The sequence below is a fragment of the Nocardioides sp. B-3 genome, assembly GCF_024703895.1.
Taxonomy (GTDB): Bacteria; Actinomycetota; Actinomycetes; order Propionibacteriales; family Nocardioidaceae; genus Nocardioides.
Map to the genome: position 1 here is coordinate 3,944,031 of NZ_CP087968.1, position 53,132 is coordinate 3,997,162.

Annotated in this window: 63 protein-coding genes, 2 tRNA genes and 17 pseudogenes (2 of these 82 cut by a window edge); 32 read left to right on the forward strand and 50 right to left on the reverse strand. The window is 69.5% G+C overall.

Annotated elements, in window-relative coordinates; genetic code table 11:
* The 3 genes and pseudogenes from prcB to dop form a co-directional block, all read right to left on the reverse strand.
* Nucleotides 1–471, reverse strand: a pseudogene (prcB, locus tag LP418_RS26045) (proteasome subunit beta) (it extends 329 nt beyond the left edge of the window).
* A gap of 29 nt (nt 472–500) precedes the next feature.
* Nucleotides 501–698, reverse strand: a complete 198-nt coding sequence (locus LP418_RS26050) for a ubiquitin-like protein Pup (RefSeq protein WP_257954240.1) — start codon at nt 696–698, stop codon at nt 501–503.
* Nucleotides 699–848: 150 nt separating this feature from the next.
* A pseudogene (dop, locus tag LP418_RS26055) lies at nt 849–2,358 on the reverse strand (depupylase/deamidase Dop).
* A 3-nt stretch (nt 2,359–2,361) separates the two neighbouring features.
* Between dop and LP418_RS34735 the strand changes: the two are divergent.
* Nucleotides 2,362–2,721, forward strand: a pseudogene (locus LP418_RS34735) (class I SAM-dependent methyltransferase); the annotation flags it as partial.
* 201 nt (nt 2,722–2,922) lie between these two features.
* Here the strand turns inward: LP418_RS34735 and LP418_RS26060 are convergent.
* The 9 genes and pseudogenes from LP418_RS26060 to LP418_RS26100 all read right to left on the reverse strand — a co-directional run bounded on the left by LP418_RS26060 (nt 2,923) and on the right by LP418_RS26100 (nt 9,979).
* Nucleotides 2,923–3,291: a hypothetical protein gene (locus LP418_RS26060; RefSeq protein WP_257954241.1), complete on the reverse strand. Its 369-nt coding sequence runs from the start codon at nt 3,289–3,291 to the stop codon at nt 2,923–2,925.
* Nucleotides 3,292–3,610: 319 nt separating this feature from the next.
* Nucleotides 3,611–3,772 carry a hypothetical protein gene (locus LP418_RS26065; RefSeq protein WP_257954242.1) on the reverse strand — a complete coding sequence of 54 codons (162 nt, stop codon included), beginning with the start codon at nt 3,770–3,772 and terminating at the stop codon, nt 3,611–3,613.
* A complete protein-coding gene (locus LP418_RS26070) occupies nt 3,715–4,071 on the reverse strand; it encodes a hypothetical protein (RefSeq protein ID WP_257954243.1) in 357 nt (118 codons plus the stop codon). Before LP418_RS26070 ends, LP418_RS26065 begins: the two co-directional genes overlap by 58 nt.
* A pseudogene (gene arc, locus LP418_RS26075) lies at nt 4,068–5,823 on the reverse strand (proteasome ATPase). The gene LP418_RS26070 and the pseudogene arc overlap by 4 nt, the downstream one beginning before the upstream one ends.
* Before the next feature lie 105 nt (nt 5,824–5,928).
* The gene (locus LP418_RS26080) at nt 5,929–6,474 is read right to left on the reverse strand and encodes a GrpB family protein (RefSeq protein ID WP_257954244.1); all 546 of its coding nucleotides are present in this window, start codon (nt 6,472–6,474) and stop codon (nt 5,929–5,931) included.
* Nucleotides 6,475–6,538: 64 nt separating this feature from the next.
* Entirely contained in the window at nt 6,539–6,916 is a 378-nt protein-coding gene (locus LP418_RS26085; protein WP_257954245.1) for a hypothetical protein, read from the reverse strand.
* A gap of 282 nt (nt 6,917–7,198) precedes the next feature.
* On the reverse strand, nt 7,199–7,783 hold the full coding sequence (locus LP418_RS26090; protein WP_257954246.1) for an RNA polymerase sigma factor: 585 nt from the start codon (nt 7,781–7,783) through the stop codon (nt 7,199–7,201).
* A complete protein-coding gene (locus LP418_RS26095; RefSeq protein ID WP_442940028.1) occupies nt 7,780–8,793 on the reverse strand; it encodes a tRNA (adenine-N1)-methyltransferase in 1,014 nt (337 codons plus the stop codon). The genes LP418_RS26090 and LP418_RS26095 overlap by 4 nt, the downstream gene beginning before the upstream one ends.
* 25 nt (nt 8,794–8,818) lie before the next feature.
* Nucleotides 8,819–9,979 carry a site-2 protease family protein gene (locus tag LP418_RS26100; RefSeq protein ID WP_257954247.1) on the reverse strand — a complete coding sequence of 387 codons (1,161 nt, stop codon included), beginning with the start codon at nt 9,977–9,979 and terminating at the stop codon, nt 8,819–8,821.
* 64 nt (nt 9,980–10,043) lie between these two features.
* Here LP418_RS26100 and LP418_RS26105 point away from each other — a divergent pair, with 64 nt between their 5' ends.
* The 5 genes from LP418_RS26105 (at nt 10,044) to LP418_RS26125 (ending at nt 13,266) form a co-directional block, all read left to right on the forward strand.
* Nucleotides 10,044–10,334 (forward strand): PD-(D/E)XK nuclease family protein, encoded by a 291-nt coding sequence (locus LP418_RS26105; protein WP_257954248.1) that lies wholly within the window; start codon nt 10,044–10,046, stop codon nt 10,332–10,334.
* 10 nt (nt 10,335–10,344) lie between these two features.
* On the forward strand, nt 10,345–11,190 hold the full coding sequence (locus LP418_RS26110; protein WP_257954249.1) for a RecB family exonuclease: 846 nt from the start codon (nt 10,345–10,347) through the stop codon (nt 11,188–11,190).
* A 468-nt stretch (nt 11,191–11,658) separates the two neighbouring features.
* A complete protein-coding gene (locus LP418_RS26115; RefSeq protein ID WP_257954250.1) occupies nt 11,659–12,249 on the forward strand; it encodes a hypothetical protein in 591 nt (196 codons plus the stop codon).
* A complete protein-coding gene (locus tag LP418_RS26120; RefSeq protein ID WP_257954251.1) occupies nt 12,240–12,431 on the forward strand; it encodes a hypothetical protein in 192 nt (63 codons plus the stop codon). Before LP418_RS26115 ends, LP418_RS26120 begins: the two co-directional genes overlap by 10 nt.
* On the forward strand, nt 12,424–13,266 hold the full coding sequence (locus tag LP418_RS26125; protein ID WP_257954252.1) for a hypothetical protein: 843 nt from the start codon (nt 12,424–12,426) through the stop codon (nt 13,264–13,266). The genes LP418_RS26120 and LP418_RS26125 overlap by 8 nt, the downstream gene beginning before the upstream one ends.
* 71 nt (nt 13,267–13,337) lie before the next feature.
* Here LP418_RS26125 and LP418_RS26130 read toward each other — a convergent pair whose 3' ends face one another.
* The 5 genes from LP418_RS26130 to LP418_RS26150 all read right to left on the reverse strand — a co-directional run bounded on the left by LP418_RS26130 (nt 13,338) and on the right by LP418_RS26150 (nt 16,856).
* The gene (locus LP418_RS26130) at nt 13,338–13,817 is read right to left on the reverse strand and encodes a hypothetical protein (RefSeq protein ID WP_257954253.1); all 480 of its coding nucleotides are present in this window, start codon (nt 13,815–13,817) and stop codon (nt 13,338–13,340) included.
* A gap of 245 nt (nt 13,818–14,062) precedes the next feature.
* Nucleotides 14,063–14,572, reverse strand: coding sequence for an HAD family hydrolase (locus tag LP418_RS26135; protein WP_257954254.1), 510 nt, complete (start codon nt 14,570–14,572; stop codon nt 14,063–14,065).
* A 350-nt stretch (nt 14,573–14,922) separates the two neighbouring features.
* Nucleotides 14,923–16,032, reverse strand: coding sequence for an Ig-like domain-containing protein (locus LP418_RS26140; protein ID WP_257954255.1), 1,110 nt, complete (start codon nt 16,030–16,032; stop codon nt 14,923–14,925).
* A complete protein-coding gene (locus tag LP418_RS26145) occupies nt 15,962–16,297 on the reverse strand; it encodes a hypothetical protein (RefSeq protein WP_257954256.1) in 336 nt (111 codons plus the stop codon). The genes LP418_RS26140 and LP418_RS26145 overlap by 71 nt, the downstream gene beginning before the upstream one ends.
* Nucleotides 16,281–16,856: a hypothetical protein gene (locus tag LP418_RS26150; protein ID WP_257954257.1), complete on the reverse strand. Its 576-nt coding sequence runs from the start codon at nt 16,854–16,856 to the stop codon at nt 16,281–16,283. Before LP418_RS26150 ends, LP418_RS26145 begins: the two co-directional genes overlap by 17 nt.
* Between LP418_RS26150 and LP418_RS26155 the strand changes: the two genes are divergently transcribed.
* Nucleotides 16,846–17,166 (forward strand): hypothetical protein, encoded by a 321-nt coding sequence (locus LP418_RS26155; RefSeq protein WP_257954258.1) that lies wholly within the window; start codon nt 16,846–16,848, stop codon nt 17,164–17,166. The two genes, LP418_RS26150 and LP418_RS26155, sit on opposite strands and share 11 nt — an antisense overlap.
* 49 nt (nt 17,167–17,215) lie before the next feature.
* On the opposite strand, the gene LP418_RS26160 is transcribed toward LP418_RS26155, so the two are convergent.
* Nucleotides 17,216–17,881 carry a hypothetical protein gene (locus LP418_RS26160; protein WP_257954259.1) on the reverse strand — a complete coding sequence of 222 codons (666 nt, stop codon included), beginning with the start codon at nt 17,879–17,881 and terminating at the stop codon, nt 17,216–17,218.
* A gap of 560 nt (nt 17,882–18,441) precedes the next feature.
* Here LP418_RS26160 and LP418_RS26165 point away from each other — a divergent pair.
* A complete protein-coding gene (locus LP418_RS26165; protein ID WP_257954260.1) occupies nt 18,442–18,933 on the forward strand; it encodes a histidine phosphatase family protein in 492 nt (163 codons plus the stop codon).
* Complete coding sequence (locus LP418_RS26170; RefSeq protein WP_257957284.1) at nt 18,911–19,093, forward strand: hypothetical protein; 183 nt, start codon at nt 18,911–18,913, stop codon at nt 19,091–19,093. Before LP418_RS26165 ends, LP418_RS26170 begins: the two co-directional genes overlap by 23 nt.
* Nucleotides 19,094–19,222: 129 nt before the next feature.
* On the opposite strand, the pseudogene LP418_RS26175 reads toward LP418_RS26170, so the two are convergent.
* The 9 genes and pseudogenes from LP418_RS26175 to LP418_RS26200 form a co-directional block, all read right to left on the reverse strand.
* Nucleotides 19,223–19,564 (reverse strand): annotated as a pseudogene (locus tag LP418_RS26175) (vitamin B12 dependent-methionine synthase activation domain-containing protein); the annotation flags it as partial.
* 55 nt (nt 19,565–19,619) lie between these two features.
* Nucleotides 19,620–19,691 (reverse strand): annotated as a pseudogene (locus tag LP418_RS31700) (hypothetical protein); the annotation flags it as partial.
* Nucleotides 19,692–19,728: 37 nt separating this feature from the next.
* Nucleotides 19,729–20,150, reverse strand: a pseudogene (locus LP418_RS34740) (vitamin B12 dependent-methionine synthase activation domain-containing protein); the annotation flags it as partial.
* Entirely contained in the window at nt 20,150–20,623 is a 474-nt protein-coding gene (locus LP418_RS26185; RefSeq protein WP_257957198.1) for a cobalamin-dependent protein, read from the reverse strand. The gene LP418_RS26185 and the pseudogene LP418_RS34740, both read right to left, overlap by 1 nt.
* Nucleotides 20,624–20,659: 36 nt before the next feature.
* Nucleotides 20,660–20,704, reverse strand: a pseudogene (locus tag LP418_RS31705) (hypothetical protein); the annotation flags it as partial.
* Nucleotides 20,705–21,077: 373 nt separating this feature from the next.
* Nucleotides 21,078–21,287: pseudogene (locus tag LP418_RS26190) on the reverse strand (dihydropteroate synthase); the annotation flags it as partial.
* Nucleotides 21,288–21,363: 76 nt separating this feature from the next.
* A pseudogene (locus tag LP418_RS31710) lies at nt 21,364–21,438 on the reverse strand (hypothetical protein); the annotation flags it as partial.
* A 94-nt stretch (nt 21,439–21,532) separates the two neighbouring features.
* Nucleotides 21,533–21,796, reverse strand: a pseudogene (locus LP418_RS26195) (dihydropteroate synthase); the annotation flags it as partial.
* Between the two features lie 101 nt (nt 21,797–21,897).
* Nucleotides 21,898–22,782: pseudogene (locus LP418_RS26200) on the reverse strand (homocysteine S-methyltransferase family protein); the annotation flags it as partial.
* Between the two features lie 239 nt (nt 22,783–23,021).
* On the opposite strand from LP418_RS26200, the gene LP418_RS26205 reads away from it, so the two are divergent.
* On the forward strand, nt 23,022–23,867 hold the full coding sequence (locus tag LP418_RS26205) for a PAC2 family protein (RefSeq protein WP_257954261.1): 846 nt from the start codon (nt 23,022–23,024) through the stop codon (nt 23,865–23,867).
* 372 nt (nt 23,868–24,239) lie between these two features.
* Here LP418_RS26205 and LP418_RS26210 read toward each other — a convergent pair whose 3' ends face one another.
* The 7 genes and pseudogenes from LP418_RS26210 to LP418_RS26230 form a co-directional block, all read right to left on the reverse strand.
* Complete coding sequence (locus LP418_RS26210) at nt 24,240–24,539, reverse strand: hypothetical protein (RefSeq protein ID WP_257954262.1); 300 nt, start codon at nt 24,537–24,539, stop codon at nt 24,240–24,242.
* Between the two features lie 3 nt (nt 24,540–24,542).
* Nucleotides 24,543–25,115 (reverse strand): class I tRNA ligase family protein, encoded by a 573-nt coding sequence (locus LP418_RS31715; RefSeq protein WP_442940328.1) that lies wholly within the window; start codon nt 25,113–25,115, stop codon nt 24,543–24,545.
* On the reverse strand, nt 25,043–25,648 hold the full coding sequence (locus LP418_RS31720) for a hypothetical protein (protein WP_442940030.1): 606 nt from the start codon (nt 25,646–25,648) through the stop codon (nt 25,043–25,045). The genes LP418_RS31715 and LP418_RS31720 overlap by 73 nt, the downstream gene beginning before the upstream one ends.
* Nucleotides 25,632–25,790 (reverse strand): annotated as a pseudogene (locus LP418_RS31725) (cysteine--1-D-myo-inosityl 2-amino-2-deoxy-alpha-D-glucopyranoside ligase); the annotation flags it as partial. The gene LP418_RS31720 and the pseudogene LP418_RS31725, both read right to left, overlap by 17 nt.
* A 19-nt stretch (nt 25,791–25,809) precedes the next feature.
* On the reverse strand, nt 25,810–26,442 hold the full coding sequence (locus LP418_RS26220) for an SCO1664 family protein (protein ID WP_336276143.1): 633 nt from the start codon (nt 26,440–26,442) through the stop codon (nt 25,810–25,812).
* A 123-nt stretch (nt 26,443–26,565) separates the two neighbouring features.
* Entirely contained in the window at nt 26,566–27,150 is a 585-nt protein-coding gene (locus LP418_RS26225) for a DUF3090 domain-containing protein (RefSeq protein WP_257954263.1), read from the reverse strand.
* A gap of 9 nt (nt 27,151–27,159) precedes the next feature.
* Entirely contained in the window at nt 27,160–27,888 is a 729-nt protein-coding gene (locus LP418_RS26230) for a histidine phosphatase family protein (RefSeq protein WP_257954264.1), read from the reverse strand.
* Between the two features lie 67 nt (nt 27,889–27,955).
* On the opposite strand from LP418_RS26230, the gene LP418_RS34745 reads away from it, so the two are divergent.
* From LP418_RS34745 to LP418_RS26240, 4 genes are read left to right on the forward strand one after another with little or no spacing between them, the layout of a single operon-like run.
* Complete coding sequence (locus tag LP418_RS34745) at nt 27,956–28,330, forward strand: CorA family divalent cation transporter (protein ID WP_442940031.1); 375 nt, start codon at nt 27,956–27,958, stop codon at nt 28,328–28,330.
* Nucleotides 28,323–28,517, forward strand: a complete 195-nt coding sequence (locus LP418_RS34750; protein WP_442940032.1) for a hypothetical protein — start codon at nt 28,323–28,325, stop codon at nt 28,515–28,517. Before LP418_RS34745 ends, LP418_RS34750 begins: the two co-directional genes overlap by 8 nt.
* Nucleotides 28,517–28,897: a CorA family divalent cation transporter gene (locus LP418_RS34755; RefSeq protein ID WP_442940033.1), complete on the forward strand. Its 381-nt coding sequence runs from the start codon at nt 28,517–28,519 to the stop codon at nt 28,895–28,897. Before LP418_RS34750 ends, LP418_RS34755 begins: the two co-directional genes overlap by 1 nt.
* 42 nt (nt 28,898–28,939) lie before the next feature.
* Nucleotides 28,940–30,223, forward strand: coding sequence for an MFS transporter (locus LP418_RS26240; protein ID WP_257954265.1), 1,284 nt, complete (start codon nt 28,940–28,942; stop codon nt 30,221–30,223).
* On the opposite strand, the gene LP418_RS26245 is transcribed toward LP418_RS26240, so the two are convergent.
* Nucleotides 30,181–31,038, reverse strand: coding sequence for an undecaprenyl-diphosphate phosphatase (locus tag LP418_RS26245; protein WP_257954266.1), 858 nt, complete (start codon nt 31,036–31,038; stop codon nt 30,181–30,183). The two genes, LP418_RS26240 and LP418_RS26245, sit on opposite strands and share 43 nt — an antisense overlap.
* Before the next feature lie 75 nt (nt 31,039–31,113).
* Here LP418_RS26245 and LP418_RS26250 point away from each other — a divergent pair, with 75 nt between their 5' ends.
* Nucleotides 31,114–32,061, forward strand: coding sequence for an aldo/keto reductase (locus tag LP418_RS26250; RefSeq protein ID WP_257954267.1), 948 nt, complete (start codon nt 31,114–31,116; stop codon nt 32,059–32,061).
* A gap of 14 nt (nt 32,062–32,075) precedes the next feature.
* Complete coding sequence (locus tag LP418_RS26255; protein ID WP_257954268.1) at nt 32,076–32,300, forward strand: DUF5703 family protein; 225 nt, start codon at nt 32,076–32,078, stop codon at nt 32,298–32,300.
* A 3-nt stretch (nt 32,301–32,303) separates the two neighbouring features.
* Here LP418_RS26255 and LP418_RS26260 read toward each other — a convergent pair whose 3' ends face one another.
* The 7 genes and pseudogenes from LP418_RS26260 to LP418_RS26290 form a co-directional block, all read right to left on the reverse strand.
* On the reverse strand, nt 32,304–32,846 hold the full coding sequence (locus LP418_RS26260) for a cytochrome d ubiquinol oxidase subunit II (protein WP_257954269.1): 543 nt from the start codon (nt 32,844–32,846) through the stop codon (nt 32,304–32,306).
* A 121-nt stretch (nt 32,847–32,967) separates the two neighbouring features.
* Nucleotides 32,968–33,078: pseudogene (locus LP418_RS34760) on the reverse strand (cytochrome d ubiquinol oxidase subunit II); the annotation flags it as partial.
* On the reverse strand, nt 33,075–33,302 hold the full coding sequence (locus LP418_RS26270) for a cytochrome d ubiquinol oxidase subunit II (protein ID WP_257954271.1): 228 nt from the start codon (nt 33,300–33,302) through the stop codon (nt 33,075–33,077). The pseudogene LP418_RS34760 and the gene LP418_RS26270, both read right to left, overlap by 4 nt.
* On the reverse strand, nt 33,299–34,027 hold the full coding sequence (locus LP418_RS26275; RefSeq protein WP_257954272.1) for a cytochrome ubiquinol oxidase subunit I: 729 nt from the start codon (nt 34,025–34,027) through the stop codon (nt 33,299–33,301). Before LP418_RS26275 ends, LP418_RS26270 begins: the two co-directional genes overlap by 4 nt.
* 76 nt (nt 34,028–34,103) lie before the next feature.
* A pseudogene (locus tag LP418_RS26280) lies at nt 34,104–34,190 on the reverse strand (hypothetical protein); the annotation flags it as partial.
* 49 nt (nt 34,191–34,239) lie between these two features.
* A pseudogene (locus LP418_RS26285) lies at nt 34,240–34,623 on the reverse strand (cytochrome ubiquinol oxidase subunit I); the annotation flags it as partial.
* A gap of 63 nt (nt 34,624–34,686) precedes the next feature.
* A complete protein-coding gene (locus LP418_RS26290; protein ID WP_336275832.1) occupies nt 34,687–36,048 on the reverse strand; it encodes a M20/M25/M40 family metallo-hydrolase in 1,362 nt (453 codons plus the stop codon).
* An 89-nt stretch (nt 36,049–36,137) separates the two neighbouring features.
* Here LP418_RS26290 and LP418_RS26295 point away from each other — a divergent pair.
* Nucleotides 36,138–36,224: transfer RNA gene (locus tag LP418_RS26295), tRNA-Leu, on the forward strand.
* A 127-nt stretch (nt 36,225–36,351) separates the two neighbouring features.
* On the opposite strand, the pseudogene LP418_RS34765 reads toward LP418_RS26295, so the two are convergent.
* Nucleotides 36,352–36,630: pseudogene (locus tag LP418_RS34765) on the reverse strand (hypothetical protein); the annotation flags it as partial.
* An 896-nt stretch (nt 36,631–37,526) separates the two neighbouring features.
* Between LP418_RS34765 and LP418_RS26305 the strand changes: the two are divergent.
* From LP418_RS26305 to LP418_RS26335, 7 genes are read left to right on the forward strand one after another with little or no spacing between them, the layout of a single operon-like run.
* On the forward strand, nt 37,527–37,763 hold the full coding sequence (locus LP418_RS26305) for a DUF3311 domain-containing protein (protein ID WP_257954274.1): 237 nt from the start codon (nt 37,527–37,529) through the stop codon (nt 37,761–37,763).
* Complete coding sequence (locus LP418_RS26310; protein ID WP_257954275.1) at nt 37,760–38,713, forward strand: sodium:solute symporter family transporter; 954 nt, start codon at nt 37,760–37,762, stop codon at nt 38,711–38,713. The genes LP418_RS26305 and LP418_RS26310 overlap by 4 nt, the downstream gene beginning before the upstream one ends.
* The gene (locus LP418_RS26315) at nt 38,695–38,958 is read left to right on the forward strand and encodes a hypothetical protein (protein ID WP_257954276.1); all 264 of its coding nucleotides are present in this window, start codon (nt 38,695–38,697) and stop codon (nt 38,956–38,958) included. Before LP418_RS26310 ends, LP418_RS26315 begins: the two co-directional genes overlap by 19 nt.
* Before the next feature lie 2 nt (nt 38,959–38,960).
* Nucleotides 38,961–39,833, forward strand: a complete 873-nt coding sequence (locus LP418_RS26320) for a hypothetical protein (protein WP_257954277.1) — start codon at nt 38,961–38,963, stop codon at nt 39,831–39,833.
* Nucleotides 39,725–40,849 carry an amidohydrolase gene (locus LP418_RS26325; RefSeq protein ID WP_257954278.1) on the forward strand — a complete coding sequence of 375 codons (1,125 nt, stop codon included), beginning with the start codon at nt 39,725–39,727 and terminating at the stop codon, nt 40,847–40,849. Before LP418_RS26320 ends, LP418_RS26325 begins: the two co-directional genes overlap by 109 nt.
* Before the next feature lie 45 nt (nt 40,850–40,894).
* Nucleotides 40,895–41,308, forward strand: coding sequence for a hypothetical protein (locus LP418_RS26330; protein WP_257954279.1), 414 nt, complete (start codon nt 40,895–40,897; stop codon nt 41,306–41,308).
* On the forward strand, nt 41,287–41,469 hold the full coding sequence (locus LP418_RS26335) for a hypothetical protein (protein ID WP_257954280.1): 183 nt from the start codon (nt 41,287–41,289) through the stop codon (nt 41,467–41,469). Before LP418_RS26330 ends, LP418_RS26335 begins: the two co-directional genes overlap by 22 nt.
* A gap of 61 nt (nt 41,470–41,530) precedes the next feature.
* Here LP418_RS26335 and LP418_RS26340 read toward each other — a convergent pair whose 3' ends face one another.
* Complete coding sequence (locus LP418_RS26340; protein ID WP_442940035.1) at nt 41,531–41,863, reverse strand: HNH endonuclease; 333 nt, start codon at nt 41,861–41,863, stop codon at nt 41,531–41,533.
* Nucleotides 41,864–42,180: 317 nt separating this feature from the next.
* On the opposite strand from LP418_RS26340, the gene LP418_RS26345 reads away from it, so the two are divergent.
* Nucleotides 42,181–42,999: a resuscitation-promoting factor gene (locus LP418_RS26345; RefSeq protein WP_257954282.1), complete on the forward strand. Its 819-nt coding sequence runs from the start codon at nt 42,181–42,183 to the stop codon at nt 42,997–42,999.
* On the opposite strand, the gene LP418_RS26350 is transcribed toward LP418_RS26345, so the two are convergent.
* The 6 genes from LP418_RS26350 to LP418_RS26375 all read right to left on the reverse strand — a co-directional run bounded on the left by LP418_RS26350 (nt 42,968) and on the right by LP418_RS26375 (nt 46,477).
* The gene (locus LP418_RS26350) at nt 42,968–43,408 is read right to left on the reverse strand and encodes a VOC family protein (protein WP_257954283.1); all 441 of its coding nucleotides are present in this window, start codon (nt 43,406–43,408) and stop codon (nt 42,968–42,970) included. The genes LP418_RS26345 and LP418_RS26350 overlap by 32 nt on opposite strands.
* Nucleotides 43,405–43,998: a dihydrofolate reductase family protein gene (locus LP418_RS26355; RefSeq protein ID WP_257954284.1), complete on the reverse strand. Its 594-nt coding sequence runs from the start codon at nt 43,996–43,998 to the stop codon at nt 43,405–43,407. Before LP418_RS26355 ends, LP418_RS26350 begins: the two co-directional genes overlap by 4 nt.
* Nucleotides 43,999–44,324: 326 nt before the next feature.
* Entirely contained in the window at nt 44,325–44,501 is a 177-nt protein-coding gene (locus LP418_RS26360; protein WP_257954285.1) for a hypothetical protein, read from the reverse strand.
* A gap of 79 nt (nt 44,502–44,580) precedes the next feature.
* Entirely contained in the window at nt 44,581–45,351 is a 771-nt protein-coding gene (locus LP418_RS26365; protein ID WP_257954286.1) for a hypothetical protein, read from the reverse strand.
* Nucleotides 45,352–45,412: 61 nt separating this feature from the next.
* Nucleotides 45,413–45,889: a hypothetical protein gene (locus LP418_RS26370; RefSeq protein ID WP_257954287.1), complete on the reverse strand. Its 477-nt coding sequence runs from the start codon at nt 45,887–45,889 to the stop codon at nt 45,413–45,415.
* A 514-nt stretch (nt 45,890–46,403) separates the two neighbouring features.
* Nucleotides 46,404–46,477: transfer RNA gene (locus tag LP418_RS26375), tRNA-Gly, on the reverse strand.
* A gap of 136 nt (nt 46,478–46,613) precedes the next feature.
* On the opposite strand from LP418_RS26375, the gene LP418_RS26380 reads away from it, so the two are divergent.
* From LP418_RS26380 to LP418_RS34770, 7 genes are all read left to right on the forward strand, one after another.
* Nucleotides 46,614–47,147 carry a GtrA family protein gene (locus tag LP418_RS26380; RefSeq protein WP_257954288.1) on the forward strand — a complete coding sequence of 178 codons (534 nt, stop codon included), beginning with the start codon at nt 46,614–46,616 and terminating at the stop codon, nt 47,145–47,147.
* A gap of 410 nt (nt 47,148–47,557) precedes the next feature.
* Nucleotides 47,558–48,436 carry a toxic anion resistance protein gene (locus LP418_RS26385; protein ID WP_257957199.1) on the forward strand — a complete coding sequence of 293 codons (879 nt, stop codon included), beginning with the start codon at nt 47,558–47,560 and terminating at the stop codon, nt 48,434–48,436.
* Between the two features lie 167 nt (nt 48,437–48,603).
* The gene (locus LP418_RS26390; protein ID WP_257954289.1) at nt 48,604–48,966 is read left to right on the forward strand and encodes a hypothetical protein; all 363 of its coding nucleotides are present in this window, start codon (nt 48,604–48,606) and stop codon (nt 48,964–48,966) included.
* The gene (locus LP418_RS26395; RefSeq protein ID WP_257954290.1) at nt 48,963–49,283 is read left to right on the forward strand and encodes a hypothetical protein; all 321 of its coding nucleotides are present in this window, start codon (nt 48,963–48,965) and stop codon (nt 49,281–49,283) included. Before LP418_RS26390 ends, LP418_RS26395 begins: the two co-directional genes overlap by 4 nt.
* The gene (locus tag LP418_RS26400) at nt 49,192–50,454 is read left to right on the forward strand and encodes an AAA family ATPase (protein WP_257954291.1); all 1,263 of its coding nucleotides are present in this window, start codon (nt 49,192–49,194) and stop codon (nt 50,452–50,454) included. Before LP418_RS26395 ends, LP418_RS26400 begins: the two co-directional genes overlap by 92 nt.
* 70 nt (nt 50,455–50,524) lie before the next feature.
* The gene (locus LP418_RS26405; protein WP_257954292.1) at nt 50,525–51,736 is read left to right on the forward strand and encodes a hypothetical protein; all 1,212 of its coding nucleotides are present in this window, start codon (nt 50,525–50,527) and stop codon (nt 51,734–51,736) included.
* 9 nt (nt 51,737–51,745) lie between these two features.
* On the forward strand, nt 51,746–53,132 hold the 5' portion of the coding sequence (locus LP418_RS34770) for a transporter substrate-binding domain-containing protein (RefSeq protein ID WP_442940036.1). Its footprint extends 170 nt past the window's final position; the window shows 1,387 of its 1,557 coding nt (coding positions 1–1,387); the start codon lies at nt 51,746–51,748; its stop codon lies off the right edge, out of view.

The following is a 53,132-nucleotide window of genomic DNA, read 5'->3' on the forward strand; positions in this document are numbered from 1 at the left end:
CGTAGCTGAAGATGCGGCCCCGGTTGGAGTTGAGGTCGAAGCCCGCGAAGAGCGGCACGACGGAGAGGCCCTGCATGGCCGGGCCGAGGTTGGCGCGGATCAACGCGGCGAGCCGGTTGGCCTTGCCGTCCATCGAGAGCGTCGTGCCCTCGATCTTCTCGTAGTGCTCGAGCTCGGTCTGGAACAGTCGGACCATCTCGACGGCGAGGCCGGCGGTGCCGGCGATCCCGACCACGGAGTATTCGTCCGCAGGGAAGACCTTCTCGATGTCGCTGCTGCGCGATGATGTTGCCCATCGTGGCGCGGCGGTCGCCCGCCATCACGACTCCGCCGGGGAACGTCGCGGCGACGATGGTCGTGCCATGGGGAGCGAGGTCGCCGGCGTGGCCGGAGGGTACGGCGCGGCGCGACGGCAGCAGGTCAGGCGCCCGGACGGCCGTGGAAGTCGCTGAAGGAAGAGGTGCCCGGCATCAGGTAGGCAGCGGGCAGGCGCGGGTCGCTCACTGGCCACCCTTCTGGATGAACGACTTCACGAAGTCCTCGGCGTTGGTCTCGAGCACTTCGTCGATCTCGTCGAGGATGGCGTCGACGTCGTCGTCGATGACCTCCTTGCGCTCGGCAACGTCGGTCTCGACGACCTCGTCGGTCGCCGTCTCGTCCCGGGTGGATTTGCGCGGTTGCTTCTGTTCCCGGGCCATGCCTCCGACCCTATCCACAAAACGAAACCACGCACGGGAAGCGCCCATTGGGCCGGACGTTGCGGACGGCTGCGCTACCGAACAGTCAGGGGGCTGCCAACGAAGTCTGCCCCCGTACCGTTCGGTAGCTCGGGGCCGCGACGACAGGGACTACCGGGTGAGGCGGGCGACCGGGTCGAGGGCGGTGTCGCACTCGTCGAGCAGGGCGCCGACGTGGGCCTTGCTGCCGCGGAGCGGGTCGATGGTGGGGACACGCTGGAGGGACTCGCGGCCGGGGAGGTCGAAGATGACCGAGTCCCGGGAGGCGGCGGCGACGTGTTCGGCGTACTTCTCCGGGCAACGGCCGCGGAAGTAGGCGCGGGTGTCCTCGGGCGGGTCGTGCATGGCGTCCTCGACCGACGCGTCGTCGAGGAGGCGCTCGATCCGGCCGGCCGCGACGAGCTTGGCGTAGAGACCCTTGTCGGGGCGGATGTCGGCGTACTGCAGGTCGATCAGGTGCAGCTTGGCGTCGTCCCAGTCGAGGTCGTCGCGATCGCGGTACTGCTGGAGCAGCTTCAGCTTGGCCACCCAGTCGAGCTCGCCCGCGCACTGCATCGGGTCGTGCTCGAGCCGCGTCAGCACCGACTCCCAGCGCGCCAGCACGTCGACGGTCTGCGCGTCGGCGTCGTCACCGAGGCGGTCGTCGACGAACTTGCGTGCGAGGTCGAGGTATTCCATCTGCAGCTGGACGGCCGTCATGGTGCGGCCGTCGTGCATGGTCAGCAGGTGCTTGAGCGTCGGGTCGTGCGACACCGCGCGCAGTGACGCGACGGAGCCGCTGACAGCCGGGTCTGTGGTGATGAACTTGTCCTCGATCATCGCCAGCACCAGCGCGGTCGTGCCGACCTTGAGGTACGTCGACACCTCGGCCAGATTCGCGTCGCCGATGATCACATGGAGCCGGCGGTACTTCTCCGGGTCGGCGTGCGGCTCGTCGCGGGTGTTGATGATCGGACGCTTCAGCGTCGTCTCGAGCCCCACCTCGACCTCGAAGTAGTCGGCGCGCTGGCTGATCTGGAACCCGTGCTCGCGCCCGTCCCGGCCGATGCCAACGCGACCCGCGCCGCACACCACCCGGCGGCTGACGAAGAACGGCGTCAGGTGGCGCACGATGTCGGCGAACGGGGTCGAGCGCCGCATCAGGAAGTTCTCGTGGGCACCGTAGGATGCGCCCTTGTTGTCCGTGTTGTTCTTGTAGAGCACGATCTGCGCCGTCGCCGGCGGCTGCGACGCGAGCCGCTGGGCGTCGAGCATGATCTGCTCCCCGCCTTGTCCCACTTGACGATGTCGAGCGGAGACGTCACCTCGGGCGTGGAGTACTCCGGGTGCGCGTGGTCGACGTACAACCGTGCCCCGTTGGTGAGGATGACGTTGGCGAGCCCGAGGTCCTCGTCGGTGAGCTGACTGGGATCGGCGACTGGCGCGACATGTCGTAGCCGCGGGCGTCGCGCAGCAGCGGCGACTCCTCCTCGAAGTCCCAGCGTGCGCGGCGTGCCTTGATCGTCGACGACGCGTAGGCGTTGACGACCCGGGAGGACGCGACCATGGGGTTGGCAAGAGGGAGGCCCTGCACGGAGATGCCGTACTCGACCTCGGTTCCCATCACGCGTCGTACGCTCATGTCATGAGCCTACGGCTGTGGGACGAACACGTGGTGCCTCGTCTGGCGGATGTCTCGCTGAAGGGACACGAGATCGGCGAGCTGCGCGGCCGGACGTGCGTGGACCTGAGCGGTCGGGTCCTCGAGATCGGCTTCGGTTCGGGGCTGAACGTCCGCTGGTATCCGCCGGACGTGACCTCGATCAGTGCGGTGGAGCCATCCGACGTGGGATGGGGCCTCTCGGAGAAGCGACGGCGGCGCAGCGCCGTACGCATCGAGCGGGCCGGGCTCGACGGCCAGCACTCGGCCCTGTCGGACGAGTCCCATGACGCGGCCCTCGTGACGTTCAGCCTGTGCACGATCCCGGATCCGGCGCTGGCCCTGCGTGAGGTACGCCGCGTGGTGGGCCCGCAGGGACGGTTGCACTTCCTCGAGCACGGTCTCGCCCCCCGAACCCGACATCCAGAAGCAGCAGCGGCGCTGGGAGCCCCGGCAGCGCAGGCTGGCCGGCGGGTGTCACCTCACGCGCGACATGCCGGCGCTGATCGAGGCGAATGGCTGGGAGATCGAGACCGTGGAGGCGTTCTACCTGCCGGGCCCATCGATCGGACGGCCGTGGACCCACCTCTTCATGGGCAGAGCGCGGTCAGCCTGAGGCCTTGTCCTCTTCAGCGCAGCCGCGGGACGGTGGCCCTGGTCGGGCTTGATGCCGGTCTTGTCGGCGTAGAACTCGCGGACGCGGTCCATGTCGGCCTTCACGTCGCCGGTGAGGTCGAAGGTCGGGCCCCACCCGACGGTGCGGGTCGCGCTGTCGAGATAGGCCAGTGTGACCGGGATGCCGGTCTTCTGCGAGATCCGGTAGAAGCCCGACTTCCAGTAGTCCGTCTTGCTCCGCGTGCCCTCGGCAGCGAGGCCGAGCAGGAAGCCCTCGTCGACCTCCGCGTCGGCGAGCAACCGGTTGATCGTCTCGGTGGGGTCGGACCGGTCCAGGGGGCACGGCGCCGGTGGAGCGCAACAGCGGACCGAGGGGGCCCTTGAAGAACTCCTTCTTCACCAGCAACCGGATGTTCACGCTGCTGTCCCACCCGAGCAGCAGGGTCAGGACCCAGTCCCAGTTGGAGGTGTGCGGGGCGCCGACGAGGATGCCGCGCTGGGGCACCTCTCCCGCAGTGCGCCAGCGACCGAGACGGAGCAGGACGCGCGCAAGCGTGCGTCGGACCGAAGAAGTGTCGGCTCATGGCCGGAACTCTAGGTCCGAGCGAGGGTGGCCCGCTCAGCGGCTCCGCAGCTTGCCGAGCACGGCGAGGACGACCAGCACGATGACGACGATGACCGGGATCTTGATCATGAACTTCTCCTTGTGTGGGGTCAGGGGGTTCAGCGACGGCGGGACTGCCGGGCGTGTGCGATGTTGACGCCGACGATGCCGGCCCACGAGATCGTCAGCCCGACGATCGAGGGATCGTCCGCGGCCGCGAGGTTGATCGCGGTGACGGGGATGCCGACGGGAACCGGGGAGACGATCGCCAGCGCCAGCTGCCGCGGTCCGCCGGAGGCCCGGGCGCGCTGCGCCTGTTGACGCAGCTGCGTCTCGGCACCGACCCGGCGCGCCACCTCGGCCTCGATGCGGTCGGCGAAGCCGTCGACGAGCTCGGCGTCGTAGCGCAGGCCGAGCTCGCGTCGGGTCTCGAGCACCGCCTCGACCTCGGAGCGCTCGAGCTCGTCCGGTGTCACAGGTATTGGCCGGTGTTGGTGAGGTTGTCGATCGACCGACCCGGCTCGGTGCCCTGCTTGCCGGTGATGAGCGTGCGGATGAAGACGATCCGCTCGCCCTTCTTGCCGGAGATGCGGGCCCAGTCGTCGGGGTTGGTGGTGTTGGGCAGGTCCTCGTTCTCCTTGAACTCGTCCACGCACGCCCGGAGCATGTGCTGCACCCGTACGCCGCGCTGCTGCTGTTCGAGGAAGTCCTTGATCGCCATCTTCTTGGCCCGGTCGACGATGTTCTGGATCATCGCGCCGGAGTTGAAGTCCTTGAAGTAGAGGACCTCCTTGTCGCCGTTGGCGTAGGTCACCTCGAGGAAGCGGTTCTCCTCGGACTCGGTGTACATCCGCTCGACGGTGGCGCGGATCATCCCTGCGACACACGCGTCGCGGTCGTCGTGGAACTCGGCGAGGTCGTCGGGATGCAGCGGCAGGTCGGCGGTGAGGTACTTCGTGAAGATGTCGCGCGCGGACTCCGCGTCGGGCCGCTCGATCTTGATCTTCACGTCGAGGCGACCCGGTCGCAGGATCGCGGGGGTCGATCATGTCCTCGCGGTTGGAGGCACCGATGACAAGCACGTTCTCCAGCGTCTCCACGCCGTCGATCTCGCTGAGCAGCTGCGGGACGATCGTGTTCTCCACGTCGGAGGACACCCCCCGAGCCGCGGGTGCGGAACAGCGAGTCCATCTCGTCGAAGAACACGATGACGGGTGTGCCCATCGACGCCTTCTCGCGCGCCCGCTGGAAGACCAGCCTGATGTGCCGCTCGGTCTCGCCGACGTACTTGTTGAGGAGCTCGGGGCCCTTGATGTTGAGGAAGTAGGACTTGCCGGAGCTGCCGGTCTTCTCGCTGACCTTCTTGGCGAGCGAGTTGGCCACGGCCTTGGCGATCAGCGTCTTGCCGCATCCGGGCGGGCCGTAGAGCAGCACGCCCTTGGGCGGCTTGAGCTTGTGCTCCTTGAACAGCTCCGGATAGAGGTAGGGCAGCTCGACGGCGTCGTGGATCGCGTCGATCTGCGCGACCAGACCACCGATCTGCGAGTAGTCGATGTCGGGCACCTCTTCGAGGACCAGCTCCTCCACCTCGGACTTGGGCACCCGCTCGTAGGCATAGCTGGCGCGCCCGTCGAGGAGCAGCGAGTCGCCGGCCTTCGGCGGCGTGTCGAGCAGTGGGGCCGCGAGGCGAACGACCCGCTCCTCGTCGGCGTTGGCGATCACCGGGGCCCGCTGCCCGTCCTCGAGCAGCTCCTTGAACATCACCACCTCGCCGACCTTCTCGAACTTGAGCGCGGCGACGACGTTGAGGGCCTCGTTGAGCATGACTTCCCGGCCCCGGACCAGCTCGTCGAGCTCGACGGCGGGACTGACGTTGACCCGCAGCTTGCGACCGCCGGTGAACACGTCGACGGAGTCGTCCTCGTTGCGGGCAAGGAAGGTGCCGAAGCCGGCCGGCGGCTGCGCGAGCCGGTCGACCTCCTCCTTGAGCTTCATGATCTGGTCGCGGGCCTCGCGCAGCGTCTGGGCGAGCCGTTCGTTCTGGCTCGTCACCGCGGCGAGCGAACGCTGGGTGTCGGCGAGCCGGAGCTCCGGGCCGCGAGCCCGGCCGGGCACCTCGGTCAACCGGCGACGAAGGTCGGAGACCTCGGCCTCCGGAAGCGCACCTGCGTGGCGAGCTCGTCGGGATCCATTCCGGACCCTGCGGGCGTGGATGTCGAGTCGGACATGTGCCTCACCTCCTGTTGCTTCGGACATTACCCATCTGGCGATGAGACGGAAGTGGATATCCACGAGTGTTGGTCACGATTTCGATGCGGTACGGCGACGACGACTCACCCGTCGGGGTCGTTGAGCCGCCGGATGGCGGCCAGCTCGGCGGCGCTGAACTCGCCGGATGCCTCGAGCACCCGCTGGAGGACTGCGAACTTGCGGGCGATGTAGGTGTCGATGTCCATGACGGGATCTTCCGCGAGCGAGAGCTTCACGTCGGCATACGCGTCTCGAAGGTCGTCTCGCGCCTTGAGGGTGTCCCGGACCGCGAGGTGGTTGCGGACGTTGGTCGTGCCGTTCTCGCACACGTAGACGTTGCGTCGCGGCGACTCGTCCGGGGCGAAGAACGCCTCCCGGCCGGTGACGCCCGTGTCACCGCGGTGGGCGTACCCGATGGCGGCCAGCGCCTCGACCGCTGCCGGCACAGAGTCTCGGGAGACGATGACGTCGATGTCCGGGATCGGCTTCGCAGCGAGCCCGGGCACGGAGGTCGAACCGACGTGCTCGACCCGTGCTCCCGGAACGGTCGCGAGCGCCGTACGAAGGCCAGCGGCGACGCGCTCGAAGTCCCGGGACCAGGTGACCGACCAAGCGACGACCTCGACCATGCGCAACACCTCCTGCTCGGGGGTCCAACCCAAGCAGGAGGTGCGTACGGCGCGGGACCGCGGGCTACTCCGAGGAGGTACCGAGGGCACACATCAGCCCGTCGACGGGTGCGAAGGAGACGACGATGTCGGCACCCTCGCCTCGCGACAGGGTGGTGATCGACAGGCTCTGCTTGGCCAACGTCGACTCCCCGTCGATGCTGATCACGAAGTCCGTGCCCTCGCGTGTGACCGCCACCGGGAGCTCGGCGGTGTTTCCGCACGGGTCCTCGCCGGGCGGGTCCGTGGAGAACTCGGGAGAAGCACCACTGGTGGCACCCTCCTCGTCGGTGACCACCGTGCCGTCGTCGGGCAGGTCGCCAGAGGGGGCATCGTTGCCCGCGGTCACCTTGCCGGAGCCGTCGATCATGACCCCGTTGCCGGCATTGCCGCCGTAGGACACGTCGGCGGTGACGCCCCCGGTCGGCCGGGGCCTTCTCCGAGCCGTCGGCGTCGGTGAGCTCGTGGATGCGGACGACGATGTCGCCGTCGGCCGAGGTGTCGACGGCGAAGGCGGGCGAGCCGCCCATCGTGGTGATCCCGATCCCGGTCGCCAGAGCCGCGATGCCGGCGGCCGCAACGGCGGCCACGGAGCGTCGCCGTCGCTTGGCGGGCACTGTCGCCCTTTGCGCGACATTGGCACGGAGCTCGGTGAGCAGGGCTGTCTCGAAGGGTGTGAGCGTGTTCATGACGGGGTCTCCTCGGTGAGGGCGAGCGGCACGAGGGCCGTCGCGAGCTGGGACTGCAGCCGGGTGCGGGCTCGGTGGAGCCGCACCCGCGCGGTGGGCGGCTTCACCCCCAGCACCATTGCGGCGTCGGTGACGGAGAGTCCGTCGAGGGCGACGAGCTCGAAGAGCTGGCGGTCGCCTTCGGAGAGGCAGCCGAGGGCGTCATGGACGCGACGCAGCTCCCGCTCGGCGTCGATGCGCTCCTCGATCCGGGCGATCGAGTCGGGGTCGAGAAGCCGTCGCCCCCGGATCCGGCCGACGGCTCGGCGTTCGCGGGCGCGCTGTCGGACGTCGTCGGCGATCACGTTGCGGGCGATGCCGATCAGCCGGGCACCGGGCACTCCGCGTTCCGGTGAGTAGCGCGCGGAGGCGTCGATGGCTGCCGGGAAGATGTCGGCGGTGAGGTCGGCGGCTCGGTGCGGGTCGGTCACGCGTCGCGCGACGAACCCCGACACCGAGTCGAGGTGGCGGCGGTAGAAGGCCTCGAACAGGTCGGGGTCATTGCCGATCCCCTGCACCTGCTGGCCTGAGTCGTGGTTCATGCCTCTACTTCGCTCGCCACGACCCCAGCGTTACACCTCGGTCGACTCCGTGGCCTCCAGCGGCGGCAGGTCGGCCGGTCGCGGGCCGGTGTAGTCGATGCCGTAGGCACCCGGCGCGGGCCGGCGGGTCTTGCGCAGCGCCTTCTCCCCCGGTGCCATGCGGCGCGCGGTGACCGGGGAAGGCGGTGTGGCCGATCATCTTGTGGTCGGGGCGTACGGCGAGGCCCTCGACGTGCCAGTCGCGGACCATCGACTCCCACGGGTGCGGCTCGGTGAACCCACCGTGCGCGCGCAGCGTCTCCACGACGCGGGACAGCTGGGTGGTGGTGGCGATGTAGGCGCAGACGATGCCGCCCGGAACCAGCTTCTCGGCGACCATGTCGACACAGTTCCACGGGTCGAGCATGTCGAGGATGATCCGGTCGACTCGGCCCTCCAGCTGGGGCAGCTCCTCCTTGAGGTCGCCCAGCTTCAGCTCCCCGAGCCGGGTGCGATGAGCCGGCGGGGGCGTTGAAGAACTGGTCGACGTTGCGCTTGGCGACCTCGGCGAACTCCTCGCGAAGCTCGAACGACGTGACCTTGCCCCACGGACCGACCGCCCGCAGCAACGAGCAGGTGAGCGCACCGGAACCGGCACCGGCCTCGACCACGCGGGCGCCGGGGTAGATGTCGGCGAGCGCGACGATCTGGGCCGCGTCCTTCGGGTAGACGACGGCCGCACCGCGCGGCATCGAGACGACGAACTCCGAGAGCAGTGGCCGGAACACGAGGTACTGCCCGCCGGCCGACGACGTGACGGTGAAGCCCTCGTCGCGGCCGATCATCTCGTCGTGATCGAGGTGGCCCTTGTTGGAGAAGAACCGCTTGCCCGGGGTCAGCTCGAAGTTGTGCTTGCGACCCTTCTGGTCGATCAGCCGCACCCACTCCCCCTCGCGCAGCGGGCCGCGGTGGACACCGGACCACGCCTCGGCGGGCACGTCGGGACTGATGGGCGCAGAACTCTCGGACATGCGCGGAACCCTAGTGGGGCAAGGCTCAGGCGCGTGACTCGCGGAAGGCCCTGTCCACGTCGGCGGTCGACAGCACGCCCATCACCGAGCCGTCGTCCTCGAGCAGGAGGTATTCATCCGCGGGGCGCCGACTGATTGCCATGATCAGGTCCTCGCCCGCGATGGCCGCCGGCAGCGTGAGCCCGTCCTCGAGGGTTCGTGCCACGGTGCTGACCGTGACCCACGGGCGTCGCTCGACCGGGGTGGCGAGTACGGCCGCCTCGCTGACGATGCCGGTCGGTCGGCCGGACGACGTGACGGTGACGATGCTCCCGGCGTCGATCTCCTGTGCCCGCCATGCGGCCTCGGCGAGGGGTGTGTCCTCGGCGACGGCCAGCGTGCGCCTCGCCAACGGCCGTGCCACCAGGTGCGGGAGGCGGCGGCGCATCCGGGCATGCGACATCGCGGCCGTGGCGCCGGTCCAGAGGAACAGGCCGAGCACGATGACGAGGAGGTAGTCGAACATCGTCGGGGGTACGCCGAAGACCTCACGCTGGATGACCGGCCAGCCGAGCAGCGCGATCGCCGTGAGTCGACCGCCCCAGCCGGCGACGATGGTGCCGCGGTTGGCGTCGCCGGTGGCGCGCCAGACGATGGACTTGAGCACCCGACCACCATCGAGTGGCAGGCCGGGCACGAGGTTGAGCGCGCCGATGAGCAGGTTGGCACCGGCCAGTCCCTCGATGGCGACCCGCACCAGTCCCTCGGGAAGCAGGAACCAGACCCCCACCGAGGCGAGCCCGACGGCGATGGAGGTCAGCGGTCCGACGACCGCGATCCAGAACTCCCGGCGCGGCCGCTTGGCGGCGCCGTCGATCTCGGTCATGCCGCCGAGGAAGTGCAGGGTGATCGAGTTGACGCCGAAGCCGTAGCGCTGTGCCACGATGGCGTGCGACGCCTCGTGCATCAGCACCGAGAGGTAGAGCACGATCGCGAACACCGGGCCAGCGACGTACTTCAATGCCCCCGGGCCGGGCTCGACCTGCTCGATGCGGGGCGCGATCGCGAACGAGATCAGCGCGGCGATGATGAACCACGAGCTGGTGACCGGGACGTCGATGCCGGCGATCGAGCCGATCCGGATCGTCCCGGGCGCACGCGGGGCGGGGGCGGGCTTGTCAGCCCCCGAGGGCGGCGTCTGTGTCACCACTTGAGACTATCCGGCTGGTCATCGGAACCTGCTGTCGGTGCCGCGCTCTAGGGTGCCGAACATGCAGCACACGTCGCCGGCCGAGATCGTCTCCACACCCGTGGACGGCATCGACGTGCTCGGTGCACTGTCACCGAGCCGCGCGGGCGACTTCATGACCTGCCCGCTGATGTATCGCTACCGCACCCTCGACAAGCTGCCCGAGCAGCCGTCCGCCGACGCCGTGCGCGGCACTGTCGTGCACAAGGTGCTCGAGGGACCTCTTCGACCTGCCGGCCATCGACCGCACACCGGACCACGCTGCCGACCTGTTGGTCCCGTCGTGGGACGCGCTGCTGGCCGAGGAGCCTGAGCTGGCGGAGATGTTCGGCGGCGAGGGCCCGGACGTGGCAACCTGGCTGACGAGCTGCCGCGAGGTGCTCTCGCGCTATTTCACCCTCGAGGACCCGCGCCGCCTCGAGCCGGCCGAGCGTGAGGTCTACGTCGAGGCGTTGCTCGACTCCAAGCTGCTGCTGCGAGGTTTCGTGGACCGCGTCGACGTGGCGGCCGACGGGCGGATCAGGGTGGTCGACTACAAGGGCCTCGCGCTAGAAACGCCGCTGCCCACGCCGACGGGCTGGACGAGCATGGCCGACGTTGCCGTGGGCGAGCAGGTCCCGGGCGCGAACGGGCTGCCAGTGACGGTTGTCGCCAAGTCGGGAGTGCATCACCGTCCTTGCTATCGCGTCACGTTCCTCGATGGATCGTCGGTTGTGAGCGACAATGTGCACCTGTGGCGGGTGGTGACGAACTATCGACAGACACACACGGTTCAGACCGTGGACACCCATCGCCTTCACGAACTCGTTCGCCAGCATCAGCGCGACAACAGGCCGAAATCAGTCTGGATCAATTCTGCTTCGGAACTCAACTTGCCGGATATGGACGACCTGCCAGTGTCGCCATGGCTTCTAGGGGCCCGGCTAGGTGACGGCGACACCCGAGCCGGCGCCCTGACGGTTGGCCAGCTCGACCACGACGACATGCTCACACTGGCCAAGGAGTACTGGCCTCGCAAGATCTCGACCAGCCGCGAGAAGACAGCTTGGCGATTTGCGCTGTCAAAGCTGGACGATCGCTGCACGTTCGGTCATTCCGACTTCAGACCCGCAACTCCCCGGGCACACCACGCGACGGTGCGCCGGGGGAGGAGTCGCACGTCGACATGACCCAGTGGAACGTCTCGCTGTCGGCGGAGCTCAAACGCCCGGGAGTGCTTGGCAGAAAGCACATTCCCCGGGCGTACCTACGGGCGGGCGCGTCGCAACGTTTGGCGCTCCTTCGCGGACTCATGGACACGGACGGTTGGTGGAACAAGACACGAAGGCGAGCAGGGATTCACGACCACCGATGATCGGCTGGCCAGCGACGTCGTGGAATTGCTCCGCACCTTGGGAGTCAATCCGTGCCACTTCCAGAAGCCCTACCTCAATGCAGTTCGTCCGGGGCGCACCCGGCACGTCATCGAGTTCACGCCCTCGCGGTTCAATCCCTTTTCGCTTCCTCGCAAGGCAGCGGCGTGTGAAGGCGCCATCACTGACGTTCAGTCCGCTCTGGCCGACCGCAGGATCATCCGCTCTGTAGAGCCGATTGCGTCTGTTCCCACGCAATGCATCTCGGTCGACGCCGAAGATTCCATGTACCTCTGTGGACGAGGATTCGTTCCGACGCACAACACCGGTCGTTCTCCCGGCGAGGCCTTCGAGGCCAAGGCGCTGTTCCAGATGAAGTTTTACGCGCTGGTCATCTGGCGCACCCGCGGCGTCGTTCCGGCGATGCTCCAGCTCGTCTATCTCGGCAACGGCGAGCTGCTGCGCTACGAGCCCGACGAGGCCGACCTGCTCGCCACCGAGCGCAAGATCGAGGCGATCTGGCGCGCGATCAAGGAGTGCGAGGAGACGCGGGGACTGGCGCCCGAACAAGTCGGCGCTCTGCTCGTGGTGCTCCTACAAGCCCCACTGCCCCGAGTTCGGCGGCACACTGCTGCCCGTGCCCGAACGCATGCCCACGCCCGATCCGGCCGGAGACCTCGACACCGACGAGGGCATCGTCGCCGCACCCTGATCGCCCGCTGGCCCTACGCTGCTCCCCGTGAATGCCACGAAGTCCTCCACCATGAGCCGCTGGCTCACCCGGGGGTCAGGCCGAGCCCGAGGGCTACTACGAGAGTGAGCGTGAGGTCAGCGCCCACCACGAGGTCAAGCCGTGGTGGCGCGTCATGTGCCTGACCGGCGTCGACTACTTCTCGACGCTGGGCTACCAGCCCGGCATCGCCGCCCCGGCTGCCGGCGCGCTGGCGCCGATCGCCACGATCGTGCTCGTCCTCATCACCCTCTTCGGGGCCCTGCCCATGTATCGCCGGGTGGCGGAGGAGTCGCCGCACGGCGACGGCTCGTCTCTCGATGCTTGAGCGCCTGCTCTCCTACTGGCCGAGCAAGCTCCCGGTGCTCTGCTTGATCGGGTTCGTGGCCACCGGTTTCATCATCACGATCACCCTCTCGGCCGCGGATGCGGCAGCTCACGCCGTGGAGAACCCGTTCCTGCACGAGGCGCTCGACGGCGGCGAGCTGTGGGTGACACTCGCACTGCTCGCTGCGTTGGCCGCAGTGTTCCTCAAGGGCTTCTCCGAGGCCATCGGCATCGCCGTGGGGCTCGTGGTGCTCTACCTCGGTCTGTCAGCGGTCGTGATCGGATCGGGCATCGTCGGCATCATCCAGGAACCCGGGCTGATCAGTGACTGGAAGGCGGCGATGCTCACCGAGCACACCAGCCCGATCGCGATCATCGGCGCCTCACTCCTCGTGTTCCCCGCCCTCGCTCTCGGTCTGTCAGGCTTCGAGACCGGCGTCGTGGTGATGCCGCTCGTCGAGGGTGACCCCGACGACGATCCGGCGAAGCCCATGGGCCGTATACGCAATGCACGCAAGCTCCTCACCACGGCGGCGCTGATCATGTCCGTGCTGCTCGTCGGATCGGCGTTCGTGACCACGCTCTTGATCCCCCACGCGGAGTTCGAGGAGGGCGGCGCGGCCAATGGTCGAGCACTGGCCTTCCTCGCCCATGAACGCCCGGGCGACGGTTTCTGGCACGGCCTACGACATCGCGACTATCGGCATCTTGTGGTTTGCGGGGTGCATCGGCCATGGCCGGCTTGCTCAACATCGTGCCGCGCTACCTCCCCCGCTATGGCATGGCACCCGACTGGGCTCGCCTCACCCGGCCGCTCGTCCTCGTGCTGTTCCTGATTGCGGTCGTGGTGACGGTCCTCTTCGATGCCGACGTCGATGCCCGTGCCGGCGCATACGCAACGGGAGTGCTAGCCCTGATGACGTCGGCGGCCGTGGCGGTATTCCTCACCGAGCTCCGACGCGGACACCGGCGGGCCGCCGCGTTCTTCGCCGTCATCGCCGCCGTGTTCACCTACACGCTCGTCGTGACCATCGTCGAACGCCCTGAAGGCTTGGTCATTGCGGGCATCTTCATCGTGATGATCCCGGTGGTGAGCATCTACTCCCGCATCACTCGCAGTACTGAGCTGCGCGTCCAGCGTGTCATCGTGGATGCGGGTGCCCGGGAGGTGCTGGACGCAGCAGTGGCCGACCCGCGCCCGATCCGCTTCATCGCCAACAAGCTCGACTCTGGCGATCATGAGGAGTACGACGAGAAGATGCTCGAGGTGATGCTCGACAACCACCTGGCAGACCAAGACGACCGCGTGTTCCTCGAGGTCGAGGTGACGGATCCGAGCGACTTCGCATCCCGGGTGACACTCACGAGGGTCCAGGTCGGTCGGCACCGCATCCTGCGGGCCAAGGGTAACTCGGTGCCGAACACGATCGCAGCGGTCCTCCTCCACATGCGCGACATCGACACCCGGGGCCACATGCCTATTTCGAGTGGAGCGAGAAGCCACCCGGGCAGAACGCTCTGCGCTTCCTGCTCGCAGGCGAGGGCGACATACCGCCACTCACGCACGAGATCCTGCGGCGTGCGGAGCCCGACGAGGATCGCCGCCCCAAGATCCATGTTGGCGGCTGAGCACTACAGCGCGGCGAGGTCCCCGGTCGACATCCCGACGAGGGTGTCGCGGAAGACCCGGCGCGGGCTCTCCAGGATCGGAACGTGGTTGGGCACGCACAGCACCGGGCAGCCCGCGGCCTCGCCGGACTTGGCGCCCGTGTTGGAGTCCTCGATCGCGATGCAGTCCTGCGGCGCGACACCCAGCTCCTTGGCGGCGGTGAGATAGGGCTCCGGGTGCGGCTTGCCGAACTCCACCCGGTCGCCGGTGACGATCGAGGCGAACGTGCCCGGCGGCAGGTGCTCCGGGATCGGCTCGACGAAGCGCTGCCACGACATCGTGACCAGTGCGCAGGGCACGTCGTTGGCGATCAGGTCGGCCAGCAGCTCCCCGGCCCCCGGCCGCCACGGCACGGACTTGCGCACGCGCTCCACGACGCCGTCGAGCAGCTCGTCGACGATCTCCTGCGGCGTACGGTCGATGCCCATGTGCACGCGGATGTAGACACCCGACTCGAGCAGGGCGTTGCCCACGAGGTTGAGGGCGTGCTCGTCTGACCAAGGTGCCGCCGTACTTCTCCGCCATCTCGTATTCCGTGGCGATCCAGTAGGGCTCGGTGTCGACCCGGGTGCCGTCCATGTCCCACAGGACGGCCTGCGGGAACTGCGAACTGCCTTCCGGGCGCTGACATGCAGGTTCACGTGATGCGGCGGTGTTCAGAATGCTCTCCCCGGGGCTCCATGCGACCCCAGCGGGTCACCGACGCGAAGCACCCTAGATCGGGGCAAGTGCGTCGGTCCAACGCCCCCCCGCACCACGAACGAAACTCTGCCCGCCGCGGAGCGCTGTGTGTCGGGCCGGCCAAGGGTGGCCGGCCCGGCTGCTACCTGACCAGCCGCAACCGCTCAATGCCTGAGTAGTCGATCCGAGTCTCTGCGCCGGTGGTCTGTGGATAGCTCACGGTCGCGACGCCGGAGCCCGGTGACGGTCCGCCGGGGGCGTTGCTGAGCCGTGGCCGTGGCGAGCCGGCAACGACATCCAAGCTGTCGCCCACCTTCTTCGGCGCGGCGGTCGGGTCGGCCCCGTCGACACTCAGGTGGGCGTTGGTGGTGTCGAGAGCGACGATGGTCACGACATCCCGGCCGAGTCCGGCCGCCACCTGCATGTCCTCGGTGGATGCGGTCGCGAGCAGCAGGGTCTTCAGCGCACCGACCGTCAGAGAGGTCGTCGTGTCGACCAGACCGTCGATCTGGTCGGCGGCCGCCGTGCCGACGATCGCGACCGCGTCGGTGCCGGTCAGTGGGTCCACGGTCAGGTCGCCGGTCGCGCCTTGGATTCGGAGCAGCTGGCTCGAACCGGCCCGGGTGAGCCGGCCGCTCTCCGCACCTGTCGGAGTGAAGGCGATCTTGTCGTCTTCCGGCGTGCCGGTCACTGAGACGGCGTTGCCAGCGGCGTCGATGTTGACCGTGGGGATACCGTGGATGCCGACGACACCACCGGGGACCGGGAACGTCGTCAGCGTCTGCGCGTCGAGGTCAGCCAGCACATCACCGGTGGCTGCGAACGCCTCGGTGAGGTTCAGCACCTCGTGGGCAACGACCGTCGTCAGCGCCGGGGACTGGCCGCTGACGTTGCCTGCGGCGTCCTCGGAGGTGACGGTGATCTGGTAGACATCGTCGCCGAGCGGCTCGGAGGTGATCTCCCGGGCGCCCGTCGTGCCCGCCGTCGTCGTGCCGACCACGTCACCATTGGCGAGGAGCCGCACCAGCGACCGTGGTTCGGCCGTGCCCTTGAACGCCGGCGCCTGCAGCGTCGTCACGTCGTCGATGCTGATCCCGGCGTTGTCGCTCGATGCGAGCAGGTCGGGGACAGTCGGTGCCCCGGGGGCGACCGTGTCGACCCGGATCGTCAGCGCCTCCGACTCACCGCCGGCTCCGACGAGGTGGCTGACACCACCCCCTGCTGGCGAGTCGGACGGATCGACGATCAGCACCCGCGCCGTGACGAGGTGATCGCCGTCGAGCAAGGCGCTGACCGGAGCGACCTCGAATGTGCCCGGCAGCCCCACGGATCGGAGTTGCGAATCCCACCGCGTTTCCGTCGATGAAGACCCGCACCTTGTAGCCGGGCGCGTCGTCGGTCAATGTCGCATCGGGAGTCGGCGAGAAGGTGATCCCTGAAGCCTCGAGCCCGGTCACGTCCACGCGCATCCGGATGGTGGGCGTGGCGTCGTTGGTGAGGTCATCGTTGTCGTCCACCCCACTGTCCGACGACGGGCGCAGATCGAGTCCGAACGGGACGGGCGCGGCGCGGTTGACGATGGTGAGGTCGTAGACATTCTGCGGCGGGAACGTGCCCGGCGCCGCCGGGTCGGAGACCTCGATGAAGTAGGTGCCTCCCTCGACGACCGGAATCGCAAGGGCGTTGGTGCTGCTCCCCGACCCGGGCGGTGGCGGTCGTCCCGGTCGCCACGACAGTGCCCCATTCGTCCCGGGCGCGGACCCGTACGGTGCCGAGGACCTCGTTGAACGCAGCCTCGACCTCGAGCTCGCCCGTCCGGTTGGCGATCACCTTGAAGAAGTCGATGTCGGTGTCGGTTTGCAGGGTCAGCCGTTCTCGGTTGTATGCGTCGTCGGACCCGAGGGCCGCGACCACCGCAAAGTCACGCGACTCGTTCGGCTCGAAGCGGTCGCCGTACGCGCCGATCATCGAGTAGATGTCGAACATGGTCGTCTGGGCGCCCGCACCATCCGATGGGAAGGGGGCGGTCGGAGGCGTGGCGTTGCCGGTCCACACGGCATAACCGATGCCGTCCACGGTCCACACGCCGTTGTACTCGCCGATTCTCGTCGTGCAGTTGTTTCCCCGCCAAGGTGCCGAAGCGACACGGCGCGTTGACATCAGGGTCGAACGGCGCATCGTTGACTCGGAAGTCCTCGACGAACGAGGCGCCGCCATCGTTGCTGGTGGTGGCGTACAGGTCGAGAAGGAAGTTGGCGGTGCCGTTGTTTGCGTTCGCCCCTGTGTTCATCAGCAACCTGCGGTTGTCGTACCAGTCACTGTGATCCGACCGTCCTGGTCGATCTGCGCCGATGGCATCACCGCGAAGCTGCCCGCCGTACCATGATCGACCCGCTCGGTGGCGAAGGTGACTCCAGAGTCGCTCGAGCGGGCAATCACGATGTCGGCGTCGTCGCCGTTGGCGTAGGTGTTGTTCGGATCATCGTTGCCGACGACGTACACGTGACCGGCCCGGACCGGGTCGGGCAGGATCCATGGCTGCACCGAGCCCCGGAGCCAGAAGTCGGCGCTCGGGATCTCGTCTCCGCTGCCGTCCTGCACGTTGCAGGTGACCGTCGCCGCTCCCCGCACCGAAGGCCGTCGACCGCTGCGGCACCGTCCCCGCCGCGAAGGCGGCGCCTCCGGGTGCCATCACGGAGCAGCTGGACCGTTCCCGTGTTCGCGGCACCGCAGGTGTCGGTGTGGTAGGCGAGATAGACATCACCATTGCTGCCGACCGCCGCGTGCGCTGGCCACACGAAGCCCTCACCAGCCTGCGAAACCTGCTGCGGCGCTGACCAGTTGACCCCGCCGTCAATCGAGCGCGAGAACATCACCCGGGTGGCACCGGTGAACTCCGTCCGAGGGATGTACAGGTTGTCCGCGAAGGGGCTGTTCGGGTCGGCGTCGGCGACGAGCCACTGCTTGTCGTCGTCGAAGGTGTTGATCGTGCTGACCTGCACGGGCGTGTAGGTCTGGGTCCCGACCGTGGTGGTGTCCGCCACCCGGCCGGCGAAGACGCTGAGCTCGTTGCCGGCGCCCACGCGGTCGAGGTGCGTCACGAACAACTGCCCCAAGGAATCCCGTGCAATCGCAGGATCGCCGTTGCAGCCGAGCGTCGTGTTCCGCACGATCGGGAAGGTCTGCCCAAAGTTGGTGGAGATCCTGACTCGGCATCCCCGCATCACCGCCACCTGTGACGGGTTGCGCGGGGTTCACCGAGGCGACGTGCGGCTCGAACCCGGTCTGACCCGGCGCCACGTCGATACCAGCCTGCGCCGGCGACCATCCCAGCGGCAGGGATACCGCCAACAAGAGGAGAATCAGAAGAAAGCGGAATCGCTTGACCATTGGACACTCCCGAGTAGACGCCTTGTGTTATCTCCCTCCCCGTGATATCGCGGCCTCGTGTCGACTGTCCATAGTCATTTCCTAGTCATTTGGGGCTACCAGAGGCGACGGGGTGAGACCACCACGTGCTGGTCGTCGAGGCCGTCGTCGAGGTACTGGTCGCCGCTGGCGGCGCTGATGCCGTCGATCCTCGATCGCCGGACTGGTGTCGCTGCCACTCGTGATGCTGGCAGCGGTGATCGCCTGACCCCGCCGCCCTAGGCTTCTCGGCATGCGCTTGTACCTGCTCCGCCACGGTCAGACCCACTCCAACGTGTCGGGCGCCCTTGACACCGCTTTCCCCGGGGCGGACCTCACCGACCTCGGGCAGCGACAGGCGCAGGCCGCGTCCCGTGCCCTCGAGGACCGGGGCATCGGCGCGATCTCGGTCTCGACCCTCGCCCGCACGCACCAGACCGCCGGGCCGACCGCGACCCAGCTCGGCCTGACGCCGGTCGAGCACGACGGGCTGCGCGAGATCACGGCCGGCGACTTCGAGATGCGAGCCGACGAGACCGCCGTGCTCGGCTACCTCGGCACGATCGCCCACTGGCTCGAGGGCGACCTCGCGTCGCCGATGCCGGGCGGCGAGACCGGCACCGCGTTCCCGGGCGCGGTACGACGAAGCGATCGCCCGCACCTGTGCGCAGGGTGTCGAGTCCGCGCTGGTCGTCAGCCACGGTGCCGCGATCCGCACGTGGGTGACGCACCGGGCGAGCGGTGACCACGCCCCCATCCACGAGGGCCTGCACAACACCGGGTGCATCACGCTGGACGGCGACCCGGACGAGGGCTGGACCATCCCGGAGTGGGAGCGGGAGCCCGTCGGTGGCGCCCGGCTCGACGACCCGACCGCTCCCGACCCCACCGGCGAGGAGCTCTAGCGAGCTCAGTCCTCCGGGTCGTAGCCCGGAGTTGGACGACAGCCAACGCTCGGCCGTCGCGAGGTCCCAGCCCTTGCGCTCGGCGTAGTCGGCGACCCGGTCACGACCGAGCCGGCCGACGACGAAGTACTGCGACTGCGGGTGCGAGAAGTACCACCCGCTCACCGAGGCACCGGGCCACATCGCCATGGACTCGGTGAGCTCGATGCCGATCTTGTCGACGTCGAGCAGCTCCCACAGGGTCGACTTCTCGGTGTGCTCGGGGCAGGCCGGGTAGCCGGGAGCGGGTCGGATGCCGACGTACTTCTCCCCGATGAGCGCCTCGTTGTCGAGGTCCTCGTCGGGCAGGTAGGCCCAGAACTCCTTGCGGACGCGCTGGTGCATGCGCTCCGCGAACGCCTCGGCCAGTCGGTCGGCGAGCGACTCGAGCAGGATCGCGGAGTAGTCGTCGAGGTCGGCCTTGAACTCCATGATCTTGTCCGTGCTGCCCCGGGCCGGCCGTGACGGCGAAGCCACCGACGTAGTCCTCGAGCCCCGTTGACGCCGGCGCGATGAAGTCGCCGAGCGAGCGGTTGGGGATGCCCCCGGCGGTGCTCACCCTGCTGGCGCAGGTGGTGCAGCGTCGTCAGGACCTCCGAGCGCGACTCGTCGACGTACACGATCGTGTCGTCGCCATCGGCCGCGGCGGGGAAGAACCCGATGATGCCGTTGGCTGTGAGCCACTTCTCCTCGATGATCCGGTCGAGCATGAGCTGCGCGTCCTCGTAGAGCTTGCGCGCGGTCTCCCCGCCGTCGGGCTGTTGAGGATGTCGGGGAACTTGCCCTTCATCTCCCGAGCGTTGAAGAACGGCTGCCAGTCGATGTATTCACGCAGCTCCGCGATGTCGTAGCCCTCGAAGACCTGCACCCCGAGCTCGGCCGGCGTGGGCGGGACGTAGCCCTCCCAGTCGATCGGCGTGCGGTTGGCGCGCGCCGCCTCGAGCGAGAGCATCGGCCGGTCGTGCTTCGTGGCGTGCCGCTCGCGCAGCGAGTCGTAGTCGAGCTTGACGTCGGCCATCAGCTTCGGGCGCAGCTCGTCGCTGAGCAGCGCGGCCGCGGTCGGCACGGACCGCGAGGCGTCCTTGACCCAGATGACCGGGCCGTCGTACTTCTTGTCCACCTTGACCGCCGTGTGGGCGCGGAGGTGGTCGCGCCACCGATCATCAGCGGGATGGTCATGCCGGTGCGCTGCATCTCGCCGGCGAAGTGCACCATCTCGTCGAGCGACGGCGTGATCAGCCCGGAGAGCCCGATGATGTCGGCGTTGTGCTCGGCCGCGGCGTCGAGGATCTTCTGGGCAGGCACCATCACACCGAGGTCGATGACCTCGTAGTTGTTGCACTGCAGCACGACGCCGACGATGTTCTTGCCGATGTCGTGCACGTCGCCCTTGACGGTCGCCATCACGATGGTGCCGTTCTTGGTCTCGGCGTCACCGGGCTGCTTCTCCGCCTCGATGAAGGGCAGGAGGTAGGCCACGGCCTTCTTCATCACGCGGGCGCTCTTGACGACCTGCGGGAGGAACATCTTGCCGGCGCCGAACAGGTCGCCGACGACGTTCATGCCGTCCATCAGCGGGCCCTCGATCACCTCGATCGGGCGACCACCGGCGGCCGAGATCTCTGCCCGCAGCTCTTCGGGTGTCCTCGGTGACGTGGGCGTCGATGCCCTTCACCGGGGCGTGCGTGATCCGCTCGCGGATCGGGAGCGAGCGCCACTCGGCGGCGGCCTTCTCCTCGAGTGCGTCCGTGACGCGGTACTTCTCGGCAATCTCGAGCAGCTTCTCCGTGGCCTGCATCGGGTCGTCGAGGCGGTTCAGGATCACGTCCTCGATCGCTTCGCGCAGCTCGGGGTCGATGCTGTCGTAGGTCACCAGCGCGCCGGCGTTGACGATGCCCATCGAGAGGCCGGCCCGGATGCCGTAGTAGAGGAAGACGGCGTGGATGGCTTCGCGTACGGCGTTGTTGCCGCGGAAGGAGAACGACACGTTGGAGATGCCGCCCGAGATCTGCGCGCCCGGCAGGTTCTCGCGGATCCAGCGGGCGGCCTCGATGAAGTCGAGCCCGTAGTTGGCGTGCTCCTCGATGCCCGTCGCGACGGCGAAGACGTTGGGGTCGAAGATGATGTCCTCGGCCGGGAAGCCGACCTCGTCCACCAGGGATCTTGTAGGCGCGCTGACAGATCCGCTTGCGGCTCTCGAGGTCGGCGGCCCGGCCGTCCTCGTCGAAGGCCATCACGACCACCGCGGCGCCGTACTTCCGGCACAGGCGGGCGTGCTCGCGGAACGTGTCCTCGCCCTCCTTCATGGAGATCGAGTTGACGATCGGCTTGCCCCTGGACGCACTTGAGCCCGGCCTCGATGATCTCGAACTTCGAGGAGTCGACCATCACCGGGACGCGGCTGATGTCGGGCTCGCTGGCGATCAGCTTGAGGAACCGGTCCATGGCGGCGACGCCATCGATCATGCCCTCGTCCATGTTGACGTCGATGACCTGCGCGCCGTTCTCGACCTGCTGCAGGGCGACGCTGAGCGCGGTGTCGTAGTCGCCGGCCTTGACCAGGTTGCGGAACTTCGCAGAGCCGGTGATGTTGGTGCGCTCGCCGACGTTGACGAACAGGCTGTCGTCGTCGATGGTGAACGGCTCGAGGCCGGCCAGTCGCATGGCCACCGGGATCTCGGGCACTGGCGCCGCGGCTTGCCGTCGACGGCCTTCGCGATCGCCGCGATGTGCGCGGGGGTGGTGCCGCAGCACCCGCCGACGATGTTGACGAACCCGGCCTCCGCGAACTCGGCGAGGATCTCGGAGGTCTCGGCCGGCGCCTCGTCGTACTCACCGAAGGCATTGGGCAGGCCGGCGTTGGGGTAGCACGACACGAAGGTGTCGGCGATGCGGCTCATCTCTTCGATGTAGGGGCGCATCTCCTTCGCACCGAGCGCGCAGTTGAGGCCGACGGCGATCGGCTTCGCGTGGCGCACGGAGTTCCAGAAGGCCTCGGTGACTCGGCCCGAGAGCGTGCGCCCGGACGCGTCGGTGATGGTGCCGGAGATGATGACCGGCCAGCGGCGGCCGTACTCCTCGAACAGCGTCTCGACCGCGAAGATCGCAGCCTTGGCGTTGAGGGTGTCGAAGATCGTCTCGATGAAGAGCAGGTCGGAGCCGCCGTCGAGCAGGCCGCGGCCTGCTTCCTTGTACGCCGCCACGAGCTGGTCGTAGGACACGTTGCGTGTGGCCGGGTCGTTGACGTCGGGTGAGATCGACGCCGTGCGCGTCGTCGGCCCGAACGCTCCCACGACGAACCGCGGCCGGCTCGGGTCCTGCGAGGTGACGGCGTCGCACTCCCGACGGGCCAGCCGCGCCGACTCGTAGTTGAGCTCGTAGGCGAGCGCCTCCATGCCGTAGTCCGCGAGCGAGATCGCGTTGGCGTTGAAGGTGTTGGTCTCGATGATGTCCGCGCCGGCCTCGAGGTACTCCCGGTGGATCGCGCCGATGATCTCGGGCTGCGTCAGCGTCAGCAGGTCGTTGTTGCCCCGGACGTCGCTGGGCCAGTCGGCGAAGCGCTCGCCGCGATAGCCGGCCTCGTCGGGCCGGTCGCGCTGGATGGCCGTGCCCATGGCGCCGTCGAGGACCACGATCCGCTCGCTGAGCATCGAGGTCAGGAGCTCGGTGGCATCCGGACGGTGGTCAGGCGCGCTGACCGACTCGGCAGTGAGGGCGGGCACAGTAGTCACGGGCCTCGAACTCCAATCGATGAGGTGTCCAGCGTACGGAGCACAGTCCACACTTCGGACGTTGATTCCACGTGCTGGACGCAGGCCCCGATGCTTCCACCGTGCCCGGCTGCCGCGAAATCGGCGGCGCTTCGACGGGTGCCCACTAGGGTGGGTGAGTGATCGAGTTCGACGACGTGCAGGACCTCGTCTCCCCCGTGGTCATCGCCGCTTTCGAGGGCTGGAACGACGCCGCGGATGCCGCCTCCGGGGTGGTCGATCACCTGATGGAGGTGTGGGACGCGCGGGTGGTCGGCGCCATCGACCCCGAGGAGTTCTACGACTTCCGTGTCAACCGCCCGCTGGTCAGCACGGACGAGAACGGTCACCGCCGCCTCACCCGGCCGACGACGCGGATCGCCATCGCGTCGCCGCCCGACATGGACCGCGACGTCATCCTGATCCGCGGCATCGAGCCCAACATGCGCTGGCGCCAGTTCTGCGCCGAGCTGCTCGCAGCCTGCGACGACCCGGGCAACGAGCTGGTGATCACCCTCGGCGCGCTGCTGGCGGACTCGCCGCACACGCGTCCGATCCCCGTCACCGGCAGCGCGACCGAGCCCGACCTCGTCGACCGCCTCAAGCTTGAGCAGTCGACCTACGAAGGCCCCACCGGCATCGTCGGCGTCTTCCAGGACGCCTGCGTCCAGCTCGACATCCCCAACGTCTCCTACTGGGCCGCCGTGCCGCACTACGTCGCACAGCCGCCGTGCCCCAAGGCCACGCTGGCCCTGATCGGCCAGCTCGAGGACCTCCTCGACTGCTCGATCCCGCTCGGCGACCTGCCCGACGACGCCCGCGCCCGGGAGCGTGGCGTCGACGAGCTGGCCGAGGAGGACGAGGACGTCGCCGACTACGTCCGCTCCCTCGAGGAGTCCCGCGACACCGCCGACCTGCCCGAGGCCAGCGGCGAGGCGATCGCGCGCGAGTTCGAGCGCTACCTCAAGCGGCGTACAGAGGACTGACAACTCACGCACGAGGGCAGGGGCCACGATCTCGGCTCTCGGCGCACGACACGCGGGGCATCACATCCGACACGCCGCACTTCCGTGAAGGGCGGCTCCGGTGAGTGGCCCCCGGACGAGCGGCAGCACGGCCGGGGTCAGTCGAGCAGGCCCAACGGAGCCGCGCCGGTCACCAGCGTGATTGCCACGGGTGGCTGCCTGTCCACGAGGACGCAGCCGCTCGTTCGGACCACCCCCTCGTAGGCCGACCGCCCGAGGCACAGATAGCGCGGCTCGCCAGACCACGGGATCCTGAGCCGTCCCTCCACCACCGGCGCCACTGCTGGGCCCTGAGCCGGCTGGCCGCCGACCTCGAGGGGGGCGAGGTCTTCCTCAGGGAGTTTGAGGCCGGAGAACCCATATTGGTATGGCTTCGGCTGCTCGTTCCCGGGCCAGGGAGGCGGCGTAGGCGTCGAACATCGCCTGTTCGGTCAACACGACGGCTACCGAGTAGTGGGTGGCCACGCGCTCGCCGCCGATCACCGGCTGGTCCCGGACTGCAACGACCACGGCGGTCATCTCACCTTCGCCGGGATCCTCCGGAGATGGTCCGCGTAGGGCAAGCGCCACAAGGGCCACAACCACGATCACCGCACAACCGACCAGCAGTCGGCGACGGGCGGTGTGGGTCATGGATCAGAGCAGCAGACCGAGGGCCGCGTCGAGCACCGGCCGCAGGGTCGCGGCGGCATCGGGGTCGCTGGTGTCGGCGAGGCCGTGCTCGGTGTCGCCCGGGGTCGAGGCGACCCAGTCGTCGACGGCCGCGACGGCGGTGGGGGCGTCGAGGTCGTTGGCGAGCGCGGCGAGTACGGCGGTGACGACCGGCTCAGCCGGCGCGCCCGCACCCGGGACGAGCGCCTTGCGCCACTGGGCGACGGTGTCGACCGCGTCCCAGAGCTGAGCGTCGGTCCACTCCCAGTCACTGCGGTAGTGGTGGCGCAGCAGGACGAGTCGGATCGCCATCGGGTCGACGTCGCTGTTGCGCAGCGCTGAGACGAAGACGAGGTTGCCCTTCGACTTCGACATCTTCTCGCCGTCGTAGGCCACCATCCCGGCGTGGGAGTAGGCCTTCGCGAACCGCTGGCCCGGCTCGGCGACCTGCGCCTCGCCGGCGCACATCTCGTGGTGCGGGAAGATCAGGTCGCTGCCGCCGCCCCGGACGTCGAACGCCGAGCCCGGGTGCTCGAGCGCGATGGCGGTGCACTCGATGTGCCAGCCGGGACGACCGGGGCCGAAGGGGCTGTCCCAGGGACGGTTCCCCCCTCGCGCTTGCCGCGCCACACGACGCAGTCGAGCGGGTCGCGCTTGCCCTCACGGTCTGGGTCTCCCCCGCGCTCGCCGAAGATCCGCAGCATCTCGTCGCGCGACCAGCCGGAGACGTCGCCGAAGGCCGCATCGGCGGTGACGGAGAAGTAGAGGTCGCTCTCGACCGAGTAGATCGCGCCGGCCTCCTGCAGTCGGGTGATCAGGTCGATGACGAGCGGGATCGACTCGACGGCCCCGATGTAGTGGTCGGGGGCCGGGACGCGCAGCGCCTCCATGTCGTGACGGAACAGCTCGGTCTCGCGCTCGGCGAGCGCCACCCAGTCGACCTTGACCTTCTCGGCCCGCTCGAGCAGCGGGTCGTCGACGTCGGTGACGTTCTGCACGTAGGTGACGTCGTGACCGGCGCAGCGCCGGGGCACGGTTGAGCAGGTCGAAGGCGAGGTAGGTCGCGGCGTGTCCCATGTGCGTCGCGTCATAGGGCGTGATCCCGCAGACGTAGAGCCGAGCCGGCCCCTCTGGCCGGGTCTCGACGAGGCCACCGGAGCTGGTGTCGTGGATCCGGACGGTGGGACCGGCAACGGTCAGGTCTGGGACCTCGGGAGATGACCACGAACGCATGCCGCGCAGCCTATCCGGCTCAGAATGGCGGCCGGGGGATGACCGGGTACTCGTCGCGCGGCGAGGGCAGCTCGCCCGCAGCGAGCAGGGCCCTGCAGCGGCGCGCGAGGGCCGAGATCTCAGCCCGTGTGACGTGCTCGGACAGTGCTTCGCCGAGCGCGCCGTCGACGACCGCTTGCACGCGGCGTACGCCCGACTGCTCCTCCTCGAGCAACGGCGAGCCCAGCCAGCCCCACAGGACCGTGCGCAGCTTGTGGTCGACGTGGAAGGTGAGGCCGTGGTCGACGCCGTAGCGGTGGAAGTCGGGCATCGCGAGCACGTGCCCGCCCTTGCGGTCGGCGTTGTTGACGAGCACGTCGAAGACGGCCATCAGCCGCAGCGGGATCGAGTCCTCGTGGATCAGCGACACCTCGCGGTCGCGCGCGTCGACGCCGTCGAAGACGTGCCGGAACCCCTCGGGTGTCAGGCCGGCGGGGACGAGGTCGACAGCGGCCTGCGTCGGGTCGGGCTCCTGCCAGACTCGGACCATGCCCGGGCCGTGCGGCCCGTCGCGCAGGATGGTGCGCGGGACGATGTTCCAGCCCGGGGCCTCGCTGACGAGGTAGGCCGCGATCTCGCGGCCGGCCGAGGTGCCGTCGGGGAAGTCCCACAGGGGGCGCTCCCCCCGCGATCGGCTTGTAGACGACGCGGAGCCCGCCGATCTCGCCGACGAAGGTCGCGTTGGAGGCGGGCATCACCCGCCCGTGGAGCGTGAGCTCACCGGCGAGCGGGTCGCTCACGACTGCTGCGGGTCGCGGCGACGGAAGCCGTTGGCCCGCACGCACAGGTGACCGTCGGGGTCGATGGGGTTGCCGCAGAACGGGCAGTCCGGGCGGCCGGCGCCGATCACGGTGCGGGCACGGTCGACGAAGGCGCGGGCGCCGCCGGCCGTGAGCTTGACGAGGAAGATCTCGTCGGGCTCGGGCTCCTCCGGGTCCTCGTCGACCCGGTCGGGCGACACCACGGCCGCCTCGGTGAACGGGAACACCTCGATCACGATGCGCTCGATCGCGATGTCCCACGACAACGTCATGGTGCCGGCGCGGAACTCCTCCTCGATCGGCTGCTCGAGCGGATGGTTGTCGACGAGGTCGAAGGGCGCCACGGCCGGGATCAGCGCCGTGTTGGCGTCTGCCTGCATGACCTCGTCGAGGAGCTCGTCGATGCGCTCTGCGAGTGCCTCGACCTGCTGCTTCTCGAGTGCGACGGTGGTGATCCGGGCGCCGTCGCGGGCCCGGAGGAAGAAGGTGCGGGCACCGGGCGGGCCGACCGTGCCGACGACGAAGCGCCCCGGCGGGTCGAAGGCGTGGACCAATGGCATGTCGTCAGCCTAGCCAGCGGTGGTTGGCCCGGCTCCCCCGCCGACCACGGCGTCGTCGGCCTTCCGTCGCGACCTCTTGGCCGGCTTGCGTGCGGACGGCGGTGGCGTCAGCCACGACAGGTCGCCGGCCGACGTGTTGGTGCCGAGGACATAGGGCCGCGCCTCGGTGTAGCGCACGATCGAGACCGACGCCGGATCCACGTGGATGCGCTGGAAGAGGTCGAGGTGGGTGCCGAGGGCATCGGCCGGGATCGCCTTGATCACGTCGCCGTGGCTGACCGCCAGCCAGACCGCCCCGGGACCGTGCTGCTCCTCGACGAGCCGATCATGTCGGCGTACGGCCTCGACGGCGCGGTCCTGCATCGCGCGCATCGACTCACCGCCGGGGAACGCGGCGGCCGACGGCTGGGTCTGGACAACCTTCCACAGGGGTTCCTTGGCGAGGTCCTTGATCGCGCGGCCCTGCCAGTCGCCGTAGTCGCACTCGGTGAGCTTGCGATCGGTGCCGAGCGCGAGCGGCGCGCCCCGGGCGGCGGTGATGGCCTTCGCGGTCTGCTTGCAGCGCTCGAGCGGACTGGAGATGACGGCGGAGAGACGCACCGCGGCGAGTCGCAGGGCGGTGGCCGTGGCCTGTTCGTGGCCGCGTTCGTCGAGCTTCACACCGGGCAGCCGACCCGCCAGCACGCCGGACGTGTTGGCCGTCGAGCGACCGTGCCGGACGAGGATCACCGTTGCCATGCTCGCGACCCTAGTGGCACTAGCCTGACGGTTGTGATCGTCGACAACGCGCTCTACCACCGGGGGCGTGCGTCCCCCCCTTGACAGCGAGGACCCGAGCCCGGGGCACGCACGGGTGCCCTGCGGCGCGGGTGACTTCCAGTGGATCGGCATCCACGATCCGACGCCCGAAGAGCTCCAGCAGATCGCGACCACCTTCGACCTGCACCCGCTCGCGGTCGAGGACGCCGGCGACTCGCACCAACGCCCCAAGGTGGAGCGCTACGGCGACACGTTCTTCATGGTGCTCAAGACTCTTTGGTACGTCGATGAGTTCGACGCCGTCGAGACCGGGGAGATCAACGTCTTCATCGGTCCGGACTTCGTCGTCACGGTCCGGCACGGTGAAGGGATCAACCTCGCAACGTCGCGTCGCGACCTCGAGCAGCGCGAAGGTGCTTGAGCACGGGCCGATGGCGGTCATGTATGCGATCTGCGACCGCGTCGTCGACGAGTACGAGAAGGTCGGCGCCGCCCTCGAGGAGGACGTGGACGAGGTCGAGGAGTCCGTCTTCTCCCCGCCCGCACCAACGACTCGATCCGGATCTACACGCTCAAGCGGGAGATCGCGGAGGTACGCCGCGCGGTGATGCCGCTCCGCGAGCCGATGCGCCGCTTCGCCCCGGGCCAGATGGACGGTGTGGACGAGGAGACGGCGACCTACTTCCGCGACGTCTCCGACCACCTGCACCGGGTCACGGAAGTCATCGACAACCTCGACGGGATGCTGTCCACGGCCTTCGACGCGCACCTCGCTCGCATCTCGGTGCAGCAGAACGACGACATGCGCAAGATCTCGGCCGGCGCCGCACTGGTGGTCGTGCCGACCCTGATTGCGGGGATCTACGGCATGAACTTCGACCACATGCCCGAGCTGGGCTGGGCCTACGGCTACCCGTTCGCGGTGGCGCTGATGGTGGGCGTCTCCGCCGCGCTGCTGTGGTTCTTCAAGAAGTCCGGCTGGCTGTGAGCTCCGACCCAGCCCGGCCCCCGGCTGGGCGCCCGGCAGGTGGTGTGGTGGTTCGGCTTCGTCAGTCTCGCCGCCGACATGGTCTACGAGGGCGCGCGCTCGATGTACGGCCCCGTCCTCGCGGCGCTCGGCGCCTCCGGCCTCGTCGTCGGTCTCGTCACCGGTGCGGGCGAGGCCGTTGCACTGGTGCTGCGACTCGTCTTCGGCCCTGTCGCCGACCGCACGGGGCGCTACTGGTCGCTGACGATCGTCGGCTACGGCCTCACCGCGGTGTGCGTCCCGTTGCTGTGGTTCGCCCCACGACTCGGCGCCGCCGGACTGGCCTTCGCAGTCGTGATGATCCTGCTCGAGCGCCTCGGCAAGGCGATCCGCTCGCCGTCCAAGTCCGCGTTGCTCGCCCACGCGGCGGGCGCCGTCGGTCGCGGTCGCGGCTTCGGCGTGCACAAGGCTCTCGACCGGGTCGGCGCCTTCGCCGGCCCACTGGTGGTGGCCGCGGTGGTGGCAGGTGCCTCGATCTGGGCCGGGATGGCGGTGCTCGCGATCCCGGGCTCGATCGCGATGGCGTTGCTCGTCGCCCTGTGCCTGCGGGTCCCCGACCCGTCGGTCTACGACCCGTCCGCCGCACCCTCCTCCGACGATCGGCCCCGACAGGGTTGGTTCAAGGACGCGCTCGGCGCCGACCTGCCGCCTGTCTTCTTCCGCTACGCCTTCGCCTGCGCGCTCACCACGGGCGCCCTCGTGACCTTCGGCATCATCGGCTACCACCTCACCGTCGACAAGCTCGTGCCCGTCGCGGCGGTGCCTGTGGTGTACGCCGGCGCGATGGCCGTCGAGGCGGTCGCGGCGCTCGTCGTGGGGTCCCTCTACGACCGCACCGGCGCGAAGATCCTCTTCGTCGTGCCGGTCCCGGTCGCGCCTGTCCCGGCCCCGGCGCTCGGCGGGTCCTTCACGCTGGTCCTCGTCGGCGTCGCGGTCTGGGGATTCGCGCACGGCGTCCAGGGACTCCACCATCAAGGCCGCCGTCGCAGACCTCGTCCCGGCGCAGCGTCGCGCGACGGCGTACGGCGTCTTCGCAGGCATCCGGGGCGCGCTGGCGATCGCCGGCGGCGCCGGGGCCGGCTGGCTCTACGACCGGTCGCTGCCCGCGCTGGTGGTCGCGGTCGTGATCAGCCAGCTGGTCGCGCTCGCGTTGCTCGCGACCACCCTCCCCAAGCGCTGACCGGTCACAAAGTGGCGCGACTTTCCTGTCGACCGGTCACAAAGTTCCACACTTTTGTGCCCGGTCAGCACGTTCTGGGTGCCACTTTGTGCCCGCTCAGGCGTTGAGGACGCCGGCACCCAGCAGGATCAGCGTCGCGGTGCCGAGGCGCGACGCGGTAGAGCACGAACGGCGTGTAGGACTTCGTGGAGACGTAGCGCAGCAGCCACGCGATCGCGGCGTAGCCGACGACGAAGCTGACGACCGTCGCGACCGGGGTCGGGCCCCAGCCGTAGGAGTTGTCCCCGCCGGGGATCTCCTTGAGCTCGAAGATGCCGGCACCGACGACGGCCGGGATGGCGAGCAGGAAGGCATAGCGGGTTGCCGCCTCCCGCTCGTAGCCGAGGGCGCGGCCCATCGAGATGGTCGCGCCGCTGCGCGAGACGCCGGGGATCAGGGCGAGTGCCTGCGCGAGGCCCATCAGGACCGCGTCGCGCAGGCTGATGTCCCGGATCGTCCGGTCGTTGCGGGAGAGCCGGTCGGCGACACCGAGCACGATGCCCATCACGATCAGGGTGCTGCCGATGATCCACAGGTTGCGGAAGTCCTGCTCGATGATGTCCTTGAGCAGCACACCGAGGATCACGATCGGCAGCGAGCCGATGATGATGAACCAGCCCATCCGGGAGTCGAGCTGGCCGCGCCACTCGGGCTTGAAGAGCGACAGCACCCATGCCTTGCCGATGCGCCAGATGTCGTGCCGGAAGTAGATCAGCACGGCGAGCTCGGTGCCGATCTGGATCACCGCCGTGAAGGCGGCTCCCGGGTCGCCCCACCCGAACAGCTCCGGGAAGATCCGCAGGTGCGCACTGCTCGAGATGGGCAGGAACTCGGTCAGGCCCTGAATGGTGCCGAGCACCACGGCCTTGAGCAGGTCTAACACGTCGCAGGAGCCTACGCGTGGCGATGTCGGCGAGCCGTGGGGGGCTCGCTCGGCGCGCGTGGCTAATCTCGGCGCATGCAGCAGCGCGCACTCGGCTCCACGGGCCTGAAGGTCTCCCGACTCGGCCTCGGCACCATGACCCGGGGGCGCGACACCGACGAGCACGAGGCGCGCGACCAGCTGATCGCCTTCGCGGAGAAGGGCGGCACGCTGCTCGACACCGCGGCCGGCTACGGCGACGGGGCCAGCGAGGAGCTGATCGGGAGCCTGCTCGGTGACGTCATCGGGCGCGACGAGGTTGTGCTCGCGACGAAGGCGGGCATAAGTCGCCGTACGGGCGAAAGGGTCACGAACACCTCGCGCGGCCACCTCCTGACGTCCCCGGACGCAAGCCTCAAGCGGCTGAAGGTCGACCACGTCGACCTGTGGCAGGTGCACGTCTGGACCGACGACACCCCGGTCGAGGAGACGCTGACGGCGCTCGACTTCGCCGTGTCGTCGGGTCGGGCGTCCTACGTCGGCATCTCCAACTACTCCGGCTGGCAGACCGCGCAGGCCGCGACCCGGCAGCGGGCCGTCCCGGGTCGTACGCCGCTGGCGTCGACGCAGGTCGAATACTCGCTGCTCGCCCGCGGGATCGAGCACGAGGTGCTGCCCGCCGCCGCTGCCCCGGGCCTCGGGGTCCTGCCCCGGTCGCCGCTCGGACGCGGCGTGCTCACGGGGAAGTACCGCACCGGCACGCCGTCCGACTCGCGCGCGGCGTCGCCGCACTTCGCGAGCTTCGTCAACCACTACCTCGACGAACGCGGTCGCGGCATCGTCGAGTCCGTGGTGCGCGCGGCCGAAGGACTCGGCTGGACGCCCCCGGAGGTCGCCCTCGTCTGGGTGCGCGACCGGCCCGGCGTGACCGCCCCCATCGTGGGCGCGCGCACCGCCGCCCAGCTCGACGGGGCGCTCGGCATCGAGGACCTCGCGCTCCCCCCGGAGATCATCGACGCGCTCGACGACGTGAGCGGAGACTGAACCATGGCGGAACGATGACCGGGGCACACCGACGCCCGCCCCGCCCCGGTGTGGAGTGGGAGTTCGACACCCTGACCGTGCCGCGCGAGCTCCCGCGCACCGTGGTCACGCGGATGCTGGTGGAGCGGGCGGAGATCGGCGGCTGGGAGCTCGACCGGCTGCGGATCGGTGCCGATGGCGTACGCCGCGTGGTGCTCCGCCGCAAGATCATCCGCCAGCGACTGACGCTCTTCGGCTGATCCTTACGAGTGCGTCCAGCGCTCGCTCTGGGTGAGCACGTAGAGATAGCCCAGCGCCGGCACGACGAGCACGGCGGCGATCCCGACGGCGATCAGCAGGGCCTGCAGCGTGGCCGGAGCGCCGGCCCCGTCGACGATGGTGACCTCGTCGACGAGCAGCCACGGGTATTGCCCCACGCCCCAGCCGAGCACCACGGCGCCCACCGCGAGGACGGCGCCGATCCGCGCCGCCGCAAAACGTCGGCGCCACAGCAGGACCGGGGTCGCGGCACCGGCGAGCGCGGAGCCGATCATCAGCACCAGACCCCGGCTCGCGAGGCCGTCGAAGAACGTCGGGGCGTCCGCCTTCAGCGGGACCGGGGTCGCGAAGACGAGCAGTCCAGTCGCGATCCCGACGCCGAGCGTGCGGACGCGGAGGCCGGCCGTCAGGGAGTCGTGCCGACCGCGGGCGGCATCGGCGGTCAGGAAGCAGCCGGCCGGGAACGCACAGGTCCCGACCGCGATCAGGCCGCCCAGGATCGAGGTCGGCGTGAGCCAGGACCCCATCAGGTCGCCCGCCCCTCGGCCGGCACCCGTCCCGACACGATCGCGCCGGCGGCGGCGCCCGGAAGAACGGGGTGATCAGGGAAGATGCAGCGAAGACCACGCCGAAGAGCCGGGCCCGGGCCAGCGTCGCGGCGTACTTCCTGAAGGCGAAGCTCGCTCCGCGCAGCACGATCCCCAAGAGCGCCAAGAGCAAGGGGATCGCGAGCGTGCTCATCGTCGCGGCGAACGTCATCGGGAAGGCGGTCCACCGGTCACCGGGACGTAGATCAGCCAGACGTGGTTGGCCTCCCACACCGGGCCGATGCTGTGGTCGATCAGCGTACGCGTCTCCGCTCCCCGCGCCGTGCCACCGGCCGTGGCGTCGAAGAACCCGGAGCCGAAGTCGGCTCCGCCGAAGATCGCATAGATCACGACGCCGGCGAACAGGGCGGCCGCGACGGCCAGCTCGAGGCTCATGCCGACGCCTCCGGTCCGTACGGCGACGGGAGATCGTGCTCGCCGGCCCGCCAGCGTCGCGCCATGGAGCGGAGAGTGACGATCGCGGCAGTGGTCATGCCGGCGTACACGATGATCGTCCCGGTCAGGCTCCACCAGATCCGGGGGCTGTCCCCGGCCGCCTCGGTCGTGCGCAGCACCTGCCAGACCACCCGGGGTTGTCGGCCGACCTCGGTGGCGATCCAGCCGGCCTCGAGCGCGACCACGGCGAGCGGTCCGGCGAGCACCGCGAAGCGCAGGAACCAGCGGTTCTGGGTGAGGTCGCGCCGTCGCCAGCGCGCCAGCCAGAAGAGCACGGTGGAGCCGGCCAGCAGCGTGCCGAGGCCGACCATCGTCTGGAAGGAGAGGTGCGTGAGGTTGACCGGCGGGTGCTCGTCCTCGGGGATCGTGTCGAGGCCGGGCACCGGCTTGTCGAAGCTGTTGCGCGCGATCAGCGAGCCAATCTTGGGGATGTCGAAGTTGTAGCGGACCTCACCGTCGATGATCACCCCGCCGAGCCGCAGCGGGGCCGGCTGCTCGGTCGTCTCGGCCAGCTCGAAGGCCGCGAGCTTGGCCGGCTGGGTCTCGGCGACGCGCAGGCCGAGGATGTGTCCCACGAACGGCTGGGTGATCGCGGCCACCGTTGCGAAGGCGAACGGCACGAGGAACCCCAGCCGGTGGTGGCGGTCTCGGCGGCCGCGCAGCATGCCGGCGGCGTACACCCCCCGCGACGGCGAAGCCGACGACGACGTAGGCGCCGACCCACATGTGGGCGAACATCAGCCAGACGCCGTCGTTGAACATCGCGGCCCACGGATCGACGTCGGTGACCTCCCCGTTGACCATCCGGAAGCCGGCCGGGTTGTTCATCCAGGGCGTTGACGGCGAGCACGCAGAAGGTGCCGACGACACCGGCGACCATCATCGGGACCAGCATGAAGAGGTGGACGCGTGGCGGCATCCGGTTCCAGCCGTAGAGGTAGATGCCGAGGAAGATCGCCTCGATGAAGAAGGACAGGCCCTCGAACGCGAAGGGCAGTCCGAGCACGTCACCGAAGGGGCCCATCAGGCCCGGCCACAGCAGACCCATCTCGAAGCTGAGCACGGTGCCGGAGACGGCCCCGATCGCGAACAGCACGGCCGAGACCTTGGACCACCGCTTCGCGAGCTCCAGCGCGTCCGCGTCGCCGCGCATCACGCCGCGCCAGTGCACGACGAAGATCATTGCCGGGAAGGCGACTCCGAAGCAGGCCGGGATGATGTGCCAGCCGAGCGATATGGCCATCTGGTTGCGGGCCGGCATGAGGCCCGCCGGGTCGGTGGCGAGGGCGGTGATGATCTCTGTCGAGAAGTTCACATGAGCATGCTAACCCCGCTTGTGCATTTTTTCACAAGCGGGTCTCCCTGGCTCAGACTCGGTCGAGGAACCGGTCGAAGACCCGGGCGCCGAACTCCAGCGCGTCCACCGGCACCCGCTCGTCGACGCCGTGGAAGAGCGCGGTGAAGTCGAGGTCGGCGGGCAGGCGGAGCGGCGCGAAGCCGTAGGAGCGCATCCCCAGCTTGTTGAAGTGCTTCGCGTCGGTCCCCCGCTCATGAGGTACGGCGCCACGACGGCGTCCGGATCCTCCGCGAGCAGCGAGCGGGTCATCGCGGCCACCGGGTCGCCCTCGTAGGGCGTCTCCCGGGGCTGCTGGTGCGAGAGGAAGTCGATCTCGATGCCGTCGCCGGCGAGCTCGCGCAGGGTGTCGAAGAACTCGTCCTCGTAGCCCGGCAGGAAGCGGCCGTCGATGTGCGCGGTGGCCTCGGTGGGGATGACGTTGACCTTGTAGCCCGCGCCGAGCTGCGTCGGGTTGGCGGTGTTGCGGATGACGGCACCGAGCATCCGGGCCGCGCTGCCGAACTCCTCGATCAGTGCCTCCGCGTTCTCCGGGGTGGCCTCGGTGCCGGCGATGTCGGCGACCGCAGCGAGCAGCACCTCCATGGTCGGGGTGAGCCGGACCGGCCACTGGTGCGCGCCGATGCGCGCGACCGCGCCCGAGAGCCGGGTGACGGCGTTGTCGGAGTTGATCATCGAGCCGTGCCCGGCCCGACCGCGGGCGGTCAGCTTCATCCGTGCCATGCCCTTCTCGGCGGCCTCGATCAGGTAGACCCGGCGGCCGCGGACCGTGGCGCTGAACCCGCCCACCTCGCCGATCGCCTCGGTGCAGTCGGCGATCTCGTCGGGGTGGTCGTTGACGATCACCTCGGCGCCCTTGTGGCCGCCCGCCTCCTCGTCGGCGGTCAGGCAGATCACGACCTCGCGCTCCGGCGCTGCGCCGGTCCGCGCCCGGGCGCGGACCACGCTGAGCAGCATCGCGTCGAAGTCCTTCATGTCGACCGCGCCACGACCCCACACGAAGCCGTCCTTGATCTCGCCGGAGAACGGGTCGACCTGCCAGTCCTCCGCTGCGGCGGGCACGACGTCGAGGTGGCCGTGGACGAGCAGCGGGGCTCGCCCGTCTCCCCCCGCCCCAGCGCGGACGAGCGAGGTCCGGCCCGGCTCGGGCTCGTAGAGGCGGGACTCGATGCCGACCTCGTCGAGCAGCCCTGCGGCGTACTCCGCGGCCTTGCGCTCCCCCGGGCCGGCACTGTCGCCGTAGTTGCTGGTGTCGATCCGGATCAGGTCCCGACACAGCTCGACGACCTCTGCGGCGGGGTCGTAGGTCCGGCTTTCCGAGGTCTGCGACATGTCCTCATCCTGCCTCGCAATGGGGGCATTCCACAGGGTCACCCCGATGAGGGAGTTTGCCGCCCGTCTTGCTACTGTTTCCCAGCACTCGTCCGGGTGGCGGAATTGGCAGACGCGCTAGCTTGAGGTGCTAGTGCCCGTATTAGGGCGTGGGGGTTCAAGTCCCCCTCGGACACTGAGAAGGCTCCGGCTCCACGGGGCCTTTTCTTCATTTCGGCAGGCGCATCGATGCGACGGACCGCACCAGCCGTCGAACGTGCGCGGGCTCCAGCCCGTGAGCTGCTGCCAGCGATCTAGGCGGTACGTCACCGAGTTGGCGTGCAGATGCAGGGAGCGCGCGGCCGCGCTCACCGAGAATCCGTTGTCCGCAAATGCCGGGACGGCCTCGGCGAGGTGCGCCTGATCGTTCGCCACCTCCAACCCCCGTGCGAGCAGCGACGCACACTGCTCGGGGTGGGCGGCCAGCAGGGCTGTCGGCCAGACGACGTCGAACGAGGCCACGGCGCCGGGCCCCGCCGTGCGTAGCGCGAGCCGCGCGTCTTCGATGGTGGCGGCGGCGCCGGGCATCCCGGCCCGAGACATGCCGATGCCGATCCTCGTCCCCGTCACACGCGCAAGAAGTGCGTCCACCACGGGCGCGGTCGAGCTGCCTTGGGTGAGGATCACGACCGGGTCCCCCACTCGGCTGCACTGGACCGTGTCGAGGTGGCCGGCCGGGGGTGCGGCGGCTGCGCTCCGTGGCGTGCTGGAAGGACTCCACGTCGAGCTCGTTCCACCCCTCAGCGGGTGCGAGCACGGCAACGAAGGGGGTCGCGAGGTCGAAGCCGATCCCGGTCGCGAGCCCCTCGAGGTCTTCCGGGGTGACCGCGGGCCAGCGGCTCAACGCCTCGATGAAGCGGTAGCGCAGTCCCGCTCGAACTGCCTGCGCACTGCGCGTCGCCTCACCGTGTCCGTCGGCGACCGCCGAGGTGAGGACGTGCACGTTGTCCCACAACCAGCTGGAGGCCTCGAGCAGCGCGGGTCCGGCGTCGTCGCCCTTCTCGACCAGCCCGGACCAGATCGCCTTGAGACCGAGGTGATAGCTCTGGACGACGTCTTGCAAGGTCATCCCCTGCTGGGCCCGCCGCTTCCCCAGCTCGCGGGTCTCGGCGACCAAGGTGTCGGGCAAGGAGGCGCCGTGTGCCGGGCAGTCGAGCATGATGACGAACTCGGCGCGGATGTAGGCGTACTGGTCCTCGAACGCGACGCTGGCGTAGGCCGGCACCACGTGTCGAATGCGCTCGACGAGGCGCTGGACGACGTCGTCGAGGTCTGCCTCGACCCGGGCGCAGACAGCGACCATCGTGTCGTCCGGGCTCATGGCTCCTCCTTGGTGATTTTCACGAAGTCTGCCCCACAATCTCGTGCAATCACAGTGGCCCTCTCGACGTGACCGAGCCCACACTGGACGGCATCCCCTGACTCATCTGGAGCTGATCATGTCCAACGAACTCAAGAGCGTCCTGCTCTCCATGGGGGTGCCCTTCGCGGGTGTCCTTGGTGGAATCCTCATATTTGCCCACTCGACGGCGCAGGTCGCGGGCTTCCCCGTTCTCTTCGCCCGGCTCTTCTTGTGGATGCCCCTCACGGCGCTGTGCATCCACCTCGCGTGGAAGTGGTTCGACGAGGCGGAGTATGTCGCTCGCGAGTCGCAGGACGCGGAGGAGCCCGCATGATCCTCCTGACCTTCAGCCTCGTCCCGGGCGCCGCTCTCGCGGCCGGCTTCATGTCGCGACGCGCGAGCACCTCCGACATCGACGACTACCTCGTCGGCGGCCGGTCGTTCGGCCCGATCCCGGTCTTCGTGCTCGGCGCCGGCGAGGCCTACAGCATCGGCACGCTGCTCGGGTTTCCCGGCGGCGTCTACGCCTTCGGCTCCAACTTCGGCGTCTGGTTCATCGCCTACATCCTGCTCGCCTACCCCATCGGCTACTGGCTGGCGCCCTACCTCTGGCAGGCGGGCAAGCGGTACGGCGCCATGACCCTGCCGGACGCTGCCGGCTCCCACTTCCGCTCGCGCACCCCGGAGCTGACGATCGCGATCTCCTCGGTGATCTTCCTGATCCCCCCGGGGGCAGCTCCAGCTGACCGGTCTCCGGGTGGCGATGAGTGCGCTGGGGATCCGGATCGACCCGACCGCCGCGGTGCTCGCCGGCGCCGGGTTGACCATGGTGTTCCTGCTGCTGTCGGGCGTGCGTGCGCCAGCCTTCGTCTCCTTCGTCAAGGACGGCGCCCTGCTCCTCGGCGCGATCCTCGTCGGGCTCGCGGCGGTGGCCAAGTCCGACGGCACGACCGCGCTGTTCGACAAGGCCGCCGCGGCAGGAGCCGTCCCGGCGACGCACTACACGCTGGAAGGTCCCTCGCTGACGTTCACGATGACCACGATCGTCTTCCGTGCCATGGGCTTCTTCGTCTTCCCCTTCATCGTGCAAGCGATCTTCTCGGCCAGTCCGAGGGCACCCTCAAGCGCGCCGCCCGCTTCAACCCGCTCTACATGTTGATGTATCCCTTCCTCGGTCGCCGCGGCCTTCGCGGCCGTGGCCCTGCTGCCCGAGAAGCTCGAGGGACCGGCGTCCAACCGGGGCCCTGCTCCAGCTCTCCCGCCCGGTGCTGCCCGACTGGCTGACCGGCCTCGTCGCCGGTGGCGCCGCGCTGTGCGCGATCGTCGTCCTGTGCGGCTCCGCGCTGGGCATCGGCTCGCTGGTGTCGCGCAACATCATCCGTGGGATCCCCGCCGAGAAGCAGCGCACCTGGGGTCCGGGGCGTGATCTTCGCCTACCTCGTCATCTCACTGATCCTGACCCCGGAGCTGCCCTCGCTCCTGCTCACGCTGGTCAACACGTCCTACTACGGCGTCACCCAGTGCGCTGATCGTGTTCCTCGCGATGATCTTCGGCTGGCAGGTCCGCCCGATCGCGCTCGCGGCCGGTGTCATCGTCGGTGACGTGCTCGTGCTGGCGATGTTCCCCGGTGCAGGAGGGCGCCTCGACCCCGCCGTGGTGGGTCGAGCACGGCCTCAACATCGGGTTCCCGGCCCTGCTCGTCAACGGCGCCGTCGTGGTCGTCAGCCGGGTCGTGTGGCCTGCGGAGCACCCGGTCCCCGGTCTGCGGTCGCTGCGCCCGCGTGCCCACTCCACCATCAACCGACCCGTCGAGGTCGTGGCGGTGGAGGCGCGATGAGCGACCTGCTCCTCGTCGGCGCCGACGTGGTGACGATGGACCCGGGCCGACCGTCGGCGGAAGCCATCCCGGTCAGGGACGGCATGGTGGTGGCCGTCGGCACCGAGGCTGAGGTTGCCGGCCGTGCACCCGCCGACGCCGATCGGCTCGACCTCGAGGGGGCAACCGTCGTCCCCGGCCTCATCGAGTCCCACGTCCACCCGGCCTACACCGGCCTCACCGACCTGTGGGCCGACTGCCGCTCCCCCGGCGTCGCGAGCATCGCCGACCTGCAGGCAGCCCCGGGCGGCACTGCCCGTCGAGGACGGCGCGTGGGTGCGCGGTTGGGGGTACGACGACACACTGATCGCCGAGGGTCGCCATCCGACCCGCGACGACCTCGACGCGGTCAGCGACACCCAGCCCGTGATCGTCTCGCACATCTCCGGACACTTCTCCGGTCGCCAACACCGTCGCGTTGGGGCTGGCGGGCGTCGACGAGGAGACGATCGCCGTCGACGACCCGCGGTTCCCTCGCGCTGCGTCCGGGCGCCTCACCGGCATGGCTCGGGAGATCGACGCCGTGAGCCGGTGCTCGCGGCGGTCCCCGCCCCGGGGCGACACCGACCTCGAGGACGCACTGCTCCGGGCCCTGACCCGCGCCCGCGAGCGCGGGATCACCACGGTGCACGACCCGGGGGTGGGCCTGATCGGCGGTCCCGAGGAGCTCGCTGCCTACCGTCGGCTCGACAGTGCTGGCCGGCTCCCGGTCCGCGTGGTCGGCTTCCTGCGGGGAGACATCGCCCGTGCCGGTGGCACCGTCTTCGAGTCCGCGGGACGGGCTCAGGGACGATTCCGCCTCGCCGGCGCCAAGTTCTGGGCCGATGGCTCGATCCAAGGGCTCTCGGCGGCCCTGCGGGCGCCGTACCTCTGCGACCCGGGGCACCACGGCGACCTGCTCCAGCCGCAGCCAGAGCTGGACGCGATGGTGGCACCTGTCGCGGCGGCTGGCGGACAGCTGGCCGTGCACGCCAACGGGGATGCTGCCGTCAGCGCCGCGTTGACCGCGATCTCCCGCGCTCAGGACTCGACGGACGACCCCCGCCACCGGATCGAGCACTGCCGGGTGACGAGTGCGTCCGATCTCGACGCGTTGAAGAAGGCAGGCGTCGGGGTGAGCTTCTTCGTCAACCACGTCTACTTCTGGGGTGACCGTCACCGCGACCGGTTCCTCGGCGAGGAGCGCAGCGGGTTCCTCGATCCACTGGCCTCCGCGGACGCCGCCGGGCTGCGGTTCGGACTGCACTCCGACTGCCCCATCACTCCGATGGATCCGCTGGCGACCATCCGCACAGCGGTCAACCGGCTCACCAGCGGTGGGTCGGTGCTCGGCCCGGACGAGCGTATCGGCGTGCACCGCGCACTGAAGGCGATGACCGTCGACAGCGCCTACCCGGTGCACGAGGAAGGTCTCGTCGGCACGATCGCCCCCGGGATGCGGGCCGACCCGGTCGTCCTCGACGGGCCACTCTCAGCGGTCGCTGACGCAGCCGCCCCCATGCCGAAGCCGATCCGCGTCATGGTCGGCGGCAGCTGGGACTGACCTGCCTGTTGCCAAGGGCACTCCGGTCGATGCACCGTGGAAGGCATGCGGCAGCTGCTGGTGGACTTCATCACCTCGCTCGAGGGCTGCGCGTCGGCGGAGGGCTGGCCGGGCTTCTGGGGGATGGAGGGCCCGGAATACCTCGGCTGGCTGGCGGAAGCCCCCGAACGCGACTGGACCATGCTCATGGGAGCGAAGACCTACCGACTGATGTCGGGCTTCGCCGCGACCGGCGAGGAAGGGCTCGACGAGCTCAACCAGGGCGCGCAAGGTCGTCTTCTCCTCGACCCTGACCGAGCCGCTGGAGTGGGCCAACACCGAGCTGGTGTCGACCGACCCGATCGAGGCCGTGCGGTCGATGAAGGCGGACGGCGAGCACGACCTGCGCACGATCGGCAGCCTCACCCTGTGCCGGTCGCTGCTCGAGGCCGGCCTCGGTGGACCGCTTCCGCACGGTGATCTTCCCGGTCGTCACCGGCAGGACCGGCAGCGAGCGGATCTACGAGGGCTGGCCCGACGTCGGGCTCGAGCTGGTGGACAGTCGGCTCTTCGACGGCAAGCTGCAGCTGCTGGAGTATGTCCCGACGGTGCTCGACGGCCCGCCGGTGCCGAAATTGTAGAACCGCCCACGGTCTCGGGTCCGTAGGCGGTTCTGATGGAAAGGTACGCCGCGGAAAATCCTCAATTCAAGAACATCTGATCCACGGCTGATCCACAGATCAGAACAGCTGCGCGAGGGCGGTGCTGATCTCGACGTGGCGGACCAGGGAAGGCGCGCTCGTCCAGGCGCTTGCGACGCAGCCAGCCCGTCACCTCGTCGTTGCACTTGCTGGCGTTGCACGAACCGCACGCCGGCGCGATGTTGTCGAGCGTGTATCGCCCGCCGCGGGAGATCGGGAGCACACAGTCCTTCTGCAAGGGCTTGTCGGTCGCGCGGCAGTAGGCGCAGCCGCCCCACGCCTCCCGGAGAGCTGACCATTCCGCGACGCTGAGGTCGTGCTCCACGGCGTCCATCCGGCGCTTCCGCTTGCGGGCGGCCCTCGCCGTGACGACTCCGACTGACCGCCATTCCCACAGCCTAGGGGTCTGCTCCGACGTGAACCTGCTCACGCGCCGGGCGCCGTACGAGCGTGAAATCGCAGATTTCTGGCAGATCGGGATTCGACTTGCCCGCCGGCTCGTGTTGTCGTGGTGGGGCCGCAGGCTGTGCCCTCCGTCCGAGAGGCGCCTCCCCATCGTGAGGTGTTGTACGCCGCGGCCTCGACGCCCGCTCCCGTGGTGTCGCGTCCGAGCGCCCCCGATGGCGCAGAGAATCTCGTGAGGTCCTGCTCGTGCTTGCCACCAACAGAACAGCTCTCCGCGTAGTCGCCGCCATGGCGACGACCGCCCTTGCCTTCACCCTCGTGCCCGGCGCTGCCGTGGCTCAGGACACGGTCGACGTCCGCCTGAAGGTCGCCACCGCGCCGGCCGTCGAGGTGGCCGTCGCACCCCGCGTCTGGCCAAGCGAGCTGATCGAGGAGCAGGCCGTCGAGGTCGACGACAACGACATCGTCGAGGTCGTCCGCGACGGGCGCGAGGTCACCGGCGACAACAAGCGGGTGCGCGACGGCGACACGGTGCGCGTCGTCGCCGTCGAGCGCGAGCGCAAGACCAAGACCCAGTCCGTGCGCGCCGGTGTCGTCGAGGTGCCCACCACCGATCTCGCCCCGGGCCGCCGCAAGGTGGTGCGCGAGGGCCGCGCCGGAGTGCGGGAGGTCGTCGCCGTACGCACCTTCCACAACGGCGAAGCCGTGAAGTACCGTGTCGTCGACCGCACCATGGTCCGCGAGCCGCGGGCCCGCCGGGTGCTCGTCGGCCGCGAGCCGTGGTCCGTCCCGGGCACCGACGGCCTCAACTGGGGCGCGCTGGCCGACTGCGAGTCCGGTGGCAACCCGCGCGCGGTCAATCCGGCGGGCTACTACGGGCTCTACCAGTTCAACGTCGCCACGTGGCGCAGCGTCGGCGGCTCCGGCATGCCGCACCTTGCGTCGGCCGGAGAGCAGACCTACCGCGCCAAGCTGCTCTACAAGGCCCGTGGCCGCTCCCCCGCCGAACTGCGGGCGCCTGCTCTGAGCGGGATCAGCCGAGCTGCTGGAACAGGTTCACGATGATTCCTTCGGGCCCGCGCACGTAGGCCATCCGCACAGTGTTCTCGTAGTCCCCGATGCCGCCGATGAGCCCGTAGCCGTCCTTCGCCACGGAGTCCACGGCGGCCCGGAGGTCGCCCACTTCGAAGGACACGTTGCGCAGGCCGAGCTCGTTGGCCATCGGAGCGGGTGATCCGGGGATGTGGTCCGGTGCGACGAAGCTTGCGAGCTCCAGACGCGCTCCGCCGTCCGGCGGTCGCAGCATCGCGATCTCGCACTGCGCGCCGGGGATGCCGCAGACGGTCTCGACGAACTCCCCCTCGACGTATCCGGTGCCCTCGACCTCGAGCCCGAGACCGACGAAGAACGCCGTCACCGTGTCGAGGTCGGCGACGGTGATGCCGACATGGTCGAAGCGGCGTACGTGGGTCATGGGTCCATCCTCGCGTCCTGCTTCGGCGATGCGTCCTGCGCGGACCGATATCGCAGGACAAGGGCCCCCGACGCGAACTCATGGCGATCCACGAGCTCGAGCTGGATCCGCTCGCGCAGGCCGGCGAGCAAGGTCGGTCCATGCCCGGCGAGGACTGGCTGCACCACGAACTCGTACTCGTCGATCAGTCCCGGGTCCGCCAACGCCAGTGGGAGTGTCACCCCGCCCATCCAGATGCCCTCGCCCGGCTCCTCCTTGAGCTGCTGAACCGCCGGGCCCAGATCACCGCGCACCAGCTCGGCATTCCAGTCGACGCTCAGCGTGCTCGAAACGACGTACTTCTTCGCCCGATCGATGGTTTCTGCGAAGGGGACCTCCGACTCGTCCATCCAGTCGGGCCAGATGCCCGTGGCCGGCCGCCGCCACGCCGACTCCATCATTTCGTAGGTCACCCGGCCGAACAGGAGGGCATCGGCCCGTGCCATCTCGCCGGTCCAGTAGCGCATCGACTCCTCGTCCGGCGGGAGGCCTGCCTCGTGGTGGCAGCAGCCGTCGAGCGTGACGTTGATCGAGTATCGAAGTGGTCTCATCTCGCCACCCTGCCAGCATCTTGGACAGTGCCCAGCTCGCTGGCACCCGTGAGGGGTTGCCGCCGCGTCAGCTTGCGGGCGGCTCCGGCAGCGTTGCGTCGAGCACCGAGAGCTGCTCGGTCAGGAGCCGCCGCATCTGGCCACGATGCTGCTTGTCCATCTCACGGAGCGCGGCGATCTGCGCCTCAAGGGCTGCCTTCTCATCGCTCAGCCCGGACAGTGCCGTGACGCGCTCTTGCTCGAGCGCGGCGGCCTGCTCCGACTTGCGCCCGGTCAGCTCGCCTGCGACCTGATCGGCCTCTTTGCGGCTGGCCTCCGGGATCGCGTCAGCCTTGGCTCCGGGCGGCGCTCACCAGCGATGCAGCCTCGGTCCCCGCGTCGTTGACGAGCCGGTCGGCGGTGTCACCAGCCAGCTCGAGCATCCGCGCAACGGAGCTCGTCTGGGTCTCATCGGCCGCAGTCGGCACGACCGCGAGAGGGCCTTGATCGAAGCTCGACGACATGTTTCCCCTTGTGTTTGGGTGCGGGCGCGTCCTTGGCAGGTCGCGGCGATCTCAACGTGAATGCAGTTGTGACGTTACTTCACCGACAAGCACGGTGAGGTGGGTCACGCCCGAGCCCGGGCCGCCACGCCGTCCTCGGCCGGGATCGTGGACGGCAGCCAGTCGGCCCCGAGGAGCTCTGCCAGTCGGCGAGGCCGGTGGTGTCGCTGCCCACCGTGTCGGAGGCTGCGGCGATCCGCTCCACCATCACCTTGCCGACCTGCTCCTCGACCGTGCCCTCGGCGTAGGCGATGTGCCACGGGGAGACTCGGTGGTCGCGGTGCGTGCGGCCGGTGACCCGGCGCCCCGCGATGCCGGAGAAGCGGGCCCGGTGGAAGACGCCGACCCGCGGTTCGGTGCTCGCCTGACTGCCGTCGGGGAGGCTCTCCCCCGCGTGCAGGCTGATAGAGGCGACCGTGGTGAAGACGCAGACCTTCGCCTGCCCCGTCTGGAACTTGAGTCGCTCGGCCTCGGGGTCGAACCGGTCGCGGCCGTAGATCGTGGCCACGTCGATGCCGGAGTCGCGGAGCCGGTCGGCGATCGGGTCGGCAGCGGTCCCGACGAACTCGACCGAGCAGGCGACCTGCCGCTCGGCGTCGACCTGCTGGGCGATCCGGGCGACGGTCGAGTCGACCCGGATCAGGCCGGCCTTCTGCCGGAAGCGCAGCAGCGCGGCGCGACCCTTGGCGGTGTTGCGGCCACGCCGGGCGAGGTCCATCTCGCGGCAGAACTCCCCCACTCCGCCTCGTAGCTTGCGCGCTCGGCGGGCGTCAGTGCGACCGGCATGCCAGAGATCGGAACCGGTCCCCACGGGGCAGCGCGGTGCAGCATGGCGGTCGGCCGCTCGTCCTCGAGCCAGCCACGGACCAGCTTCAGGTCAGCTGCCCGACGGGCCGGGTCCGTGGTCCAGGGTCGGTCCCGTAGCGACCGCCCGGCTCGAGTCCGATCCCGTTGCGCTCCAGTGCTGAGGCGAAGACGGCGCCGGGCTGCCGCGCGGCGAACCAGTCACTGATGGGCTCTTCGAGGACCTGCGCGAAGGCCGGGGCCAGATAGGGCAGCTCGAGCGGGGTGTGCCCGGGGGTGGCCGTGGTCGCGATGACGAAGGGCGCCTTGTCGTGGGCCTTGGTCATCCCGGAGGTCTTCACCCAGAGCTTCCAGCGCTTGGTCGTCGTGCGGCGCAGCGCGTGCGCCTCGTCCGCGATGATCACGTCCCACGTGTGGTCCCGGACCTTCGCCAGCCGGTCCCACGTGATCACCACCCACTCGAGGCCGCCATCGCCCAGTGCCGTGATCGTGCGGCACCAGTGGCCGATCGTGATCGCGGCGGGACGGTCGGCGACGACGAGCACGCGTCGCGCACCGCGGGAGGTCGGCCACCGCCGACGCACCGAGCACGGCGGAGATCGTCTTCCCCACGCCGGGCTCGTCGGCCAGCAGGAACTGCCGTCCGCCGGCTGCGGCCCGTGCGGCGATCGCATCGGCCGCTTCGAACTGGATCCTCCGGGGCTCAAGCTCGTCGGTCGTCTCGGGGCCGGGCGTCGGACTGTCGGGATTGAGGGTGTTCTCGATGAACCGACCGAGTGTGTGCGGCCCCGGGGCGTACGGCACGAGGTGTGCGGGCAGAGCGCGTCCGACGTACAGATGGGTCTTGACCGCCGGATGCCACGTCGCGTCGTCGACCTGCGTCCCGTAGGGCACGTCGAGCACCCACAGCCGCTCGCCGGGGCCGGCGACCGGCAACGGCCGCGGCGGGGAGGCACGGCGACGAGCGCTGGTACGGCGAGGTCTGGCCACCCCCGGACGCTATCGGGGCCTCGTCCGCGACCAGCGCCGGCTCGCCCACGTGCCCGCTTCGCGACGATATGGAGCGGACGCGAGGATTTGAACCTCGACTCCTTCCCCGGAAGGGAAGCGTGCTGCAACTACACCACGTCCGCGAAGCCAGCCCCTGACGAGACTGACACGTTCGTAGTATGAACCAGTTGGGACTGTCTGGGCGCCAGCGGCCGCGAAGAACTTGTGGCCCGCCTGCGTCAGGGTCGGTCTGTCACCCTTGTCCCCGTGACGCCGGGGGTGGCAACCGAGACGCTCAGCCAGCGCATCGATCGCGGGTTCGCGTTCGCCGTACGAACCATCTGGCACCTCCTGCCGCGGCCGATCCGGACGCGCGTCCCGATGAGCTTCGTCGGCTTCGCGCTGATCAACGGGTTCACGTTCTCCGTCGACATCGCGCTGCTCTCCCTCCTCTATCGAGGCGTCGGACTCCCCCACCCGCTCGCCATCACGATCGGCTACGTCGTGGCATTCGGACTCGCCTTCGTGCTCAACCGTCGGTTCAACTTCCACGCGCACGGACCGGTCGCGGGCCGGGGCGCGATGGGCCTTCGTCGTCGCCGTCAACTACGTCGCACTGGTGCTCGGCATGGGCAGCGGGCTGGTCACGATCGGGGTGCCCTTCCTGCTCGCGCGGGGTGGTCGCGGCGGGCGCGGAGGCGGTCTGGATGTACTCCACGATGCGCTGGTGGGTGTTCGCCCCGAGGCGCGCACAGTGGGACAAGTCGCACAGACACGTTTGAGGCGCTCCCATGGGACGCAGGACGTGGATAGTGTCTGCGCAGGGGCCGCACGTTCGGTGGGGCTGACGAGGGGAAATAGCACTATGAGCACGCCGTCGGAAACCGCTCCTCCCGCGCCGTTGGCGCCGCCGGAGGCCACCTTGACCCTCACCGCGCCGGAGGCTCCGGCCGCGGTCGCCGAGACCCGGGCGCCCAAGATGGCGCCGCAGGTCCCCGTCGAGGTCCTTCCCGAGCTCGACGCCAAGGTCGAGGGCTTCCTCACCGCACTGTCGGCGACGGCCGTCGGCAGCCCCGAGTTCTCCGCGCAGGCCGAGAACGTCCGCACGATGGGCGACGCCGACATCCGCAAGGCCGCCGAGACCTCCAACCGGATGCTCGACAAGCCCGTGCGAGCGCTCCCGGGAGGGCGGGATCGCGCAGGGGTCGGCCGTCGGCAAGACGCTGCTCGAGCTTCGCCGTACCGTCGAGGACCTCGACCCGAGCGCAGCGAAGGGCGTCCCGCGCTGGATGGACTGGCTGCCCTTCGGCGACAAGGTGGAGGACTACTTCCGCAAGTACCAGTCCTCCCAGTCGCAGCTCAACGGCATCCTGCACGCCCTGCGCAACGGCCGGGACGAGCTCACCAAGGACAACGTCTCCCTCAACCTCGAGAAGACGAACCTCTGGTCCGTCATGGGGCGCCTCAACCAATACGTCTACGTCGCCGAGAAGCTCGACGCCAAGCTGACCGCGCGCATCGCCGAGCTCGAGCTGAGCGACCCCGAGGCCGCCAAGAAGCTCAACCAGGACGTCCTCTTCTACGTCCGCCAGAAGCACCAGGACCTGCTGACCCAGCTCGCGGTGTCCATCCAGTCCTACCTCGCGATCGACGTGATCATCAAGAACAACATCGAGCTGATCAAGGGCGTCGACCGCGCGTCGACCACCACGATCTCTGCCTTGCGTACGGCGGTCATCGTGGCCCGGGCACTGGGCAACCAGAAGCTCGTGCTCGATCAGGTGACGGCCCTCAACTCCACGACCTCCGGCATGATCCGGCGCACCTCCGAGATGCTCAAGGACAACTCCGCGGCCATCCAGGAGCAGGCGGCGTCCTCGACCATCGACATGGAGGACCTGCAGGCGGCGTTCGCCAACATCTACGCCACCATGGACTCGATCGACGAGTTCAAGGTCAAGGCGCTCGACTCGATGGCGCAGACCATCGGCGTGCTCGAGACCGAGGTCGAGAAGTCGAAGTCCTACCTCGATCGCGTCCGCGACCACGACGCCCGCAACGCGGCAGGCACCCTCGACCTGACCGAGCTTCCGCGTCGCTAGTGAGCGGGTTCCAGTGGGGCTGAAGTCATGGTTCGAGAAGGTGCGGGGGCCGTCGGCGGACGAGATCGTCGACGCGACTCCTGCCGCGCCCACGGAGGCGGACATCGTCGCCGCTCTGGCGCGGGTCGAGCAGATGCTCGCTGACGGCAACGCACCCCCCGGTCGTCGTGTCGCGCGTGCACCGCATCGGCGCCCTCATCACCGACACGCTCCCCCGGCTGCGCAACCTCGGGCAGGGCAGCCTCGACTCCTACTCCGTCGTCGCCACCGCCACCGACTACCTCCCCGAGGCGCTCGGCGGCTACCTCCGACTCCCCCGCGAGTGGGCCGACACCCGCCCGATCGACGGCTACAAGACCGCCCTCATGGTGCTCATCGACCAGCTCGAGCTGCTTGCCGCCACCATGGACAAGGTCCTCGACGCCGCCACCCGCTCCGACGCCCGGGCGCTGATCGCGCACGGGCAGTTCCTGCAGGCCAAGTTCGGACACCCGACCGACGGCCCCGACCTCAACCCGGGACCAGCATGAGCACTCTGCGAGAGGCGCTCGACGCCCTCACCACGATCGCCACCACGGCCGGCATCGACCCCGCAGTCGCGCGCGCCGAGGGCGAGTCGCTCGCCGCGACCGTCGCCGAGCCCGCTCGGGGGTGCGTACGTCGACTGGTGCGCCGAGACCGGACACGGCACCGCCGAGGACTTCACCACAGCCGCGTCGCGCGGGCGCCGCTTCCGCGTGGCCCAGACGCCGGCCATGGCGTCGCTCGCGTCGTCGGGGTCGGCCCACGCTGCGGCGTACGCCCGGGCGCTGTCGGACGTCGCGCTGGCCGGCAGCTTCCTCGGTGAGGAGAACGCCCGCAGCATCGGCAACGCCGCGACCGCGGCCGCCGCCCAGCTCGGAGGCGCGCCCGGTCAGGTCGCGCCGACGGCACAGCGCGAGCACGTCCCCGGCGTGGCCGACCACTTCCTCTCGCAGGTCATGGAGCAGAGCCGGATCGTGCGCGACAAGCTGGCGGCGCTGGAGGGCACGCAGATCGTGCGTGATCCCTCGGTCCTCGGCGAGACGCCGGACAAGGTGCAGACCGCACCGCCGCCGGGGACGCCGGTGGCACCCCCAGCCGAGCCCAAGGAGCCGGAGCCGCCCGCCAAGACCGTCGAGGAGCTCCTCGCCGAGCTCGACGACCTCGTCGGCCTGACCGACGTCAAGGCCGAGATCCACCGCCGGGCCGCGGTCCTGCGCGTCGAGGGCCTGCGCGCCGACGCGGGTCTCGAAGGCCTCACCATCACCCGCCACCTGATCTTCAACGGCAACCCCGGCACCGGCAAGACCACGGTCGCGCGGCTCGTCGCCGGCATCTACCGCGCGCTCGGCCTGCTCTCCAAGGGCCAGCTCGTCGAGGTCGACCGGTCCGAGCTGGTGGCCGGCTACCTCGGCCAGACCGCGATGAAGACCGCCGAGGTCGTGAAGTCCGCCATCGGTGGCGTGCTCTTCATCGACGAGGCCTACTCACTGGCCGGCGACCAGTACGGCCGGGAGGCGATCGACACGCTGGTCAAGGAGATGGAGGACCACCGCGGCGACCTCGTCGTGATCGTGGCCGGCTATCCGCTGCCGATGGCCGTCTTCATCGGCCAGAACCCCGGCCTCGAGAGCCGCTTCCGCACCGAGATCAACTTCCCCGACTACACCGACGACGAGCTCGTCGCGATCTTCGACGTGATGGCGACCGGCGCGCAGTACGACGCCGGCGAGGGCGTGCAGGACCGCCTGCGCGAGCTGTTGTCGCAGGTCGAGCGCGGCCCGTCCTTCGGCAACGCACGCTACGTCCGCAACGTGCTGGAGGCCGCGATCGGCCGCCACGCCCGGCGGTTGCGTGAGGTCGACTCCCCCACCCTCGAGCAGCTGCGCCTGCTGCTCGCCGAGGACCTCGCGCCGCCGGCGGAGGTCGTCGAACCATTCGAGCAAGAGCCACCGGTCGACGTACAGACAGAAACCGCAGCCGAGGAGCAGCCATGACCCGGGCCCCCAGCAGGCGCCAGCGCCAGCGCCTGCCCCAGCGCCCCCGGTTCCAGCGCCCGCACCGGCCGTGCCGGCGGCTGCGCCGACCGAGGCGACGAAGAAGGCAGCCAAGGTCGACGTGCCTCGCCTGCTCAACAAGTGGCAGCTGATCGCCGTCACTGCGTGCGTGCTCTTCGCCGTCGTCACCGCTGCCCTCCAGCTGCTCGGCTGGCAGGCCAACCGGGCCGCCGCGGACAACACCGAGCAGCTCGTGCGGGTGCAGAACATCCAGTCGACGCTGTTCCGTGCCGATGCGCTCGCCACCACCAGCTTCCTCGTCGGCGGCCTCGAGGACCCGGCCCAGCGGGCGGCGTATGACAACGCGATCGACCGGGTGACGCGGCAGATCACCGAGGCGGCGCAGGCACAACCCGCCGACAGTGCGGTGCTCTCCGCCCTGAACGCCGCCGTCAACCGCTACACGACGGCCAGCACGCAGGCCCGCGACAACAACCGGCAGGGCTTCCCGGTGGGCGCCGAATACCTCCGCGGGGCCAGCAACCAGCTCCGCGCCGATGCGCTGCCGCTGATCGAGGCGCTGACCGAGTCCAACTCCGACCGCGCCGAGACCGAGCTCAGCGGCCAGCGGCCGCTGACGATCCTGATCATCGGGCTGGTCGCGCTCGCCGTGCTGTGGTGGGTCAGCACCCAGCTGGCCAAGACCTTCAGGCGCCGGTTCAACGTCGGCATCGCCGCCGCCTTCGTCGTGGTCGCGGCACTGACCCTGATCTCGGCCGCCGTCAGCTCCGGCCGGGAGGGCGACAACGACGACCTGCGCGACGGCAGCTACCGCCTCGCAGTCGACGAGGCCACTGCCCGGACCGCGGCCAACGACGCGAAGTCCAACGAGAGCCGGCGGCTCGGTGCGCAGGGATCGGGCGCCGTCTTCGAGGAGGGCTGGCAGGCCGCCGCGTCGACCGTGACCAGCACAGCGTCCTCGAACACGCTCGGCCTGTGGCAGACCTACTCGGCCCTGCACGACGAGGTGCTCGCCCTCGAGCAGAGCGGCAAGTACGACGAGGCAGTCGCGCTGGCCACGACGCTCGACCCGAACGGCCCCACAGCGGCCCCGGACGCCTTCGACGAGGGATCCCAGATCGTCATCGACCGGGCTGCCTCCGACACCACCGACGCGCTCCGCTCCGGCAACAGCATCTTCCCTGGTGCTGGCCGGGCTGACGCTGCTTCTCGGGCTCGGCGCCGCCGGCCTCGCCACCCGGGGCATCGCCCAGCGCCGTAGGGAGTACGCATGAAAGTCCAGCTCGCCAAGGTCCGGCTCTTCGTCGGCACGCTTGCCGTCCCGGCGGCAGCCGGCTGTGGGTACGACGCAACGCCGCTGCCCCGGGCCGAGGTGCCCGCCGTCGAGGAGGCCGAGCCGGGCACCCCACCCACGTGCGACGCCAGCACCGCGACCGTGTCCTACGCCCCGGAGGCCGGCGATGCGACCAGCCCGTCCCTGTCGCGGATCCGCCAGCGCGGCTACCTCGTGGCCGGGGTCGCGGCCGACAACTACCTCCTCGGCTACCGCAATCCCTTCTCCGGCCAGATCGAGGGCTTCGACATCGACATGGTCAACGCGATCGCGGAGGCGATCTTCGGCGAGAAGGGCCACGTGCAGCTGCGGGTCATCACCGCTGCCGACCGCATCCCGCTGCTGGTCGCCGACGAGGTCGACATCGTGGCGCGCAACATGACCATCAACTGCACGCGCTGGGAGCAGATCGCCTTCTCGGCGGAGTACTTCCGCTCCGGCCAGAAGCTGCTCGTGCGCAAGGGCTCCGGCATCAACAAGATCGAGGACATGGTGGGCAAGCGCGCCTGCGCGCCCGTGGGCACCACCAGCATCGAGAACATCCAGCGCCTCGCCCCCGAGGCGATCCCGGTGACCGCGGTCAACGACACCGGCTGCCCGGTGAAGTTCCAGAACGGCGAGACCGACGCGATCACCACCGACGACACGGTGCTGGCCGGGCTGGCGGCCCAGGGACCCCTACGCCCGGGTGCTGACCAAGCAGCGGCTCACGGAGGAGCCCTACGGCATCGGCGTCAACGCCGATCGCCCCGACCTCGTCCGCTTCATCAACACCGTCTTCGAGCGGATGCGCGCCAACGGGTCGTGGCAGGCGTCCTACGACAAGTGGCTCAAGCCGTCGCTGCAGACCGCCGCCACCCAGCCTGCCCCCCTCTACGGCCGGCGCCCATGACGGCTGCCCCCACCGCACCGGGGCGACTGGGACAGCCGCTCACCCCCGCCGAGGCCCGGGCGTTCCTGACGGACCTCGACGACTGGGTCCGCGCGCGCCGCCTCGAGCTCGACGACTCGGACGCGGCGGCCCTCGCGGCCGGGCGCGGCGACGAGATCTCCTCGGACATGATGCTGTCGCTGGCCGTGTGGCAGGCCGTCCAGCAGCGCTACCAGCTGCTCAACGCGACCTTCGACGGCGGCCGCGTCGGTCCGATCGAGGCAGAGCGTCTCTCGACCCCGGTCTGGGGCCGCCTCGACGGCGACCTCGGCAACGGCCCGGCCGTCTCGCTGCCGGAGGCCTGCCGGCTGTCCGACGCGTTGGTCGGCCAGATCGCGACGAAGCTCGCGCTCATCCCCGCGCGCCGACGCGAGTGCGGCCCGCATCAAGCAG

Bases quoted from the DNA above. Each gene is read 5' to 3' on its own strand.
- LP418_RS26250 (WP_257954267.1), top strand. From the start codon at position 31,114: ATGCAGCAGCGCGCACTCGGCTCCACGGGCCTGAAGGTCTCCCGACTC.
- LP418_RS26120 (WP_257954251.1), top strand. From the start codon at position 12,240: ATGTGCCTGACCGGCGTCGACTACTTCTCGACGCTGGGCTACCAGCCC.
- LP418_RS26095 (WP_442940028.1), bottom strand. From the start codon at position 8,793: ATGTCCGAGAGTTCTGCGCCCATCAGTCCCGACGTGCCCGCCGAGGCG.
- LP418_RS26225 (WP_257954263.1), bottom strand. From the start codon at position 27,150: ATGCCATTGGTCCACGCCTTCGACCCGCCGGGGCGCTTCGTCGTCGGC.
- LP418_RS26090 (WP_257954246.1), bottom strand. From the start codon at position 7,783: ATGAACCACGACTCAGGCCAGCAGGTGCAGGGGATCGGCAATGACCCC.
- LP418_RS26330 (WP_257954279.1), top strand. From the start codon at position 40,895: ATGCGGCAGCTGCTGGTGGACTTCATCACCTCGCTCGAGGGCTGCGCG.
- LP418_RS26310 (WP_257954275.1), top strand. From the start codon at position 37,760: ATGATCCTCCTGACCTTCAGCCTCGTCCCGGGCGCCGCTCTCGCGGCC.
- LP418_RS26155 (WP_257954258.1), top strand. From the start codon at position 16,846: ATGCCGTCCACGGTCCACACGCCGTTGTACTCGCCGATTCTCGTCGTG.
- LP418_RS31720 (WP_442940030.1), bottom strand. From the start codon at position 25,648: ATGACGCGACGCACATGGGACACGCCGCGACCTACCTCGCCTTCGACC.
- LP418_RS26395 (WP_257954290.1), top strand. From the start codon at position 48,963: ATGAGCACTCTGCGAGAGGCGCTCGACGCCCTCACCACGATCGCCACC.
- LP418_RS26305 (WP_257954274.1), top strand. From the start codon at position 37,527: ATGTCCAACGAACTCAAGAGCGTCCTGCTCTCCATGGGGGTGCCCTTC.
- LP418_RS26340 (WP_442940035.1), bottom strand. From the start codon at position 41,863: ATGGACGCCGTGGAGCACGACCTCAGCGTCGCGGAATGGTCAGCTCTC.
- LP418_RS26230 (WP_257954264.1), bottom strand. From the start codon at position 27,888: ATGGCAACGGTGATCCTCGTCCGGCACGGTCGCTCGACGGCCAACACG.
- LP418_RS26210 (WP_257954262.1), bottom strand. From the start codon at position 24,539: ATGACCCACACCGCCCGTCGCCGACTGCTGGTCGGTTGTGCGGTGATC.
- LP418_RS26110 (WP_257954249.1), top strand. From the start codon at position 10,345: ATGTTCGGCGGCGAGGGCCCGGACGTGGCAACCTGGCTGACGAGCTGC.
- LP418_RS26350 (WP_257954283.1), bottom strand. From the start codon at position 43,408: ATGACCCACGTACGCCGCTTCGACCATGTCGGCATCACCGTCGCCGAC.
- LP418_RS34755 (WP_442940033.1), top strand. From the start codon at position 28,517: ATGCCGCTCCGCGAGCCGATGCGCCGCTTCGCCCCGGGCCAGATGGAC.
- LP418_RS26185 (WP_257957198.1), bottom strand. From the start codon at position 20,623: ATGAAGAAGGCCGTGGCCTACCTCCTGCCCTTCATCGAGGCGGAGAAG.
- LP418_RS26360 (WP_257954285.1), bottom strand. From the start codon at position 44,501: ATGTCGTCGAGCTTCGATCAAGGCCCTCTCGCGGTCGTGCCGACTGCG.
- LP418_RS26080 (WP_257954244.1), bottom strand. From the start codon at position 6,474: ATGGTCGAGGTCGTCGCTTGGTCGGTCACCTGGTCCCGGGACTTCGAG.
- LP418_RS26125 (WP_257954252.1), top strand. From the start codon at position 12,424: ATGCTTGAGCGCCTGCTCTCCTACTGGCCGAGCAAGCTCCCGGTGCTC.
- LP418_RS26400 (WP_257954291.1), top strand. From the start codon at position 49,192: ATGGCGTCGCTCGCGTCGTCGGGGTCGGCCCACGCTGCGGCGTACGCC.
- LP418_RS26270 (WP_257954271.1), bottom strand. From the start codon at position 33,302: ATGAGCCTCGAGCTGGCCGTCGCGGCCGCCCTGTTCGCCGGCGTCGTG.
- LP418_RS26260 (WP_257954269.1), bottom strand. From the start codon at position 32,846: ATGGGGTCCTGGCTCACGCCGACCTCGATCCTGGGCGGCCTGATCGCG.
- LP418_RS26165 (WP_257954260.1), top strand. From the start codon at position 18,442: ATGCGCTTGTACCTGCTCCGCCACGGTCAGACCCACTCCAACGTGTCG.
- LP418_RS26355 (WP_257954284.1), bottom strand. From the start codon at position 43,998: ATGAGACCACTTCGATACTCGATCAACGTCACGCTCGACGGCTGCTGC.
- LP418_RS26290 (WP_336275832.1), bottom strand. From the start codon at position 36,048: ATGTCGCAGACCTCGGAAAGCCGGACCTACGACCCCGCCGCAGAGGTC.
- LP418_RS26275 (WP_257954272.1), bottom strand. From the start codon at position 34,027: ATGCTGCGCGGCCGCCGAGACCGCCACCACCGGCTGGGGTTCCTCGTG.
- LP418_RS26115 (WP_257954250.1), top strand. From the start codon at position 11,659: ATGTACCTCTGTGGACGAGGATTCGTTCCGACGCACAACACCGGTCGT.
- LP418_RS26050 (WP_257954240.1), bottom strand. From the start codon at position 698: ATGGCCCGGGAACAGAAGCAACCGCGCAAATCCACCCGGGACGAGACG.
- LP418_RS26255 (WP_257954268.1), top strand. From the start codon at position 32,076: ATGACCGGGGCACACCGACGCCCGCCCCGCCCCGGTGTGGAGTGGGAG.
- LP418_RS26105 (WP_257954248.1), top strand. From the start codon at position 10,044: ATGCAGCACACGTCGCCGGCCGAGATCGTCTCCACACCCGTGGACGGC.